The sequence below is a fragment of the Blautia hansenii genome, from assembly GCF_013304445.1.
Taxonomy (GTDB): domain Bacteria; phylum Bacillota; class Clostridia; order Lachnospirales; family Lachnospiraceae; genus Blautia.
This window is the reverse complement of the sequence record NZ_JAAITA010000005.1, coordinates 115,344-157,896: the sequence shown is the minus strand read 5'-3', so window position 1 is coordinate 157,896 and position 42,553 is coordinate 115,344. Positions and strand designations below refer to the sequence as shown.

Annotated in this window: 35 protein-coding genes and 2 riboswitches (1 of these 37 running past the window's edge); of the genes, 32 read left to right on the top strand and 3 right to left on the bottom strand. The window is 45.0% G+C overall.

Annotated elements, in window-relative coordinates; translation table 11 throughout:
- The first annotated feature begins 58 nt into the window (after window positions 1–58).
- From G5A70_RS06500 to G5A70_RS06415, 18 genes are all read left to right on the top strand, one after another.
- Window positions 59–1,636, top strand: coding sequence for a hypothetical protein (locus G5A70_RS06500; protein WP_173748866.1), 1,578 nt, complete (start codon window positions 59–61; stop codon window positions 1,634–1,636).
- A gap of 1 nt (window position 1,637) precedes the next feature.
- Window positions 1,638–1,847 carry a hypothetical protein gene (locus G5A70_RS06495; protein WP_173748865.1) on the top strand — a complete coding sequence of 70 codons (210 nt, stop codon included), beginning with the start codon at window positions 1,638–1,640 and terminating at the stop codon, window positions 1,845–1,847.
- A gap of 19 nt (window positions 1,848–1,866) precedes the next feature.
- The gene (locus G5A70_RS06490) at window positions 1,867–3,060 is read left to right on the top strand and encodes an SPFH domain-containing protein (protein WP_173748864.1); all 1,194 of its coding nucleotides are present in this window, start codon (window positions 1,867–1,869) and stop codon (window positions 3,058–3,060) included.
- A 1-nt stretch (window position 3,061) separates the two neighbouring features.
- Window positions 3,062–3,733 carry a hypothetical protein gene (locus G5A70_RS06485; RefSeq protein ID WP_173748863.1) on the top strand — a complete coding sequence of 224 codons (672 nt, stop codon included), beginning with the start codon at window positions 3,062–3,064 and terminating at the stop codon, window positions 3,731–3,733.
- A gap of 168 nt (window positions 3,734–3,901) precedes the next feature.
- Window positions 3,902–5,131: a C-type lectin domain-containing protein gene (locus G5A70_RS06480; protein ID WP_173748862.1), complete on the top strand. Its 1,230-nt coding sequence runs from the start codon at window positions 3,902–3,904 to the stop codon at window positions 5,129–5,131.
- 193 nt (window positions 5,132–5,324) lie between these two features.
- Window positions 5,325–6,386, top strand: coding sequence for a glycoside hydrolase family 3 protein (locus tag G5A70_RS06475; protein WP_173748861.1), 1,062 nt, complete (start codon window positions 5,325–5,327; stop codon window positions 6,384–6,386).
- A 169-nt stretch (window positions 6,387–6,555) separates the two neighbouring features.
- Window positions 6,556–7,446, top strand: coding sequence for a hypothetical protein (locus tag G5A70_RS06470; RefSeq protein ID WP_173748860.1), 891 nt, complete (start codon window positions 6,556–6,558; stop codon window positions 7,444–7,446).
- 14 nt (window positions 7,447–7,460) lie between these two features.
- Window positions 7,461–8,006, top strand: a complete 546-nt coding sequence (locus G5A70_RS06465) for a DUF2284 domain-containing protein (RefSeq protein WP_173748859.1) — start codon at window positions 7,461–7,463, stop codon at window positions 8,004–8,006.
- A gap of 83 nt (window positions 8,007–8,089) precedes the next feature.
- Window positions 8,090–8,872, top strand: a complete 783-nt coding sequence (locus tag G5A70_RS06460) for an SseB family protein (RefSeq protein WP_173748858.1) — start codon at window positions 8,090–8,092, stop codon at window positions 8,870–8,872.
- A gap of 35 nt (window positions 8,873–8,907) precedes the next feature.
- A complete protein-coding gene (locus G5A70_RS06455) occupies window positions 8,908–9,720 on the top strand; it encodes a PHP-associated domain-containing protein (protein ID WP_173748857.1) in 813 nt (270 codons plus the stop codon).
- Entirely contained in the window at window positions 9,713–11,011 is a 1,299-nt protein-coding gene (locus G5A70_RS06450; RefSeq protein WP_173748856.1) for a homoserine dehydrogenase, read from the top strand. Before G5A70_RS06455 ends, G5A70_RS06450 begins: the two co-directional genes overlap by 8 nt.
- Window positions 11,008–12,192: an alanyl-tRNA editing protein gene (locus G5A70_RS06445; RefSeq protein ID WP_173748855.1), complete on the top strand. Its 1,185-nt coding sequence runs from the start codon at window positions 11,008–11,010 to the stop codon at window positions 12,190–12,192. The genes G5A70_RS06450 and G5A70_RS06445 overlap by 4 nt, the downstream gene beginning before the upstream one ends.
- A gap of 302 nt (window positions 12,193–12,494) precedes the next feature.
- The gene (kdpF, locus tag G5A70_RS16215) at window positions 12,495–12,572 is read left to right on the top strand and encodes a K(+)-transporting ATPase subunit F (protein ID WP_173748870.1); all 78 of its coding nucleotides are present in this window, start codon (window positions 12,495–12,497) and stop codon (window positions 12,570–12,572) included.
- Window positions 12,573–12,608: 36 nt separating this feature from the next.
- A complete protein-coding gene (kdpA, locus tag G5A70_RS06435) occupies window positions 12,609–14,300 on the top strand; it encodes a potassium-transporting ATPase subunit KdpA (RefSeq protein WP_173748854.1) in 1,692 nt (563 codons plus the stop codon).
- A gap of 39 nt (window positions 14,301–14,339) precedes the next feature.
- Complete coding sequence (kdpB, locus tag G5A70_RS06430; RefSeq protein WP_173748853.1) at window positions 14,340–16,394, top strand: potassium-transporting ATPase subunit KdpB; 2,055 nt, start codon at window positions 14,340–14,342, stop codon at window positions 16,392–16,394.
- Window positions 16,395–16,405: 11 nt separating this feature from the next.
- The gene (gene kdpC, locus G5A70_RS06425; protein ID WP_173748852.1) at window positions 16,406–17,059 is read left to right on the top strand and encodes a potassium-transporting ATPase subunit KdpC; all 654 of its coding nucleotides are present in this window, start codon (window positions 16,406–16,408) and stop codon (window positions 17,057–17,059) included.
- Window positions 17,049–19,064 (top strand): DUF4118 domain-containing protein, encoded by a 2,016-nt coding sequence (locus tag G5A70_RS06420; RefSeq protein ID WP_173748851.1) that lies wholly within the window; start codon window positions 17,049–17,051, stop codon window positions 19,062–19,064. The genes kdpC and G5A70_RS06420 overlap by 11 nt, the downstream gene beginning before the upstream one ends.
- Window positions 19,065–19,168: 104 nt before the next feature.
- Window positions 19,169–20,953: an ABC-F family ATP-binding cassette domain-containing protein gene (locus G5A70_RS06415; protein WP_173748850.1), complete on the top strand. Its 1,785-nt coding sequence runs from the start codon at window positions 19,169–19,171 to the stop codon at window positions 20,951–20,953.
- Between the two features lie 23 nt (window positions 20,954–20,976).
- Here the strand turns inward: G5A70_RS06415 and G5A70_RS06410 are convergent, their stop codons facing one another.
- Genes G5A70_RS06410 through G5A70_RS06400 form a run of 3 tightly spaced genes read right to left on the bottom strand, consistent with a single transcriptional unit; the run spans window position 20,977 to window position 24,458 of the window.
- Window positions 20,977–22,407: a phospholipase D-like domain-containing protein gene (locus tag G5A70_RS06410; protein WP_173748849.1), complete on the bottom strand. Its 1,431-nt coding sequence runs from the start codon at window positions 22,405–22,407 to the stop codon at window positions 20,977–20,979.
- Window positions 22,408–22,439: 32 nt separating this feature from the next.
- Window positions 22,440–23,201: an AIM24 family protein gene (locus G5A70_RS06405; protein ID WP_173748848.1), complete on the bottom strand. Its 762-nt coding sequence runs from the start codon at window positions 23,199–23,201 to the stop codon at window positions 22,440–22,442.
- 33 nt (window positions 23,202–23,234) lie between these two features.
- Window positions 23,235–24,458: a 6-phosphofructokinase gene (locus G5A70_RS06400; RefSeq protein WP_173748847.1), complete on the bottom strand. Its 1,224-nt coding sequence runs from the start codon at window positions 24,456–24,458 to the stop codon at window positions 23,235–23,237.
- Between the two features lie 161 nt (window positions 24,459–24,619).
- Between G5A70_RS06400 and fba the strand changes: the two genes are divergently transcribed.
- The 14 genes from fba to G5A70_RS06330 all read left to right on the top strand — a co-directional run.
- Window positions 24,620–25,489: a class II fructose-1,6-bisphosphate aldolase gene (fba, locus tag G5A70_RS06395; protein WP_173748846.1), complete on the top strand. Its 870-nt coding sequence runs from the start codon at window positions 24,620–24,622 to the stop codon at window positions 25,487–25,489.
- 110 nt (window positions 25,490–25,599) lie between these two features.
- On the top strand, window positions 25,600–26,943 hold the full coding sequence (locus tag G5A70_RS06390) for an MATE family efflux transporter (RefSeq protein ID WP_173748845.1): 1,344 nt from the start codon (window positions 25,600–25,602) through the stop codon (window positions 26,941–26,943).
- A gap of 65 nt (window positions 26,944–27,008) precedes the next feature.
- Window positions 27,009–28,379, top strand: coding sequence for an alanine/glycine:cation symporter family protein (locus G5A70_RS06385; RefSeq protein ID WP_173748844.1), 1,371 nt, complete (start codon window positions 27,009–27,011; stop codon window positions 28,377–28,379).
- A gap of 187 nt (window positions 28,380–28,566) precedes the next feature.
- Complete coding sequence (locus G5A70_RS06380) at window positions 28,567–30,765, top strand: NlpC/P60 family protein (RefSeq protein WP_173748843.1); 2,199 nt, start codon at window positions 28,567–28,569, stop codon at window positions 30,763–30,765.
- 127 nt (window positions 30,766–30,892) lie between these two features.
- The gene (locus G5A70_RS06375; RefSeq protein ID WP_173748842.1) at window positions 30,893–31,336 is read left to right on the top strand and encodes an Rrf2 family transcriptional regulator; all 444 of its coding nucleotides are present in this window, start codon (window positions 30,893–30,895) and stop codon (window positions 31,334–31,336) included.
- 199 nt (window positions 31,337–31,535) lie between these two features.
- The gene (locus G5A70_RS06370) at window positions 31,536–31,937 is read left to right on the top strand and encodes a pyridoxamine 5'-phosphate oxidase family protein (RefSeq protein WP_173748841.1); all 402 of its coding nucleotides are present in this window, start codon (window positions 31,536–31,538) and stop codon (window positions 31,935–31,937) included.
- A gap of 31 nt (window positions 31,938–31,968) precedes the next feature.
- Window positions 31,969–32,601 (top strand): 4Fe-4S binding protein, encoded by a 633-nt coding sequence (locus G5A70_RS06365; protein WP_173748840.1) that lies wholly within the window; start codon window positions 31,969–31,971, stop codon window positions 32,599–32,601.
- Window positions 32,602–32,686: 85 nt separating this feature from the next.
- Window positions 32,687–32,866, top strand: a riboswitch (cobalamin riboswitch).
- 133 nt (window positions 32,867–32,999) lie between these two features.
- Window positions 33,000–33,938, top strand: coding sequence for a nickel ABC transporter permease (nikB, locus tag G5A70_RS06360; RefSeq protein ID WP_173748839.1), 939 nt, complete (start codon window positions 33,000–33,002; stop codon window positions 33,936–33,938).
- Window positions 33,939–34,778: a nickel transporter permease gene (nikC, locus tag G5A70_RS06355; RefSeq protein WP_173748838.1), complete on the top strand. Its 840-nt coding sequence runs from the start codon at window positions 33,939–33,941 to the stop codon at window positions 34,776–34,778.
- A complete protein-coding gene (locus G5A70_RS06350; RefSeq protein WP_173748837.1) occupies window positions 34,778–36,373 on the top strand; it encodes an ABC transporter substrate-binding protein in 1,596 nt (531 codons plus the stop codon). The genes nikC and G5A70_RS06350 overlap by 1 nt, the downstream gene beginning before the upstream one ends.
- 11 nt (window positions 36,374–36,384) lie before the next feature.
- Window positions 36,385–37,170 (top strand): ABC transporter ATP-binding protein, encoded by a 786-nt coding sequence (locus G5A70_RS06345; RefSeq protein ID WP_173748836.1) that lies wholly within the window; start codon window positions 36,385–36,387, stop codon window positions 37,168–37,170.
- Window positions 37,163–38,119, top strand: a complete 957-nt coding sequence (locus G5A70_RS06340) for an oligopeptide/dipeptide ABC transporter ATP-binding protein (RefSeq protein WP_173748835.1) — start codon at window positions 37,163–37,165, stop codon at window positions 38,117–38,119. Before G5A70_RS06345 ends, G5A70_RS06340 begins: the two co-directional genes overlap by 8 nt.
- A gap of 17 nt (window positions 38,120–38,136) precedes the next feature.
- The gene (locus G5A70_RS06335) at window positions 38,137–39,054 is read left to right on the top strand and encodes a LysR family transcriptional regulator (protein ID WP_173748834.1); all 918 of its coding nucleotides are present in this window, start codon (window positions 38,137–38,139) and stop codon (window positions 39,052–39,054) included.
- A 43-nt stretch (window positions 39,055–39,097) separates the two neighbouring features.
- Window positions 39,098–39,286, top strand: a riboswitch (cobalamin riboswitch).
- 169 nt (window positions 39,287–39,455) lie between these two features.
- On the top strand, window positions 39,456–42,553 hold the 5' portion of the coding sequence (locus G5A70_RS06330) for a DUF4430 domain-containing protein (RefSeq protein WP_173748833.1). It continues 1,879 nt past the right edge of the window; only the first 3,098 of its 4,977 coding nucleotides appear in the window; the start codon lies at window positions 39,456–39,458; the stop codon falls past the right edge of the window.

Sequence of the window (42,553 nt, the reverse complement as noted above, 5' to 3'; positions counted from 1 at the left end):
GGAAATTCCAGAAGAGGAGGAGATTCCGGAAGAAGAGGAGATTCCGGAGGAAGAAGAAATGCCAGAGGAAGGGGAAATCTCGGGGGAAGAGGAAATCCCAGAAAGAGAGGAGACGTCAGAGGAAGAGGAAATCCCAGAAGAAGAGGAAATGCCAGAGGAAGGGGAAATCTCGGGGGAAGAGGAAATCCCAGAAGGAGAGGAGACGCCAGAGGAAGAGGAAATCTCGGAGAAAGAGGAAATTTCAGAAGAGGAGATTCCAGAGGAAAAAGAATTTTCAGAAGATATGGATAGTTCTGCATTGGATAAAATGAATCAGTATATGAGTGAGCACAATTACGGAAAAGAAGATGCCGAAATATACAAAAAAGACCCGGAATGGCAGAAACTAAATGAAGAGTTATTAAAAGAGGATGGCGAAGACCCCGTAGAGATAATAGCTGAGAACGAAGAAATAGAAATAAAAGATACAAAAGAACAAAAGTCAGAATATGCAACTGTTTCAGCACGGGAAATTTTAGGGACGGATAGCTCGGACAAGCATTTCTGGGAACATCATAATAACAAAAAAGAGGATTATATGTTACTGGCTTCTAAACTACCAGAAGTACAGAAAAAACTAAAGGAGGGTATGAAATGGGAAGATATAAAGAAAAATCCGGAACTCAGTGACTGCGTAGAGGCTTATTATAATCCGGAAAAAATGATAAAGGTAGAATTAACGGAAAGGGGATATGAATTTCAAGATGATGGACGTCATAGAGTTGCGGCGGCCAGAGAACTTGGGTATGAAATTCCGGTAAATGTTATAGACAGACGTGGAAATCAGACACAAAGTGCATTTTCGCAAAGTAAAGTTAATGCTGAAGACAAAAAAAGCGGATTTTTCTCGAAAATATTAAAAAAAAGAGAGAAAGAAAAGGTAATAGAGCAGCAGCCCATAGAACCGGTTAATCAAATTCTACAGATAAATGAAAAAGCAGAATTGAATGAAGAATGTTTAGATGCTGTACCGGAATTCAGGCGCAAAGAAATTTATCAACTGTTCAAAAATTCGCCGCAGGAAGTGAAAATGCTTTTGAAAAATCATGCAGATGATTTGCAGGTTGGAGATACGACAGATGATAACGTTTCTTGCTATGATATGAAAAGAAAAAAAATTTATATGGAAGAAATTCTGGATAATGAAGAATATGCGGAAGTGTTCAGTCACGAGTATGGTCATATGGCAGATGATTTCTTGGGAAATGTTTCCGGCAGTACAGAATTCAGAGAAGCTTTTCAGAAGGATTTAAAAATGTATGATAGAGAAGAGGAAACGGGAAATCAACGATTTAAAACTATGATTCAACAAGCCGTTTCTACAGAAGCTGCTTACGATAGGATGCTTTCAGATAATTTGTCAGCTGCATTTTTAAACGATAGAGGAGTTATCGATACATTTAATAATGCGGGTATTGCCTATTATGGACATCGCGACGAATATTGGACGAGAAGTGGAAATAGAGAAGCAGAAATGTTTGCAAATTGTTTTAGTATTTATAGTTCTGGTACAACGGAATCTTGTTCATTTATGAATCAATATTTCCCTAATACTTGGAACACGATGATTCGTAGCTTAAAGAGAGGAGTAAAATAAGATGAAATCAATAGAATTTGGAAAGCTTTGTCAGCCGATAAATTTGAAATACAGAGAATTGTTTGGATATGTTCCTTGTCCGGCAGATTATCTGTGTAATCAGGAAGAATACCTGGAGGCATTAAAAAAGTCGGTAAAAGAGAGAAAAGAGTTAAAAGAATATATAAAACAAAGAGAGCATTCTATGGAAGATTTAAACAAAAGATATTGATGAGGGAGTGGAAAAGAGAATGGGATTATTTAGGAAAAATCCAAACGAAGAAGCATATATAGGTGGTAAAAAGCACTGGACAGATGTGATTAAAAATTCTGCAAGTGGAGAACTGTTGATTTGGAGACAGCCGGAGGAAGATTTTAATACGAATTCTACATTGGTTGTTATGCCGGGAGAGAAAGCAGTTTTTGTCAAGGACGGAGTGGTAGAACAGGTTTTTGAGAAAGGAACGTATAAACTTTCAACAGAAAACTATCCTTTTATCAGCAGGCTTCGAAATGCGCTTTCCGGAGGTATCAGTACTTTCCACTGTGTCGTTTATTTTGTCAGAGATGCAGAGAGCAGAGAAATTTTATGGGGGACAGACAGTCCAATCAGCGTACGCGATAAGGTTTTTAATATTGTAACGGATGTACGGGTACGGGGGGCTTATAAACTCAAAATAGAAAATCCTGCTTTGTTTTTGGAAAAGCAAGTTGGAAATAATGTATTTTTTCAAGAACAGGAAGAAATAAATCTGTACTTTGAAAATATTTTGCGAGGTAAAATAAAATCTGCAGTTGCAAAATTTTTAAATGGACTTCAGCAGGATTTAATTGGTATTGATGCTTATTTAGATGAACTTTCAGAACAAATTACTCCGTACATAGAAGCAATTTTGGCTGAATATGGTCTGAAATGTACAGCCTTTGTACTTTCAGGAATGGATGTAGACAAGAGTAAATATGATGCAATTGATGTTTCGCAGATTTCTGCAATCGAAAAAATAAATCAGGCTCGTGGTGATAAGGCTGTTATGGACGTGTTAGGAAATGACTGGGGACGACAAAAAGCAGCAGATATTTTGGGGAATCTGTCTAATAATCCAGGCGCAGGTGGATTGGCAGCAGCTGGTGCAGGTATGGGTATGGGCATGGCAGCCGGAGGTGTGTTTAACAGTATGGCTCAGGAAATGTTTACACCTATGAAAAATCAGACACAGCAACAGCCGATTCATCAGACACCAAGCGGAAGATTTACACAAAAAAATACAGGAATATCACAGGGAATAAAATGTGTAAATTGTGGCAGTGAATGTGCTTCAGGAGCAAAATTTTGCAGCAACTGTGGTGCCCCTTTGAATCAAAAGGTATTTTGCGCAAATTGTGGAACTGAACTGGAACCAGGTATGAAATTCTGCAGCAATTGTGGCGAAAAGAGGAAAATTTGATATGAAAAGAAAAAATACCATGTGGTCGATTCTATATTTGATTTTTTTGGTCGTATTTAATCTTATTTTTTATACCCTTGGCGGAATCAATCGTCCGGCATCTGTTTGGATTTCTTACTTTTTTATTCACTTTGCGTATTTGTTTCTGCTGGCTACTCCGTTTTTTGTAAGAAAAGGGAGAGAAACGGGAACTTTTAGTGCTGTGTTAGGGTGGATTTCTGCGACTTATTTTGGGATAGAACTGGTTGTTGGTATCCTTTTTATTCTTATAGCTCCCAAAGGGATAAAAGGAGCATTGATTGTACAGGTGCTTATTTTGGCAGTGTATCTGTTTGTTTTGATATCCAATATGATTGCAAATGAACAGACCGAAACGGCTATAGAGCGTCATAGTAAGGACCTTTGTTATGTAAAAACAGCTTCTGTAAGAATGAGGAGCATTATGGAGAAAGTCGGAGACAGGGTTTTATTGAAAAAAATAGAAAAGGTATATGATGTCCTTCGATGCAGTCCGGTAAAATCTTCATCTGCTGCAAAAGAAATAGAGCAGCGAGTGTTTAAAGAATTAGATTCTCTGGAACGGGCGGTATCTATGGGAGATGAAGAGGGAATTAACACCAGTGCAGAGACGTTGTATGCTCTGGCCGTGGAAAGAAATTATCGGCTTATTTAAAAAAACGAAAGAAAAAGGGAGGAATATAAAACGATGAAGTGTCCATTATGCGGAAAAGAATATGAAGGAATAAAAATATGTCCTTCTTGTAATCTTCCATTAATTGATACGGAGACAAAACAGGCTGTTTCCTTACAACCGGAAAAAAAACATAAAAAGAAAAATCGGATGAAAGAGAATTCAGACAAAAACATTCAACCAGTTTTGGATCCTACCAGAATGTTTGAGGAATACGGGAAAGAAAGTAAGGCAGAAGAAACCGAAACGAAAATTGAGGCGGAAAAGCCGGAAGAGGGACAGATTCCTGACGTTCAAATTGAGGCAGAGAAAGAACAGGAAAAGGAAGATGTATATGGAAACAGTTTCGGAGATATTAACAGAAACTTTCAAGAACCTGCAAAAGAAAATTCTTCCTCAAATAAAGTTACCATTTCTTTCAATCCATTTTTAGTTGCAGGAGGCGCAGTGCTTCTCTTACTTCTGGTAGCCCTTATATTTATTGTAAAATCCTGTGGGAAAAATGATTCGGATTCTGTAGAACCGCAGTCTGATGTATATGTGGAAAGTTATCCTGAGCCAGAAGAGCCAATAGGGCAGACAGAAGAGAAAACGGAAGAGGTTGTTGATATGTCAGAAGTGGATTTGGATGCATATAATGCTTCTTATGTTCAGATAGAAGGCTGCCTGTTAGAAGAGGAAGGGAGCAGCAAGTTTACATTTGAAACTCCTTTGAATATTTATCTGGAAGACCGAGATGCTGGAAAAGCAGTTGTAGTAAGGAATATAGATGGTGTAAAGGTAGAAGATACCCATATTTTTGAGGGCGGTGATTATACAAATAGAAAAATGTTGTTGGAATGTAGAATTTGGAGAGAAAACGGTGAAGTTCAATTGTATCCGGAAACGATTATTCAAATAGAGCCCATGAAAGATGATGTGGGAATTCATGAGTATGGCTTTGTGATAGAAGACTGTACCTGGGAAGAGGCATGTCAAAAAAGTATGGATGCTGGAGGATATCTGGTGCGAATTAATTCAGAGGAAGAATATGAACATATTAAGAATTTGCTGAATGCAGGTGGCTATACCGATATTCATTTTTATCTGGGAGGAAAACGGACAGCGTCAGATACGACATATTATTGGGTGAATCAGGAAAATCAATTTATAGAATCCGGTTTGAATACAAGTGATTCCTGGGCACAGCTTTACTGGTACAATGGAGAGCCCAGTTTCGTAGATGTGGGTTCTGAGGCTACAGGTACCATTGAAGAAGATGTGATGAATTTATTCTGCGTATCCGGAAGCTGGTACTTGAATGACTCCTCAGCAAATCTGGCTGGAATGTATCCGGATTTGTTAAGTGGAAAAGTGGGGTACATTGTTGAATATGAATAAGAAAAAAATTTTAGTCCTTTTTGTATTACTGCTGGGGAGCTGTGTAATTTGGCGGTCGTGGAGCCTGTATCATACAGAAAAAGAGAAAAAGCAAGCATCTGAAAGAAAAATAGAAGCAGAAAAAGATTCAAAACCAGTTACTTCGAAGTCTGAAAAAGAGGAACCCGTAAAAAGAGAACCAACAAAAGAGGAATTGCTGGAACAGGAAGTGGAAGCAAAAATTCGTAATATGTCTGCAGAAGAAAAGGTAGCGCAGCTTTTTATGATTACGCCGGAAGCACTGACCGGAGTAGGACAGGTTGTGGCAGCAGGAGAAAGTACGAAAGCAGCACTGGAAGCTTGTCCAGTTGGAGGGATTATTTATTTTGCTCAAAATTTTGAATCACCGCAGCAGGTGAAGCAGATGACTGCAAATGTTCAACAATATTCCAGAAATCGGATTGGACTTCCATTGTTTTTGTCCGTGGATGAAGAAGGAGGAACCGTCACAAGGTTTGGAAGAAATCCGGCCTTTCAATTCGATGCTTCTGTCAATATGCGTGAATTGGGAAGAACCGGAGATACTCAGGCAGCTTACAATTTGGGAACAAAGCTTGGAACATTTCTTTCTGATTTAGGATTTAATATGGATAATGCTCCAGTTGCAGACGTTTTGAGCAATCCACAAAATACAGTGATTGGAAATCGTTCTTTTGGTTCGGACTGTCATATGGTGTCCGATATGGCTCTGGCAGAACTGAAAGGAATGAAAGATACGGGAGTGATTGGAGTATTGAAGCATTATCCGGGACATGGAGCAACGACTGCAGATACGCATACAGGATATGCCAGTACAGACGCCACTTTGGAGGAGATGAAAGGAAATGAATTAGTTCCTTTTATAGAGGGGATTCGTTCCGGTGCGGAAGTAATTATGGTGGCTCACATTTCCTGCCCGGGAATTACCGGTGATACGGTTCCTGCATCCTTATCAAAGAAGATGATAACAGATATTTTGAGAACTGATTTGGGGTATCAGGGACTTGTTATAACAGATGCACTGAATATGGGAGCTATTGCACAGGAGTATACTTCCGGGGAGGCTGCTGTTTTAGCTATAAATGCAGGTGCGGATATGTTACTGATGCCAGTGGACTTCCATGAGGCTTATGAAGCGGTTCTTTCTACTATGCAAAGTGGAGAAATTTCGGAAAGCCGGATTGAGGAATCTTTAAAAAGGATTCTTTCTTTAAAACTTTGTATGGATGCTGGTTGAAATACAATGAAAAGTATCTCTGAAGACAGAAAACAATGGGCAGAAAAGGGGGACGGAAACAGCCGGAAAAGGGCTTTAACCGTTCCCCTTTCTTTTTCTTCGTGTTTGTGGTATGCTGAGAAAAACAGAGGGTTGTTTCATTTTGGACAGCCCCGATACAGGAGGTCTTATGAAGAAACGAAATGCAGCAGTGTATGCCGGTGTGGCGCTGACGGCCGTGTTGGTGCTGGGAGGCGCTTTTGGGATTAAAAAAGCTTTTTCTGAAAAGGAAGATAAAACGAAGAAAGAGAGCCGGGAACAGAACAGTGAAGAGGCCATGAAAGCAGTCTATCTGGAAAATCAGCAGGGCGATTTTATGTTTGTAGACTTGACAAATGAAACACCGTTTTTGGGAATTCTTCCAGAGGACGGAGTGTATAGCCAGAAGGAAGAAAAAATTTCCGGGGAAGATCTGAACAGCGGAGATGTGGTGCTTGTATGGGGCAGCGGAGTAATGGCTCAGTCTTATCCGGCGCAGTATAACGGAATTACGAAGATACAGGTAGAGGAAAAAGGAAATCAGAAGTATGTGGAGTCTTATAGCCACTATATGGAGGAATTTTTCCCGGCAGCAGATTTCAGCCAGATTCCTATGCTGGACGTTTCCTATAAACAGCCGGAGGCCATTGTAACGGCGGCTGTTTCCGATATGGGTGCGTATACCTGGACTTATGAAAAGGAAAACGGAGAAAAAGAAACCATAGCAACAGACACCGCCCATATTTTGCAAAGGGACAATATGACGGAGATTTCCCTGGAAAATGGTACAGAAATGGAACTGCTTTTCAGTCTGGCGCCGCAGAAAACAGAAGTCCTTCGATGGTCAATGGAAGAGTGGGAAAAAGCCAGACAGGAGAAAGATACGGCTGAAATTCCAGATGGAGAAACCGTACAGGTAACGGAAAATCAGGCGGGAAATCCGGTGATATCCTGTGATGCGGGGTATGTGTATCAGGTAAAGGGATACTGGGAAAACGGAGAGGCAGAATACGGATTTTATACGAAGGAAATGGGACAATAAAGGGAGGTTTTTCAATGCGTTTAGAGGAAACTTTACTACAGACAGCAAAGGAACTGGGGTTTGATAATTATCAGGTAATCGATACAGCGGCGCTTCATTTTGACGAGCGTTTCAGAATGTATTGTGAAACGAATTACTGTGGAAATTATGACAACAATTATTCCTGTCCTCCGGCTTGCGGAGAAGCAAAAGAGTTGGGGGATAAGGCGAGGGCGTTTGAGCGGGCTCTGGTTCTACAGACTATTACACCGGTGAAAGATATCACGAATGACAGTGAAACAAAGGAAATTAAACGCCGACATAACCAGATGACCTGGAGTCTGATTGAGAGTGTGGCCGGGGAAGTGGGGGAATATCTTCCGGCTATGGCAGGTCCCTGTCAGATTTGTTCTCCCTGTGCAAAGGAACTGGGAAAAGACTGTCCTTTTCCTCAAAAGAGAGCATCCTGTCTTTCTGCCTTTTGTGTCAAGGTAGACGCACTGGCGGAATACTGCAAAATTCCTTATTACTGTGAGGGTGAGGTGGCCTTTTTCAGTATTCTGTTTTTTCAGCAGAAATAGCGGGACATGCGAAATAAGAGAGGACAAAAACACAAAACAGGTGTATACTATACATAGAAAAGAATACAACAGGAGAAAATGAAATGGACAATGTAAACAAAGAACTGATTCAGAAAATACAGACCAGCCAGGAGGTGTTTACCATTCTTTCCAGAGCCACAAGACAACCGTTTGTTATCTGTGACCCGGAAAGTTTCAATGACCAGGTATGGATTTTTGAGAATAAGGAAGATTTGGAGGAAGCGGCAAAACCTCTGGCAGAAAACAAAAATCCCATCGCAGCCATTAAGGTAGAAAATAAGAGCTTTCTCAGCTTTTATACAGCCCTGTATACGCTGGGTGTCAATAGTATTGTCTACCATGAAAAAGAGAAAAAGACAGAATTAGATTTGGAGGATATCGTAAAAAAACCGGATTTTTCAGCTCTTCCGGAAGAGAAACGACCGCTTTTAAATCCTCAGCTACAGCTTTCCGGAATTTACTTTATGCAGGAATTCCGAAGAGGCGGAGACGTCAAGGAAAAGGCAAATCTGCCGGAACTGGAAGAAGAGGTTGCCGCAAACCTTGCCAAAAGCAAGTATCTTGTAGCAGTGGAAAAGCAGGGCGAAGAGGAGGCAGATAAAAAGGTTCAGGTTCCCTATGTGAAGAACCAGAACGGAGATATTTTCCAGCCTGTTTTTACGGATGCCGAGGAATTCAGAAAGTTTAATAAAGAAAAGAAATTTCAGGCACTTTTAGTAACCTTTGAAAATCTGGAAAAGGTACTGATTCCTGTAGCCAAAGGTGCAGTGGTCAATCCCCAGGGATTTAATCTGATTGTGCCAAAGGAAAAAATAGGGGCTATCAGACAGCGATTCGGCCTGTAGATTCTGAAACCAGGTTCGGGAAAGGAGATGTTGTCATGAAGATTGACATGCATTGCCATACAAAGGAGGGCTCCATAGACGGAAAAGTACCCATTGAGGAATATATTCGGCTGCTGAAAAATCAGGGATTCGGGGGAATGCTGGTAACAGACCACGATTCTTACGGCGGCTACCGGTACTGGAAAAAGCATATCAAAGGACAGAAATATCAGGACTTTGTAGTTTTAAAGGGCATTGAATACGACACCCTGGACGCAGGGCATATTCTGGTCATTATGCCGGAGAATATTAAGCTGCGTCTTTTGGAACTGAGAGGTATTCCGGTACAGATGCTGATTCCCATTGTACACAACTACGGAGGCATTTTAGGTCCGGCTCATCCCTGTGGGGAGAAGTTTATGAGCTTTATGAATGCCAAGGCATATAAGCGCAATCCTGACATTTTAAAGGAATTTGATTTCATGGAAACCTTCAATGCCTGTGAACCCCAGGAGGTCAATGACAAGGCAAAGGAAATTGCAGAGAAATATGATTTGCCGGGAACCGGGGGCAGTGATGCCCATAAGGCAGACTGTGTAGGTATGGCCTATACGGAAGTGCCGGACGACATTACCTGTGAAACCGATTTGATTGCCCATATTATCAAGGGGACAAAGCTGGAATGCGGCGGAACCATTTACACCAATACCACCAAGGAAAAGATTGGGAAGGCCAAGGCGGTTCTGTCCCATTCCTTCTGGGTATACAATAAAATCGGAGGCTGGAGCAAGGCCTTTAAGCGCAACAGTAAACTGAAAAAGGGATTTGTGGAAAGAGTAGATGTAAAAAAGGAAGAAAAGAATGAGTAAAAAAATAATTCATGCAGCACTTTTAGGTTTGGGAACTGTGGGAACCGGAGTTTATAAGGTTCTGAAAAGCCAGGAAGAGGAAATGGAACAGAAAATCGGCGCGGCAGTTGCCATTAAAAAGATTCTGGTAAGAAATCTGAAAAAAGCAGCGGCAAAACTGCAGGAGCCGGAACTGCTGACAGACAGCTGGCAGGAAATTCTGGAGGATGAATCCATTGACATTATCATTGAAGTAATGGGTGGTATCCATCCGGCAAAGGAATACATTACAGCCGCTCTTCGTGCGGGAAAACATGTGGTGACAGCCAATAAAGATTTAGTGGCCTCTTTTGGAGGAGAACTTTTGGACTGTGCTGCGGAGCACCACTGCGATTTCCTGTTTGAGGCATCTGTGGCGGGCGGCATTCCCATCATTCGTCCTTTGAAGCAGTGTTTGGCGGGAAATCATATTTCCGAGGTTGTGGGAATCGTCAATGGAACAACCAATTTTATTCTCACTAAAATGACCCAGGAACATATGGAGTTTGCTGATGCCTTGGCTCTGGCTACCAGACTGGGCTATGCTGAGGCTGACCCCACAGCAGATATTCAGGGTTATGACGCAGGGCGGAAAGTGGCTATTATGGCATCCATTGCCTTTAATTCCAGAGTAACCTTTGAAGATGTTTCTACAGAGGGCATTACCCATATTTCTTCCAAGGATATCCGGTATGCAAAAGAACTGGGTTGTGTGATTAAGCTGCTTGGTGTGGCAAAAAATGCAGAGAACGGAATCGAGGTTAAGGTACAGCCCATGCTGGTGCCGGAAGGCCATCCGCTGGCTTCTGTAAACGATTCCTTTAATGCGGTTTTTGTCCATGGAGATGCGGTGGACGACGCTATGTTTTACGGAAGAGGGGCAGGAGAACTGCCGACGGCCAGTGCCATTGTGGGAGATGTCTTTGACATTGTAAGAAATATTCTGTTTCAGTGTACAGGCAGAATCAGCTGCACCTGCTATAAAGAGCTGCCAATTAAGAAACAGGAAGAGACAGAGAGCCGGTTTTTCCTAAGGCTGCATGTAGATGATAAGCCGGGGGTTCTGGCGGGCATTGCCAGCGTACTGGGAAATTATAAGGTAAGTATTGCACAGATGATTCAGAAACACAGAAAAGAGGATTTCGCAGAAATCGTTGTCGTAACCTCAGAGGTCAGAGAAGGAAACTTCCATGACGCTATGCTGATTATTGAGGGCATGGAGGCTGTACATAAGATTTCCTCCGTTATCCGGGTATATGGAGAGCAGGAATGACAGAAAAACTATATTATCAGGACAGTTATCTGTCCGAATTTGAGGCAAAAGTATTATCCTGCGCCCAAAAGGGAAACAAATATGAGGTAGTTCTTTCGGGAACTGCCTTTTTTCCTGAGGGCGGAGGACAGACAGCAGACACGGGAATCCTTTCAGAGGGAGAGAAGACCGTGCAGGTTTTAGACGTACAGGAAAAAGAGGGAATTCTCGTACACGAAACAGACGGGCCGCTGACAGAGGGGGCATGGATAAAGGGAAAACTAAATTTTCAGGAACGGTTTATCAAAATGCAGGAGCATACCGGAGAGCACATTGTATCCGGAATTGTATACAAACGTTTCGGATACCAGAATGTGGGATTTCATCTGGGAAAAGAAGAAGTCACTATGGATTACAATGGCCCTTTGACGGAAGAGGAGCTGCGGGAAATTGAGTATGAGGCTAATCGGGCCGTGGCAGAGGATGTTCCCATTGTGGTGCTGGAACCTTCCAGAGAGGAACTGAAGGATATTTTTTACCGCAGTAAAATGGAGATAGAAGGTCAGGTGCGGATTGTGCAGATTCCGGGCTATGACAGCTGCGCCTGCTGTGCTCCTCATGTAAAAACCACGGGAAGCGTGGGTATGATCAAGATTACGGGTGCCATACGGTATAAAGGAGGTATGCGGCTTTCTTTGCACTGCGGTTTCCGGGCTCTTTTGGATTACCGACAGAAAGAAACCAGTGTGAAACAGATTTCCAACCGCCTTTCTGCAAAGCAGGAGGAGGTTTTTGAGGCAGTAAAAAGGATGGAGCAGGAGATTGCGGCTTTAAAGGAAAAGAACAAAAAGTTGCAGGAGAAGTTAGTGGCTGCCGCTTTAAAAGAGGAAGAAAAGAAACTGGCAGAACATGCGGGGGCCAATCTGATACTTTTTGTGGAAGATATGGACGCGGCTGCCATGCGGAACTTTGTGAATGAGGCAATGGAAAAGACGGAAGGTGTCTGCGGTGTGTTTGCCGGCACAGAGGAAAGCGGCTTTCGGTATGTACTGGGGCAGAGGGAAGGCAGTATCCACATGATTGGGAAACCGTTAAATGAAGCGTTTCACGGAAAAGGAGGCGGGAAACCGCCTATGATACAAGGCTCTTTGAAGGGAAACGAAGAGAAAATCAGAGCATTTCTGGAAGAAACAGAAGGCTGAAGCAGGAATAGTATGAAAAGCGCAGTTTGTAAATCACCCGTTTGGTGAAATGCAGGCTGCGCTTTTCTTTGTGATATATGCAGTTTCGAAAGATTTCTTAATACTATCTTAATACGAAATAAATTCAGATTAATACCTCCTTAATTTGGAAAGGAATACAATGTTACAGCAAGGAGGAAAAAAATTATGATGGATGTAATCATGATTGGAGTCCTGGCCGTGAGCTTCGGACTCGTCAAATTATTTGCAGATTTCTGCGAATCACAGGTAAAACCAAAGGACAAATAGGAGGAAGTAAGAAAATGATCGTTTTGGGAATAATAATTGCAGCCTTAGCGGGATATCTGGTATATGCATTGATTTATCCCGAAAAACTGTAATACAGAATCGAGAGGAAAAGACCAGGAGGAGAAGAAATGTTACAGATTATTTTAACACTTTCGATTTTTGTGATTCTTGTCATTCCTATGGGAAAATACATGTATCACATTACAACCGGACAAAAAACTTTTGCAGATAAAGTATTTGACCCGATAGACTCTTTTATCTATAAAATCTGCGGTATTAAAGGCACAGACATGGGCTGGAAAAAATATGCAGTAACCCTTTTACTGGCTAATGCAGTCATGATATTTGTAGGATATTTGTTTTTGCGGATTCAGAACCTGCCGTTTTTGAATCCCAATGGGATTGATTCCATGGAACCGTCTCTTTCCTTCAATACCATTATCAGTTTCATGACAAACACAAACCTGCAGCATTACGCAGGAGAAAGTGGTTTGTCCAATGCCAGTCAGATGTGTGTCATTATTTATATGATGTTTACCTCTGCAGCCACCGGCTATGCAGCGTGTATGGCTTTTTGCAGAGGACTGGCAGGAAGACAGATTGGCAACTTCTACAGAGATGTGGTGCGGATTATCACCAGAGTTTTGATTCCGCTGTCTTTCCTTGTAGGACTGTTTTTAGTCAGTCAGGGAACACCGCAGACTCTGGGCGGGAACCTTACGGTACATACAATAGAAGGAAAATTGCAGGATATCGCAGTTGGCCCGGTGGCAGCGCTGGAATCCATTAAACATTTAGGTACCAACGGCGGCGGTTTCTTCGGGGCGAACTCAACAACGCCTTTTGAGAATCCTACCATTCTTTCTGACATTACAGAGCTGATTTCCATGATGCTTCTTCCGGGAGCCTGCATTGTCACTTTTGGACATATGATTCATGATAAGAAGAAAGAAAAGGCTGCTTATGGAAAACAGGGAGCAGTGATTTTCGGAGCCATGGCGATTTTGTTTACGGTTGGTCTGGTTATCTGTTATCATGCGGAAATGGCAGGAAATCCGGTTATCGGAAATATGGGAATCGACCAGACAGCCGGCAACATGGAAGGCAAGGAGGTTCGCTTCGGTGTAGCCCAGTCTGCACTCTTTACCACGGTAACCACATCCTTTACCACCGGTACGGTCAACAATATGCATGATACCCTGACCCCTCTGGGCGGTATGGTTCCCATGCTGCATATGATGTTAAACTGTGTGTTTGGCGGAAAAGGCGTAGGTCTGATGAATATGATTATGTACGTGATTCTTGCCGTTTTTATCTGCGGTTTGATGGTAGGGCGTACACCGGAATATCTGAATAAGAAAATTGAAGGAAAAGAAATGAAGCTGGTGGCTATCTGTATTCTGATTCACCCCCTGCTGATTCTGGGATTTTCTGCACTTGCCATATCTGTACAGGCAGGTCTGGACGGCATTACCAATCCCGGCTATCATGGGCTTAGTCAGGTATTGTACGAATATGCCTCATCTGCGGCAAACAATGGTTCCGGATTTGAGGGACTGGCAGACAACAGTGTATTCTGGAATATGACTACAGGATTCGCTATGTTTTTCGGACGATACATTGCCATGGTGGCACAGCTTGCCATTGCAGGTTCCCTGCTTGCCAAGAGAAAGATGAACGAAACCATTGGTACACTGCGTACAGACAATGTGACCTTTATGCTGATTCTGGTATTTATCGTATATATTTTTGCTGCCCTGACCTTCTTCCCGGCATTGGCGCTGGGCCCCATTGCAGAGCATTTGTCTCTGTGGATGTAGAGGAAGAGAAGAGTGACAGGAACCAAAGGAGAGTAAGAAATGGCTAAAAATGAAAGGACAAAATTCATTACCAAAGATATTTTAAAATCATCAATTATCGGTTCTTTTCAGAAACTGGACCCACGTTATATGATAAAGAATCCGGTTATGTTTGTGGTGGAAATCGGCTTTGTAATTACCCTGGTGCTGACCTTTTTTCCAACCCTGTTCGGCGGTGATGCAAAGTATCAGCTTTATAACGGAATTGTAACGCTGATATTGTTTATAACCGTACTGTTCGCAAATTTTGCGGAATCTGTGGCAGAGGGAAGAGGAAAGGCACAGGCGGCTTCTCTTAAAAAGACCAAACAGGATACCAAGGCCAGACTGCTTTTGGCAAATGGTCAGGAAAAAATGATAAATGCGTCAGAACTGAAAAAAGACGATATCGTTCTGGTAAACGCAGGGGAAGTGATCCCGAATGACGGAGAAGTTATAGAAGGCGTTGCTTCTGTAGACGAATCTGCCATTACAGGAGAATCTGCTCCGGTAACCCGTGAGTCAGGAGGAGATTTCTCCTCTGTGACAGGCGGTACAACCGTAGTATCTGACTGGCTGAAAATTAAAATTGTGGCTGAGCCCGGAAAATCTTTCCTTGATAAGATGATTTCCCTGGTAGAAGGTGCAGAAAGACAGAAGACCCCTAATGAAATTGCACTGAACACGCTGCTGATTGTATTGACTTTAATCTTTTTGATTGTAGTGGTAACCTTACATCCCTTTGCAAGCTATCTGGGAGTTGAGATTCCTATTTCCTGGACCATTGCATTGATGGTATGTCTGATTCCAACCACCATTGGCGGACTGCTTTCTGCTATCGGTATTGCGGGTATGGACAGAGTAACCAGATTTAATGTTATCGCCATGTCCGGAAAAGCCGTAGAAGCCTGCGGTGATGTAGATACCATGATTCTGGATAAAACAGGAACCATTACTTATGGAAACAGACTGGCAGCAGAATTTTATCCGGTAAAGGGTGTAGAAAAGAAAGATTTGGTGGACTACAGTGTTATGAGTTCCCTCATGGATACCACACCGGAAGGAAAATCTACAGTGGATTTGGGACGGCAGATGGGCTGCGCTTTAGACGAAAGCATTTGCAGTCAGATGGAATTTGTGGAGTTTACCGCACAGTCCAAAATGAGCGGCGTGAATTTAAAAGACGGTACAATGGTGAGAAAGGGTGCTTTTGAAGCCATGAAAACCTTTGCAAGAGAACTGGGCGGAGTGATTCCCGAAGATTTGGAAGGAATTGTAACCGAAGTTTCCAACCTTGGAGGAACGCCTTTGGTGGTTTGTGTAAATAATAAGATTTTAGGTGTCATTTATCTGAAGGATACGGTAAAACCAGGTCTGGTAGAGCGTTTTGAAAGACTCCGGGAAATTGGAATCAAAACCATTATGTGTACGGGAGATAACCCTCTGACTGCAGCTACAATTGCTAAAGAAGCAGGAGTGGACGGATTTATTGCAGAGTGTAAACCCGAAGACAAAATTGACGCTATTAAGAAGGAACAGGCAGAAGGAAAGCTGGTGGCGATGACCGGAGACGGAACCAATGACGCACCGGCGCTGGCGCAGGCAGATGTAGGACTTGCCATGAATTCAGGAACGCAGGCAGCCAAAGAAGCAGCAAACATGGTTGATTTGGATTCTGACCCTACAAAGATTCTGGAAGTGGTAGAGATTGGAAAGCAGCTTCTGATTACCAGAGGTTCTCTGACCACCTTTAGTATTGCCAACGATATTGCAAAATATTTTGCCATTATTCCGGCCATGTTTACCATGGTTCTGCCTCAAATGCAGATTTTAAATATTATGCATCTGGCAACACCGGCAAGCGCGATACTGTCCGCTTTGATTTTCAATGCCCTGATTATTCCGGGGCTGATTCCCATCGCCATGAAGGGTGTAAAATACAAACCCATGAAAGCGGAAAGACTGCTGTTGAGAAATATGGGTATTTACGGTTTGGGCGGAATTGTGGTGCCTTTTGTGGGCATTAAGATTATTGACCTTTTGGTAGCTCCGCTGCTGGCATTAATTGGAATGTAGGAGGAAGACACATGAAAAAGTCTTTGAAATCAATAGGTAAGATGTTAGGATTTTGTATTGTTTTGATGGTACTTTGCTCTTTTGTCTATCCGCTGGCCCTGACTGGAGTCAGCCAGTTGACCATGAAGGACAAGGCAAACGGAAGTCTGGTAGATAAAGAAGGAAATCCGGTTTCAGACCCAGAGGACGCAGTAGGTTCTTCCCTGATTGGGCAGGATTTTACAGAAGATTATTATTTTCAGCCCCGTGTTTCTACTGTAAATTACAATACTTATATAGAGGAAGAAAAAGAAAACGGAGACTATACGGGGGTAGCTTCCGGAAGTTCAAACTATGGAAATTCCAATCCGGATTTGAAAAAGCGCATGGAAAAAGATTTGGATGAATTTTTAGAAAAACATCCGGAGGTAAAGAAGGAAGATATTCCATCAGACCTTCTGACTGCTTCCGGTTCCGGACTTGACCCGGATATTTCACCGAAAGCTGCTGAAATCCAGATTTCTGCAGTAGCCGAAAATTCCGGATTATCCGAGGAAGAGGTTTCTGAAATTGTAAAAGACAATACAGAGCATAAGTTTCTGGGTGTTTTTGGAGAAGACAGAGTGAATGTTTTGAAATGCAATCTGGCAATCGCAGATGCTATGGGGATTTTAGATGGAGAATGAAAGACCGGATTCCCAACAATTGTTGAGGAAACTGAAATATGAGGAAGAGCAAAAACAGAAGAAAACCAGGGGAAAGCTGAAAATCTTTCTGGGGTATGCGGCCGGTTCCGGCAAAACCTATACCATGCTGGAGGCAGCTCATGAAGCGCTGCGGCATGGTGTGGAGGTTGTGGCAGGTTATGTGGAGCCCCATGCCAGACCGGATACCCAGGCGCTGACAGAAGGAATTGAAATGCTGCCCCCTATGATGGTGGATTACAAGGGCGTCAAGCTGCGGGAGTTTGATGTAGACGCAGCTTTAAAGCGGAAGCCAAAGTTAATGTTGGTGGATGAATTGGCGCATACAAATGCAAAGGGGTGCCGCAACGAAAAACGATACCAGGACGTAAAGGAATTATTACGTGCTGGTATCAACGTGTATACAACTCTGAATATTCAACATCTGGAAAGTCTGAATGACCTGGTAGGAACTATTACGCAAATCGAAGTTCGGGAGAGGATTCCTGACAGGATATTTGATATGGCGGACCAGGTTGAGGTGATAGATATTGAGCCGGATGAATTGATTGAGCGAATGAAGGAAGGGAAAATCTATGGCCGGCTGCAGGCGGAGAGAGCTCTTTCTAATTTTTTTAAACGGGAAAAACTGGTGGCACTCAGAGAAATCACGCTGCGCCGGGTGGCAGACCGCGTGAATCGGATTGCGGAAGAAGAGCGAAATGCTTTGGGAAACATGGAGTATCATACCGGAGAGCATATTCTGGCCTGTGTTTCTTCTGCACCCTCCAGTGCAAAGGTGATTCGTACTGCGTCTCGTTTGGCCTATGCGTTCCATGCCCAATTTACAGTGCTGTCTGTAGAAACACCGGAGCTGAAGCAGGCAGATGAGAAGACGAAGCGTGTGTTGAACCGTCATTTGGAGCTGGCCAGAGCTCTGGGGGCGAAGATTGTCACTGTATATGGCTCGGATATTGCACAGCAGATTGCAGAATATGCCATTGTGGGAAATGTGTCCAAGGTTGTTATCGGAAAAAACAACCGCAGGAGATTCTGGGAAAAGGGTAAGGTGGAAGTGCTGGAGACGCTGATGTATCGGGCGCCTAACATCGATATTTATATTATTCCGGACGGCAGGAAGAAGAATACCGGGAAGGAACCGGCAGGAAAGGGAAGACACCGGTCAGAACATTCACACACGGTAGCAGACCTGGCGGCTATTACAGGAGTTCTGCTGCTGACAACAGCGGTGGCTTTTGGATTTCAGAAACTGGGACTTTCTGAATCTAATATTATCATGACCTATATTCTGGGTGTTTTGCTGTCTTCTTATATTGCGGATAAAAAAATTTATGCTCTGTATTCCTCGCTTTTCAGTGTTCTGACATTTAATTTCTTTTTTACAGACCCTTATCTGAGCTTTAAGGCGTATGATAAAGGGTATCCGACTACGTTTGTTATGCTGTTTGTAGTAGGATTTTTCACAGCGAGTTTGACCAGAAAATTGAAGCAGCAGAATCGGGAAAGCGCGAAAAAGCAGTATCGAACTGAGATTCTGTTGGAAAACAGCCAGAAGCTGCGCAGATGTAAATCGAAAGCAGAGGTATGGAAGCAGGTGGCAGAGCAGGCAGGGAAACTGCTGAATCTGTCCATTCTCATTTACCCGGTGAAAAAAGACGGGCTTTTGGATTTGCCGCTTCTTTTTCCCAGAAAAGGCATGGAGCAAAGAACACTGGAAGAATTGGTGAATTTTCAGGAAAAAGCGGTGGTGCAGTGGGTGGCGGCTAATCATCACCGGGCAGGAGCCTGTACCCATACGCTTCCCGAGGCAAAGGCCATGTATCTTCCTGTACAGGACGCAGAGGAGGTCAAAGGTGTTATGGGGATTCTTTTGGAAGAACGCAGACCAGTTCAGGATTTTGAGTATGGATTGCTGATTGCCATGCTCAATGAGGCCGGAGTCAAGCTGCAGGATGCACTGCCTGAGAAGCAGATAAAATCTTCCTAGATGGGCAGGCCGTATATCCATACTCTTTTTTCGTCTGTTGACGTACCCGGAAAAATCCTTTATTATAAGCAGAGTTAAAGGATTAAATGCAGAGGAGTCTTTTCATGAATATTTTAAACATAGAAAATATCAGCAAAATTTACGGAGAAAAAGTGATTTTTGACCATGCGTCCTTTGGTATTCAAGAAGGGGACAAAATCGGTATTATTGGTATAAATGGTACGGGAAAAACCACGCTTTTGAAAATGGCAGCCGGATTGGAAGAACCGGATGAGGGACAGATTATTAAGCAGAATAATCTGCGGATTGCCTATCTGCCGCAAAATCCCCAATTTCCGGAAAATGCCACGATTTTGTCTTATATCCAGGACAGTGAGCAGCAGTGGAAAATAGAGAGCAATTTGAATAAGCTGGGGATTCTGGAGTATGATACGCCGATAGAATATCTTTCCGGAGGACAGCGGCGCAAGGTAGCTCTGGCTAAAGTACTGGCTTTGGATTTTGATATGTTGCTGCTGGACGAGCCTACCAATCATTTGGATGCGGAGATGATTGCCTGGCTGGAAGAATATCTGCGGGAATTTCGGGGAACCGTCCTTATGGTTACCCATGACCGTTATTTTTTAGACCGGGTGACAAACCGGATTCTGGAAATCAGTCATGGACAGATGTACAGCTATCCTGCGAATTACTCCCAGTTTCTGGAAATGAAAGCGGAGAGAGAAGAAATGGAACTGGCCTCTGAGAGAAAACGGCAGAGTGTGCTGCGCATGGAACTGGAATGGGCCAAGAGAGGCTGTCGGGCCAGAAGTACCAAGCAAAGATCCCGATTGGAACGTCTGGAAGCGTTAAAAAATCAGAGTGCCCCGGTGAAGGACCAGACTGTGGAACTGGATTCCGTGGAAACCAGAATGGGAAAAAAGACCATCGAGCTGCATCAGGTGAGCAAAGGCTTTGGAAGTCTGAAAATTGCAGACGATTTTGAATATATCTTTCTGAAGAATCAGAAGGTGGGAATTATCGGGCCAAACGGCTGTGGAAAATCCACGTTTATGAAGATGCTGGCAGGTTTGGTGAAACCGGACAGCGGAACCATTGAAATTGGGGAAACAATTCGCATGGGATATTTTGCTCAGGAAGAGCAGCATATGGACGAAAAGCAGAGAGTGATTGATTATGTCAAAGATATCGGGGAGTATATCACTACAAGAGAAGGCAGAATCAGCGCCTCCCAGATGCTGGAGCGTTTTCTGTTTACACCGGATATGCAGTACGCCCCCATTGGTAAACTTTCAGGGGGAGAGAAGCGGCGGCTGTACCTGTTGGGTATCTTATGCGAAAATATCAATGTGCTTTTACTGGACGAGGCCGGGAATAATCTGGATATTCCTACCATGACGATTCTGGAAGATTATCTGAACTCTTTTCAGGGCATTGTGATTACCGTATCCCATGACCGCTATTTTCTGGATAATGTGGTGGACCGGATTCTGGAGTTTGACGGAAATGGACACATCTGTCAGTATGAGGGCGGTTATACGGATTACCTGAGTGCAAAAGGGCAAAGTGGACAGGCGCAGAGTGGTTCACCAGAGAAAAGGGCGGAGAACACAGAAAAGAAAGCGAACAAAGACTGGAAACAGAACCGAAGTACAAAGCTGAAATTCACCTATAAAGAGCAGAGGGAATTTGAGACCATTGATGAGGACATTACAGCGCTGGAAGAAAAAATTGCTCATTTGGATGAGGAAATTATGAAAAACGCCACCAATTCCGGGAAACTCAATGAACTGACACAGGAAAAGGAAGCGGCTGAAGAGCAGTTGGAAGAAAAAATGGACCGCTGGGTGTATTTAACTGATTTGGCGGAAAAAATAGCGGCGCAGTAAGAAACTGCGCCGCTCTGTGCGTTCTACAGGAATCTGCGAAGCGGAAGAATCACTACGCGCAAAACACCATAAAAAACTTTCTTTCCGGTGGTCATTTCTTTCGCTTTATAGTTTTCTCCATACTGATATTCTCCGTTTTCCTGCATGATTTTACTGTAAGTTTTGTCTGTTTCCACTTCTTTGCGTATCATGGAGTTCAGTGCCGGAGCATCCACGGCAAGCATAAGTTCCGTATCCTGGTAAGTGCTGCGCATATCCAGATTATAAGAGCCCAGAATGCTCATACGGTCATCCAGCAGGACAGCCTTGGTATGGCAGGAATGTTTTCCCATAAATTCATAGACCTTTACGCCGGTTTTTCGGATATTTTTCTGCTGATTGAGATAATCCGTACAGCCCCAGGGATTGGCACCGCTGGCTACGTCATTGGTAATGATTTCCACCGAAATATTTTTCTCCTGCAGAGAAGCCAGATCCTGATACATTTCTTTGCCGCAGATAATATACGGGGTGTAAATGGTTACCTCTTCCGCTTCGGACATAAGTTGGTGCAGAGCATACCACATCCAGGGCTCTTTGTTTTCCGATTCCAGAGGATTGCATAAAAGAGAAATCTTGTTAGTCTCAAAAGTTTTTCCTTCATAATTCCAGGGTTCATAAACCTGGGGATACAGTTCCTGCAGGCGGCTGAAACGTTCCTTCAACTGTGCCGCAGCATCAGAGACCTTTTTCGTTTCTTTTTTGCACACAAAATCTTTGCTGTCTGAGAGTCCCCAGATGTTTTCAAAATAAGTTTTTACTTGAAAGAGAGAAGCGTCCGGATTGCTTTCCGTCTCATATACAAACAGTTCCCGGTCAATATTTTTGGAAGAAGAATAGTCCCCCAAAAAGAGATTCATGGTGTTTCTTCCGCCCAGAAGATACATCTGCTCATCAACAATTACATATTTGTCATGAAGCCGTGCCTGCATATCCCAGGGTTTTAAAAGGTTAATGGGATTGTATACTTTTACCTGAATATTTTCATGGGCTGCCAAAGCCTGGAACCATTCAGGGCTTTGCAGTTTCATGTCCAGAAGTCCGCTGAAACCGTCCACAATGACCCGTACCTTTACGCCGCGTTCAGCCGCATGGTACAGAGCTGCCATTACATCTTTTCCTGCCTTGTCGGCATTAAAATCAAAGGTGGAAAGAATGATTTCTTTTTGGGCGCTGTTTATCATGTGCAGGCGGTATAAGAGGGCGTCTGTGTTGTCAGGGATATAGGCGGCCCGTTCCGTCCCCACCGAAGAACTGTAAAATTCTCTCTCCGCAAACTGTTTTTTGAAAGATGCCGACACTTTTTTGTGAGGAATATAAGGTACCGTCAGAGCCCCTATATACAGAAGCAGAAACAACAGCAGTCCATGTCTTTTCAGAATTCGTTTCACGGAAAAACCGGAAATCTTATGCATGAGGAAAGCCTCCCTTTCTCTTTGGTGTCAAATTAGTCGCTTACAGGCGCAAGCAGAACTTTTCCGGTACCCCGGTATACATTTACCAGTCCTTCGCCGGAGGCCGCAGAGCCAATAAGGGATTTTCCGGAACGTTCTACCGTAAAGTCCAGACTTCCACTCCATGCAATGGCCATATTGCCGTCCACCTTCAGTACATCGTCCTGCAGGGTAATTTCTACCAGTTCTTCTTTCGGGCAGACTGATTCCAGGCAAACCACTCCGTTTCCGGAAAGTCCCAGGTTAAACAGGCCTTCATTTCCGGCTACTGCGGAGGAAAAGTTGGAACGCATAACCGCCTTCTGGCGAATAGAAGAGTCACAGGCCAGGAACAGGCCGTCATCCAGCACCACAGAACCGTTCCAGTCCTCCAGATTTAAAAGCAGCAGATGCTTGTAGGTAGGCTCTAATACCATGACGCCGTCTCCGGTGTATTCCGGTTTGATAGCAGATTCTCCGGTGACTTTTCCCCGGACAGCTTTGCCAAAGAAGTCACCGACGCCCTTAATTCCCGTGACCGCTTTGACATTTCCAACCATCCACTGCATAGCGCCTGACTGGACGGTAACCCGGGCTTTGCTTAAATCGCAGACAACCTGTCTTTTGCGTACATTCATGGCATTGCAAAAATAAGCAGCCGCTGCGTTGTTTGGCATAACGCTCAAATCCCTCAGATATTCGATAACCGTAAAAGGTCCGGCGCTGTCCAGAACGCGAATATCATCGTTGTTTGTAAAATTAGAAATTTGAAACATAAAAACACCCCTTTCGAATAAAAAATATAGTGTCTATTTTCTGGATATAAAATCCGGAAGACCGTCAGAACCCAGTGGGATTTCTACTGCGCCCTGAATCAACGGAAGGGCATAGGCGAAGAAATCTTCTGTGACATCAGAACCATCTTGGGAAATCCATTCCAAAGGCACAGTTTTTTCTTTGTTGCAGATTTCGTTTACATCTTCCAGCCCCAGCGTCATACGATAAGGAAGATTGGAGGTACGCACATAGGAAACCATTTTTCCTGTTTCACCTTTTAAGGCAGCTTTTACGCCAAAGGCACCGGCCAGAACAGCTTCTTTCTGGTCTGTAGCGGACATCATGGAAGCGGAGCAGCGCTGGCTTACGTTTAATTCGACGGAGCGGGCTTTCACGTTTAAGCGGTTTCTTACCAGGTTTTCCAGGTATTTGCCGCAGCCGGCCAGCATTTTGTGACCGAAAGAGTCTGTGCCTACGCTGTTGTCGTATTCACAGATAAAAGTGCCGTCTTTGTCATGAATACCTTCTGATACACAGACAACTACGTTGGGGTTCTTCTCAAAAGCTGCTTCTATTTTTGCAAGAAAAGCTTCCTGGTCAAAAGCAGTTTCCGGAAGATAGATAAGAAGGGGATTGTCGTTTGCATGTTTTCTGGCCAGTGCCCCTGCTGCGGTAAGCCAGCCGGCGTGGCGTCCCATAATTTCAATAATAGTGACAGATTTTGTCTCGTAGACGTTGGCATCTACGGTGATTTCCCGTACGGTAGATGCTACATAACGTGCCGCGCTTCCGAAGCCCGGTGTATGGTCTGTCAGCACCAGGTCGTTGTCTATGGTTTTCGGTTCCCCGATGACGCGGATGTTGCTGCCTGTCTTTGCTGCATACCGGGACAGTTTGCTCACCGTATCCATGGAGTCATTGCCGCCGATATAGAAAAAATACCCAATCTCAAGCTCTTCAAATTTCCGGAAGAGGAGAGGGTATACCGGGTCATTTAAATCTTCGGGAAGTTTGTAGCGGCAGGAACCGAGATAAGCTCCGGGTGTGGTTTTCAGTTTTTCCAGTTCATCGGCGCCAAAGGCCTCTTTGAAATCCAGAAAACGACCTGCCAGAAAACCTTCGATGCCGTTTAACATTCCGTAAACACGTCCGATGGATTCCTGCCGCATGGCTTCTGATACCACGCCGTAAAGGCTGCTGTTAATGACTGCGGTAGGTCCGCCGGACTGTCCTACAATTAAATTTTTTCTGTTCATATATAAAATCCTTTCCTGTGTTTTCTTATTTACAAATTTTATACTTTGGTGCTTTTTCATTATAGCATGGAATCTATGAAATTGCATTAAGAAATGCTTGCCTGAAAAGGAAAATGTGTTATAATGGTTTCAGCACATTAAATAAATGGAGGTCATGAATTATGTTAGTATCAGCAGCAGAAATGTTGAAAAAAGCAAAAGCAGGACACTACGCAGTAGGACAGTTTAACATCAACAACATGGAGTGGACAAAAGCAGCTCTTTTAACAGCAGAAGAATGTAAATCCCCAATCATCTTAGGTGTTTCCGAAGGTGCAGGAAAATATATGTGTGGTTTTAAGACTGTAGCCGACATGGTAAAAGCCATGATGGAAGAACTGAACATCACAGTTCCGGTTGCTCTGCACTTAGACCACGGTACATATGACGGATGCTACAAATGCATCAAAGCAGGATTTTCTTCTATTATGTTCGACGGTTCTCACTACCCAATCGAAGAAAATGTAGAAAAGACAAAAGAACTGGCTGGCGTATGCAAAGGCCTCGGACTTTCTCTGGAAGCAGAAGTTGGTTCTATCGGCGGAGAAGAAGACGGTGTTGTAGGTATGGGCGAATGCGCAGACCCGAAGGAATGTAAAATGATTGCAGACCTGGGCGTAGACATGCTGGCAGCAGGAATCGGAAATATCCACGGAAAATATCCGGAAAACTGGGGCGGACTTCGCTTTGACGTTCTGGATGACATTCAGAAATTAACAGGTGAAATGCCATTAGTTCTGCACGGCGGTACAGGTATCCCGGCTGACATGATTAAAAAAGCGATTGATTTAGGCGTATCTAAAATCAATGTAAACACAGAATGCCAGTTATCTTTCGCAGAAGCTACCAGAAAATACATCGAAGCAGGCAAAGACAACGAAGGAAAAGGATATGACCCTCGTAAATTATTAAAACCTGGTTTTGACGCTATCTGTGATACAATCAAAGAGAAAATGGAACTCTTCGGTTCTGTTGGAAAAGCATTTGAATAAGAAGATAAAAACTCCAGAATAGAATATGCAGAGGTTCTGCCATTTGGGCAGAAAAGAGAAAACGGTATGGCCCGGATAGGGGGCTGTACCGTTTTTATCAGGAGAAAAATATGCAAAAGAATTTTACAAAAGGAAGTGTTTTGAAAGCACTTATGGCTTTTTCCATGCCGTATCTGCTCAGTTGTTTTTTGCAGACCTTTTACGGTATGGCAGATTTATATGTGACAGGGCAGTATAACAAAGCGGCGGCTATTTCCGCTGTTTCCATAGGCAGCCAGGTGATGCATATGCTTGCCGTGGTGGTAGTGGGGCTGGCTATGGGGACCACAGTGCTTCTGGGACAGGCTGTGGGAGAGAAGAATCAGGAAAAGGCCGGGAAAATTGTGGGAAATACGGTGGTTTTGTTTCTGGCGGTATCTGTGGTGTTTACAGGGCTTTTACTGCTTGGCACAGATCAGATTATGGAGTGGGTGGCTGTGCCGAAAGAAGCGTTGGCACAGACGAAAAGCTATCTGACCATTTGCTTCTGCGGGATTCCCTTTATTACTGCCTACAATATTTTAAGCTGTATTTTCAGAGGCATGGGGGATTCCAAAAGTCCCATGTACTTTGTGGCAGCGGCCTGCGTGCTGAATATTCTGCTGGATTTCCTTTTTATCGGAGGATTTCAGATGGCGGCGACAGGGGCGGCTCTGGGGACAGTACTTTCCCAGACGGCCAGTGTGATAATGGCATTTGCGGTCATTCGGAAGAAAAAAGAATTTGCCTTGCATCTGACAGGAAGAGATTTGAGACCGGAAAGAGAAACCCTGGGGAAAATTCTGAAAATTGGTGTGCCTGTGGCCTGCCAGGACGGATTTATCCAGATTTCTTTTATCTTAATTACGGTCATAGCAAATCAGAGAGGCGTTGTGGCAGCGGCAGGCGTGGGGATTGTGGAAAAGGTTATCAGTTTTCTTTTTCTGGTTCCCTCTGCCATGCTGTCGTCCATTTCGGCTATTGCAGCACAGAATGTAGGTGCAGGAAAACATGAGAGGGCAGAGAAAACCCTGGGATATGGGCTTTTGATTTCCGTGTCCTTTGGGATTGTGGCAGCCTTGGCCTGCAATCTGGCGCCGGAGATGATATTAGGCTTGTTCTCTAAAGAAAAAGATATTATTTTTATGGGAAGCCAGTATTTGAAGGCTTATGCACTGGACTGTGCCATTGCGGGGGTGCATTTCTGCTTCAGCGGTTATTTCTGTGCTTACGGAAAATCTACGGTTTCTTTTCTGCACAATTTGATTTCCATGGCTGCTGTGCGGGTTCCGGGGGCTTATCTGGCGGCAGTATATTTTCCGGATACCCTGTACCCTATGGGATTGGCGGCGCCGGCGGGCTCGCTTTTGTCATCGGTTATCTGTATGGCTGTGTTCTTGTATTTCAGAAAGAGGAGAATCAGACAGTCCTTGTGAAAAAGGGCATGTTTTTGCTGGTTTTTGCATAGGCTTTAAAAACGGAACAAGGACAGTCTTTTGATATGCAGGAATTTGTTCACGGACTGCAGCGGTTTGTATGGGGACCTGGAATGCTGGTGTTTTTTCTGGCAGCAGGTATCCGTTTCACCCTGCAGTCCCGTTTTTTTCAGCTTCGGAAACTGCCTTTTTGGTTAAAAAGCACACTGGGTTCTCTGAAGAAACAGGAGGAATCAGAAAGAAGAGAGGAACACTCTATTTCGCAGTTTCAGTCTTTCTGTACGGCACTGGCGGCCACTTTGGGAACGGGAAACATTACGGGAGTGGCAACAGCGCTGATGTTTGGCGGGCCGGGAGCGATTTTCTGGCTTTGGGTTTCGTCTTTTTTTGGTATGATGACCAGTTATGCGGAAAATTTTCTTGGGATAAAATACCGCTACAGAGACGAAAAGGGACGCTGGAAGGGCGGCGCCATGGTTTATATGGAACGTGGATTACAGTGCCGGCCGCTGGCTGTGGTTTTTGCTGTCTGCTGTCTGGGGGCGTCTTTTGGCATGGGGAACATGGTACAGGGAAATTCTATGGCTCAGGGGCTTTGGGAGGCTTTTCACATTCCTCCCTTTGTATCCGGATGTATCTGTATGGTGTTGGTTGCCGTGGCCCTTACCGGCGGAGTGAAGAGAATTGCGGCTTTTACGGAAAAGCTGGTTCCGCTTATGGCAGCGGCCTATCTGGGCGGAGCGCTGGTGGTGCTTTTTGTTTACCGGGAGCGGATTCCAGAGGCGTTTCGGCTTATAGTTACAGAGGCGTTCCGGGTGCAGGCGGCGGCAGGCGGGATTGCCGGATATGGCATGGGGCAGGCTGTCCGCATGGGAATTGCCAGGGGAATTTTCTCCAATGAGGCGGGGCTTGGCTCTTCTGTTCTGGCCCATGCCAATACGCAGGTATCGTCGCCCCAGGTGCAGGGGATGTGGGGGATGGCAGAGATTTTTATTGACACCATGGTAGTTTGTACGGTGACAGCGTTGGTACTTTTGGTCAGCGGTGTGTATGAACCCCAGGGATTTCTGTCCCGGATACAGACCGGCGGGCCTATCACAGACGGAACTACGCTGACAGGAATGGCTTTTGCCACAGTAATTCCCTGGGGGCGGCAGTTTTTGGCAGCAGCTACGGCACTTTTTGCTCTTGCTACCATTCTGGGCTGGTCCTGCTTTGGGGAACAGACGGCAGAGTACCTGGGGAAGGAAAAAGGAGTGGCCCTGTACCGGCTGGTTTACATTCTGGTGACCCTGCCGGGGTGCATACTGGCGCCCCAGATGATATGGGAACTATCGGATGCCTTAAATGGTATGATGGCTGTTCCAAACCTGCTGGCTCTGTTTTTTCTGGGGCGGGAAGTGCGGTATGAAAATGCGAACAAAGAAACCGGATAGAAGGAAATACTATAAAGAAACGATAAAATAAAGTGTAAGGAAAGGTTTTTCTTCGTCGTTTTATACAATGAAAAAAACAAAAAAATTCCTTTTTTTTCTAAAGAAGGGTTGTTTTTATGAATTAGTTGCGTTAAACTGAAAAAGGCAGACAAAGATAATTATCCTGAGATACTTGGAGGAAAAAAGATTGAAATTGAAAGAACTAAAGAGAGTGCTTGCCCTATCCATGGCATTTACGCTGGCGGTTCCTGCCAATGTATATGCAGCAGAGGTGCAGGTACAGACAGAGGGCAACAGCCATTTAGAAGCAGAGACCCCGGAACAGCCGGAAGCTCCACAAGAGAATCAGACGGAACAGACGCCGGAAACACCGGAAGGTGAGAATAGCGGTACAGATACAGAAACCCCGGAGCAGCCGGAAACCCCAGAGACACCGGAGACACCAGAGACTCCGGAAACCCCGGAGGTTCCGCAGCAAGAGACCCCGGAAGCATATGAGCAGAGAACGGGCTACCAGCTGCCGGAAGGTCATCATTATGTATTGGACGCAAATGGCTTTGTGATATTACTGGAAGACGGTTCTCCTAAGGTGGAGGCAGACCAGCCGGAAGTTCCGCAGCAAGAGACCCCGGAAGCATATGAGCAGAGAACAGGCTATCAGCTGCCGGAAGGTCATCACTATGTGTTGGATGCAAACGGCTTTGTGATATTATTGGAAGACGGTTCTCCTAAGGTGGAAGCAGACCAGCCGGAAGTTCCGCAGCAAGAGACCCCGGAAGCATATGAGCAGAGAACAGGCTATCAGCTGTCGGAAGGTTATCATTATGTGTTGGATGCAAACGGTTATGTGATTTTGTTGGAAAACGGTTCTCCGCAGATTGCAGCAGATGACACTTCTGCACCGTCTACCAATGAGGAACTGGTGGCGGATCAGCAGATATATGAAGTTCCCCAGCTGGTAGAGGACTTCCGCTTCTGGACCGTGGCCAGAAAATACGCTTTTGCAAAAGATAGTCTGGAAATCAAAGAGGAAATGAATCAGGAATCCCGCAGTGTGGGAACTTTGGACAAGGAAGGCGTGTGCTATATTCTCAAAGAGGAAGAAGACGGCTGGTTATATGTGGAATCCGGCAAAGTCAGAGGATTTGTAAAGGCAGACACCGTGACGACTGGCGAGGACGCGCAGAAGATTCTGGAAAAATACCAGAAGAAAGCCAAAGAAAAAGCAGAGAAAGAAAAGAAAACTTATACGGGAATTGAGGGAACAGCTCCGGTCGCAAAGGAACTGGTGCCTTATCTGGAAAACAAAGCTTTTCTGCATCTGAGAGCTACGGTAAATCAGACGGTTGTACAGAAAGATTATGCGCTGACCACAGCAAGTCTCCTTAATGTAAGAGAGGGAAAAGGCACAGACAGCCGTATTGTGGCAACGCTTACCAGAGGAAGTCTGGTGTATGTCATTGCGGACAAGGACCAGGATTGGATTTACATAGAGTCCGGAGATGTCCGGGGATTTGTAAGCCGTGAATACCTCAACATGGCAGATACGGTTAAGACAGAAGTAGAGCAGAAAGGTGAAGAGACTTACACGACAGCGGAGTCTCAGATTGAGCAGGATGAAAACCAGGCCCGCTATTATACACTGACCTCCATTAAGTCCGGTATTCCGGGGGGAGAAGTGCGAAACTCCATCGTGGAATTTGCTTCTCAGTTTATCGGAAATCCTTATGTATGGGGCGGTACCAGTCTGACAGACGGTGCAGACTGCTCCGGTTTTGTACAGAGTATTTACAAGCAGTACGGCTATGACCTGCCCAGAGTGGCAGAAGACCAGGCTCAGTATGGTACCAAAATTGCCGTAGAAGATGCGCAGCCGGGAGATTTGATTTTCTATGCTAAGGACGGATATATTTTCCATGTGGTCATGTATGCAGGAAATGGCAAGACCATTGAAGCAAAGGGAACGAACTATGGTATTGTGTCCGATGATGTAAATTCCAACTGCGCAGTATGGGCCACCAGAATTCTGGACGATACCAGAACCGTATACGGCAGCAGTGATATTGCAGAAGTCAATGCTACAGAAGATATGTACGGCGAGTTGTTAGGAAACTTTAAACTGACTTACTACTGCTCCTGCGAGATTTGCTGTGACGTGGAAACCGGTATTACCGCAACGGGCACACCGGTTGTAGAGGGACAGACAATTGCTGTAGACCCAAGTGTGATTCCATACGGAACCAAAGTCATTATTAACGGCCATGTATTTACTGCAGAGGACTGCGGCGGTGCAATTAAGGGCAACCGCATTGACGTCTATGTCAGTGACCATGACAGAGCCAATGCACTGGGCGTAAATTATGCAGATGTATATTTGATGAAATAAGCATACAGAAAAAGCAGAAGGAACTGTGTCAAAGCGGTTCCTTCTGTTTCGTTCATTGACATGACAGCAAGGCCGTTTTATAATTTAGTACAACGAATCAGAAAAAGAGAAAGGGGGGGGAATCTGTATGCAGATTTCAAGCCGTTTTACCATTGCCGTACACATATTGCTTTGTATAGATACGTTTCAGGGGAAATACAAACTCACCAGTGAATTTCTGGCATCCAGTGTGCATGTGAATCCGGTGATTATCCGAAAAATTCTGTCCCAGCTGAAAGCCGCCGGAATTGTGGAGGTGCAGAGGGGAAGCGGAGGCGCGTCGATTGTGGGAAAGCTGGAAGAAATCAGCTTTCTGGATATTTATCGTGCGGTAGAATGTGTGGAAAAAGAGGGTCTTTTTCATTTTCATGAAAGTCCCAATCCCCTGTGTCCGGTGGGAAGAAATATTCATCAGGTGCTGGATGGCAGACTTATCCAGGTACAGAATGCGTTAGAGAGAGAACTTGAAAAAATGACGCTGGCAGATGTGGTAAAAGATGCCAGAACCTGTATGGCAAAAGAAACAGAATAGAGAAAGACAGTGCCTGTCAGAGGACATGCTCCCTTTTAAGCAAATGTTGAAAAAGGAAAACAATTTGCTTGGAAGGGAATTTTTTATGGCAAAATGAAAAAAATAAGGTTGTAACTATTTACATTACAATTAAGAGGGGTTATACTGTCGTTGTAAATAAGGTTATTACAACGAATAAATGAAAAAGGAGCATAACATCATGAATGAAGTCGTAAAATTTTTACAGGAAAACCCGGTACAGTATCTTGCAACCATTGGACGTGACGGAAAGGCAAAATGCCGTCCCTTTATGTTCTGCTTTGAAAAAGAGGGGAAATTATGGTTTTGCACCAATCACACCAAGGATGTTTTTAAGGATATGAAAGAGAATCCCTATGTGGAAGTGACCGTATCCAGCCCGGATTATACCTGGATTCGATTGAACGGAAAAGCTGTTTTTGAGGATAATCGGGAGGTAAAAGAAGCCTGCATGGAGAATCCTATTGTAAAGGGACAGTACGAAACCGCAGACAATCCGATTTTTGAAGTGTTTTATTTGGCAGAAGCAAAAGCGGTTCTTGCAGATTTCTCCGGTAACCCGCCGAGAACCTATACATTTTAAGGATATTTTATAAGAGAAACGGGGGATTTTTATGACTGCACAGGAATGTTTGAAGTATATTGTGAAGGAACTGCATACTGTGGTGTTTTCCACAGTGGATGAAAAAGGCTATCCCGTCACTTGCGCCATTGATATGATGGATGGAGATGAAAGCAGTCTGTATTTTCTGACGGCCAGAGGAAAGCAGTTCTTCAGTCGCCTGAAAGCCAACAGACATATTGCGTTTACCGCCCTCCGGGGAAAAGATACCCTTTCCAGTATAGCGGTTTCCGTACAGGGAGAGGCAAAAGAACTGGGCAGCGGCAGAGTGGAAGACTTGTTTCAGAAAAATTCTTATATGTATGAAATTTATCCCACACGACAGTCGAGAGAAGCTTTGACCGTTTTTCAGATTTACAGGGGCCGGGGGGAATGGTTTGATTTGTCAAAAAAGCCCATAGAGCGCTTTGACTTTTCTTTCGGAGAAGCCAGCCGGAAGCAGGAGGGATATGTGATTACCCGGAAATGTATTCACTGCGGTGTGTGCAGTCAGACTTGTCCCCAGCAGTGCATTGACGTCGCTGCCGGGGTTATCAGGCAGCAAAATTGTCCGCACTGCGGAAACTGTTACCGCAGATGTCCGGTTAAAGCTGTAGAAAGGAGAGGACGAGGTGACACAGAGTGAAAGAAGACTTAAAAAGTGTATCCATAACAAATAGTGATACATAAAGTGTTGAATTTTCAAAATCTTCCAGTATAATTAGGGGCAGAAATCATAACAGGATATAAGTTGCGCAAGCATTCATAGAGAAACCGGTGCAAGTCCGGTACGGTCCCGCCACTGTAACAAGGAGTTTTTGCAGCGTATGCCACTGAAGGAAAACTTTGGGAAGGTGCTGTAGAAGCGGTGAGTTGAAGTCAGGAGAACTGCTTATATCTTTGGGAAGTTTCTCACGGCTGATGAGAACTCTTAAAATACGGTTAGGTATAAATAACAATATCGAATTTTATGAGTAGAGACAGTCTGTATATGCATATATCAGATTGTCTTTTTGCCGTTATAAAAACAGGAGGTGGAAGATTTTGAAAAAAGAAAACCTGGGCAGGCGGCTTTTGCAAATCGTAATTGTGCTTTTTGGAATCAGCTTTTTTACCTTTGGCCTGACCTATTTGTCCCCTGGTGACCCGGCGGAAATTATGCTTACCGAATGCGGAAATATTCCCACGCCGGAGCTTCTGGAGCAGACCAGGGCAGAACTGGGGCTGGACAAGCCTTTTCTGGTGCAGTACGGAAACTGGTTAAAAGGGGTGCTGACCGGTGATATGGGAAAATCCTATTCCATGAAGGTTCCGGTAGTGGAAAAACTGGTATCCTGCTTTTTTCCTACCCTCAAGCTGGCACTGGCATCTTTGCTTATTATGATATTGTTTTCCATACCATTGGGAATATTGTCAGCAGTTTATCACAACCGCTGGCCGGACTATCTGGTGCGGGGCCTGACTTTTTTCGGCGTTTCGGTTCCCAATTTCTGGATTGGTCTGATTCTGCTCAGTATTTTCGGGGTGCAGCTTCGGTGGGTGACCGTGTCCGGGGGAAGTACCGATTTTAAATCCCTGGTGTTGCCGGCTGTTACCCTGGCCATTGCCATGTCTGCCAAATACACCAGACAGGTGCGGATTGCCGTGCTGGAAGAGCTGCAGCAGGATTACGTTACAGGGGCTCGTATGAGGGGGATTTCAGAGAAAAAGATTTTGTGGAAACATGTGCTTCCCAATGCTACGCTTCCTCTGGTAACGCTTTTGGGGCTTTCCCTGGGCAGTCTGCTGGGCGGAACGGCAGTGGTGGAAATTATTTATAACTGGCCGGGGCTTGGAAGTATGGCGGTAAAAGCCATTTCCTGCAGGGATTATCCTTTGGTGCAGGGCTATGTTTTGTGGATTGCCCTGCTCTACATGGGCATTAATCTTTTGGTAGACCTTTCCTATGAACGGCTGGACCCAAGACTGAAGGAGGAGCGGTAAGTGAAAATTTGGAAATTTTTGAAGACAAACAGGCAGTTTACACTTTTTCTCACACTGGCTCTGGGGATTGCCGCCATTGCCGTATTTGCACCGTGGATTGCTCCCAAAGATCCCTACGAGGCGGTGATGAGCCATTCTTTGCAGGCGCCGGGAGGAGAATATCTCTGCGGTACGGATAAGCTGGGAAGAGATGTGCTTTCCAGAGTTATCTACGGCACCCGTTCTTCTCTGGTCATGACCCTTTGTCTGGTTGCCGTGATTTTTGTGGTGGGAACTGCGCTGGGAATTCTGGCCGGATATTTCGGCGGGTTTGTGGATGCCGTGATTATGAGGATTGCAGATATGATGATTTCCTTTCCCGGACTGGTGCTGGCTATTGCCATTGCAGGTCTTTTAGGACCCAGTATGGTCAATGCCGTCCTTGCCATTTCGGCAGTGAGCTGGACAAAGTATGCCAGACTGGCTCGAAGTATGGTGCTGAAAATAAAGAAAAATCTTTACATTGAGGCAGCCGTAGTAACAGGAACCCGAAATCATAAAATCATTCTGAACTACATTTTGCCCAATATGATTACCACCATGGTGGTGACTGCGGCAACAGATATCGGAACCATGATGTTGGAACTGGCGTCCCTGTCCTTTCTGGGATTCGGCGCCCAGGCTCCGGTTCCCGAGTGGGGGCTTATGCTCAACGAGGGCAGAACTTATCTGACCAAGGCTCCCTGGCTGATGTTGTATCCGGGAATTGCCATCGTCATTGTGGTTGTTGTGTTTAATATGCTGGGAGACAGTATCCGTGATATTTTAGACCCCAGACAGGAAAAGAAAAGGAGAGCGTAATGAAAAAGAAATGGGTAAGAAGAATATGCAGCACTCTGTTGGCAGGAAGTATGGCGGCGTCTCTGCTGACCGGATGCGGGAGTGGAAACGGAGAAAAATCAGAAGGCAGTGCCTCCTCCTCTTCTGCACAGGAAAAGCAGGAACTGACCATTGGTGTAACCAGCTTTGCAGATACACTGGAACCGACAGAGCAGTATTTCAGCTGGGTGGTATCCCGGTATGGAATCGGTGAAACACTGGTAAAATTTGATGAAAAGGGAGAGATTGTACCCTGTCTGGCAGAAAGCTGGGAAAATAGCCAGGACAAGCTGACCTGGACTTTTAAAATCCGTGAGGGCGTGAAGTTTTCAAATGGAGAAGAAATGACACCGGAGCTGGTAAAAGCCTCTCTGGAGAGAACCTTTTCTCTAAGCGACCGTGCGGAAACCTTTTTCGCGCCTGCCTCCATAGAAACAGAGGGACAGAATCTGAAAATCACCACCAAAGAACCGGTGGCAGTCCTTCCGGGCAGCCTTGCGGATCCGCTGTTTCTCATTGTGGATGCCAATGCGGATACGGAGTCCTTTGCCATGTCCGGTCCTATCTGCACAGGACCTTATGCGGTGGAATCCTTTAGCCCCACGGATTCCTGCGTGGTAGTGAAAAATGAATATTACTGGGGTGGGGAGGTACCCCTTGAAAAGGTGGTATTAAAATGTATCGACGACCAGACCACCCGTTCCATGGCTTTGCAGACAGGGGAAATCCAGATTGCCTACAATTTGAAAACGGAAAACCTGGCAGATTTTGAAAACGATGACAGTATTCAGGTGCAGGGGCTGGAATCCCTGCGCTCCACCTACGCCTTTATGAATCAGAACGGCGTTTTAAAGGACAAAGCGTTAAGACAGGCTATCATTCGGGGATTGGACCGGGAAACCTACTGCAGCACACTGCTGGAAGGGGGCGCAACACCGGGAAAAGCGCCGGTTCCTCCAACGTTGGACTTTGGCTTTGACCAGCTTCAGGACGAAAATGCCTATGACCCGGAAGGCGCAAAGGCTCTGCTAAAAGAGGCAGGATATATAGACAAGGATGGGGACGGCTTTGTAGAGCAGCCATCCGGAGAAAAACTGGAATTGAATTTCGTTATTTATACCAGCCGGGAAGAGTTGAATGTGTATGCACAGGCAGCCCAGTCCAGCTTAAAGGACATTGGCATCAACGTAAAACTCAATACCGTAAGCTATGAAACCCTGCTGGATATGCGGGATGCAGGGGAGTTTGATTTGCTTATCTGGAATGTTCTGGTGGCAAATACAGGAGACCCGGAAAAGTATCTCCGAGAAAACTGGTACAGCACTTCCGCGTCGAACCAGACGGGCTATAAGAACGAAGAGGCAGATAAGCTTTTAGACCAGCTGGCGCAGGAATTTGACCCAGAGAAACGAAAAGCTTTGATTATTCAGATACAGCAGCTGATTATGGATGATGCGGCAACCGTCTTTTTTGGCTATGAAACCACATACCTGTTTTCCTCCAAAGAGGTGCAGGGAGCCACCCTGTATCCCATGGACTATTACTGGCTGACAAAGGACATTGCATTTGCAGAATAGAGAGGCAGATTATGCTGGAAATAAGAGATTTGACGATTCAATACGAAGGACAGCCGCCTGTGCTGGAGCATTTTAACCTTTCTATGAAAAAAGGGGAAATCATCAGTATTGCAGGAGAAAGCGGCAGTGGAAAGACCACGGTTATCCGGGCTATTTTGGGCGCTTTGGCAGGCGGCGGGAAAATTACAGAGGGTGAAATCCTGTTCCTTGGCGAATCCCTGACGGAAAAATCCCCAAAAGAATGGAGAACCTTAAGAGGCACGAAGATTTCCATGATTTTTCAGGACTGCGGGGGAACCTTAAATCCCATCCGGAAAATCGGCAGTCAGTATGTGGAATATATCTGTACCCACAGTAGGGCTTCCAAACAGGAAGCATGGAACCGGGCTGTTCAGATGCTGAAAAAAATGCATCTGCCTGACGGAGAAGCTGTGATGAAAAGCTATCCTCATCAGCTAAGCGGCGGTATGCGGCAGAGGGTGGGAATTGCCATGGCTATGACCTTTCAGCCCCGGCTTTTGCTGGCAGACGAGCCCACCAGCGCGCTGGATGTGACGACTCAGGCGCGGATTGTCCGCCAGATGATGGAACTTCGAAGGGATTATCAGACAGGAATTATCATGGTGACGCATAATCTGGGCGTAGCGGCCTATATGGCAGATAAACTGCTGATTATGCAGAACGGAAAGGTGCTAGACCAGGGAAGTACAGAAGAAGTGCTGCACAATCCGAAAAGCGATTATACCAGAAAGCTTTTGGCAGCAGTACCGGAAATGGAGGGAGCGCGTTTTGTTTGAGAAAAGAGAATGTATTTTGCAGGCAAATCATCTGGTGCGGCAGTTTCCGGCGCCAAAGAAAAAAGTGCTGACAGCCTGTAATGACATCAGTCTGGAAGTTTACAGAGGAAAGACGCTGGGAATCGTAGGGGAAAGCGGCTGCGGAAAATCGACTCTGGTGCGGATGCTGATGCAGCTGGAGCAGCCGGATAGAGGAGAAATCCTTTTTCACGGAAAGAATCTGGCTGAAATGACTGCAAAAGAGAAATGGCTGAACCGGCAGAAGATGCAGATGGTATTTCAGGACCCGCTGGCTTCCTTTCATCCCAAACGAAAAGTCATTGACATTCTCACCGAGCCGTTGGAAAATTATAAGAGACTGAAAAAAGGGGAAAAAGAGGCGAAGGCAAAAGAACTTCTGCGTATGGTGGAACTGCCGGAAGACCTTCTCTGGCGGTATCCCCATAGTATGAGCGGCGGACAGCGGCAGAGAATCGGCATTGCCAGAGCCCTTTCCCTGGAACCGGAAATTCTCATTTGTGATGAAGCCACGTCAGCGCTGGACGTTTCGGTACAGAAGACAGTGATTGAATTGCTGGTAAGACTTCAGAAGGAAAAGCATATCAGTATGGTCTTTATCTGCCATGACATTGCTCTGATTCAGTCCTTTGCCCATCAGATTGCGGTGATGTATCTGGGCCATGTGGTAGAGTTGCTTCCGGGGGAGCAGGTTGGAAGTCATGGAGCACATCCCTACACACAGGCTTTGCTGCAGGCTCTTTTCTCCGTCCGGGATGACAGACGAAAAGAGATAGAAGGTCTGGAGGGAGAAGTGCCCAGTCCCTGTGATTTGCCAAAGGGCTGTCCTTTTTGGAGCCGCTGCAGATACGGGACGGAAACGTGCAGGGAAGAAAAACCTAAATTGAAAGAAATTGCCCCGGGGCATCTGGCTGCATGCCACCGGTTGTAAGAGAGGAAGAAAAAGATATGGAGATGAAACAACTGCAGTATTTTGTGGTAAGCGCAGAGGCAGGGTCTTTGAGCAAAGCCGCAGAACTTTTGTACACGACCCAGCCCCATGTAAGCATGACCATTCAGAAACTGGAGTCCAGTCTGGGGGTTCCTCTGCTGAAACGGAGCAAAAAAGGCGTGGTGATAACAAAAGAAGGGGAACTGGTTTACGAACAGGTAAGAGAGATTCTCAAAAGCCTGCAGACGATTCAGGATGTGAAAAACCTGGAAAAGAAGGAGCCTCTTTTAGTAGCTGCCATGCCAAGCAGTTGTTTCGCCGGAATCTTTGCTTCCTTTTATGCAAAAGCGGAAGGAATGCAGGCAGGGTACTGGGAAGGAGCTTTGGATAAGGTCATTCACCGCACGGCCCACCGCCAGGCACAGGTAGGTCTTGTATTCATTTCCTCGCATCAGAAAAAGGCCTCAGAGCGACTTTTGAAAAAGATGAGGCTGGAATTTCACCTGCTGAGGGAAACAAAGCTGGCTCTTTATGTGGGGCCGAAAAGTCCGTATTATGAACAGAAAACCATAAAAAAAGCAGACCTGCAGAAGATTTCCCTGGTGCAGAATATGGCAGAGGAAATCCCTTCTTTTTACAATCTCAATTCCCGTCATTTAAAAGGCGAGATACCGGATGGGGCAAAAGCGGTAAACGGTGTTCTGGTGAACAGCGCCCATGCTATGAAGCAGCTGCTTTTAAAAACAGAGCTGGGAAATATCAGCACCGGATTTGATTTGTGCTGTGACAAGAAAAGCAGGCTCCATAAGCTGGAACTGGAGGACTGTGGGGCAGATATTTCCTGCGGCTACGTCAGACGGGCGGATACAGAGCCTGGAATCTGCACAAAACAGTTTTTGGAATTTCTGGAAGACAAATTCGCAGAAATGCATTGACACTTTGACTAACATTGTGTAGTATAGAGTAGAAAGAAAGGTATAACTGCATAATAATAACGGTCACCGGATGTGTTACATGTCCGGAGTTAAAAAGGAAATCCGTGTAAATCGGATACAGTCACCTCTACTGTGAAATGGACAAGGAAATAGTACCATTGGGGAAAACCCGAGAAGGTATTTCTGCGGAAGAAGTTGAGTCAGAAGACTTGCCGTTATAAACGTTTCGTGTTTCCGGGCTGAGGATGTTTTGCGGTTTTACAATATGAAAATTTAATATGGTAAAGTGATAATAGAGGCTCTTTTGTCTGGTAAAGATGAGAGAGCCTTTTTTGCATGCAAAATTTCCTCAAAACAAACATAGGACAATTATGCAGAATAAAAAGAAAAGGAGAAAACATATGAAACACAAGAAACGACGTGCGGGCAGCCGAATGCTCAGTATTGTTCTGGCCATGGTTCTCATGGTATCGGGTATTACTGTGCCGGTGCAGGCAGACACATTGCCCGCAGCAGAAGAAAGCACTGCTTATGAGCAGCAGGCAGAAAACGTGGAAAGTACGGAACATTACCAGGAGTCGGAAAATCAAGAGTCAGAAATTCAGGAGCCGGAAGAAGCGGTGCAGCCGGAAGCGGGTGAAACAGAGCAGATTTCGGTTCCTGAAATGATGCCGGGAGAGGCAGAAACCACGGAAGACCAGGCCGCAGAAGAAAAGCCCTATGTATACTTCCAGTATGATGACGGAAGAATACAGGAAATGGATGAAAACAACACCTTTACTTTAAATGCCATGGACGAAGGTACTTTTGTTCTGGCAGGCACAGACAAACGGCCAGACTGGAATGTATCCGCAAAAGTGTATACATCGGATATAGAATATACCGAACACTATTGGGTAAATGCCAGCGGACGGTATCAGCCGGCAGACCTCCGGGTTGTGGAAGGTTATGTCTGCAACGCAGACAACATGGGAGAAGTCTTCCAGAGATTTAAAATCAACAATGTTTCCAGTAATGTGGAAGAGCTGAAGGTTTTCGTAGGAGACCAGGAAGTATCTTTGGACAAACCTTACGAAATGCACGGAACAGACAGCGGAGTTGCCTATTTAAAGGCCAGAGTCAAAGGCTCAGACGAATTTAAGAAGGTTCCCGTCGCCGCTATGTATCATGAGAATATCAGCGGCCCCGGCATTATCCAGAATCATGCTGAGGGCAGCAAATTCACCATGGAAAGCGAAGGAGAGGCTGTTTTCAAGCTTGGCATGGGGGAAGATAAACAACGCCTTTCCAAAGAGTTTAAGGTCATCTCCAAAAACGTAGCGTTGGAAGACTTTCAGGTTACTGTTCCAAGTGTCTGGTATATAGATTCCTGGAATCCTCTGGGCGGTTACTATGTAGGTATCACCAAAGGAAATGACCCGGATGATTATAACTGCAGCTTTACGCCGTATAATGCCACAAATCAGAAGCTTGTCTGGGAGGCAAAGACACCGGAAATTGCAGAGTTTATGGAATATTTCGGAAACGGCATTGTGCCAAAGAAGGCAGGCGTGGCAAAATTCCATATTTACAGCCAGGAAGATAAGGATATTTCTCAGGACATTAGTGTGGAATTCAAATATAAATACCCCCTGCAAAAGGCAGAATCAGAAAAGGATACCTATGAACTGGAAGAAGGTAGTTCCAAAAGCGTTCAAATTACACCAACACCTTCCAATGCTACGGAGCAGAGATTTAACTGGTCTTACAGCAAGGAAGGAATTGTAGAAGTTACAGATGAAGTGCAGACAGTCGTTGGAAATGTAAATGCACCCAGAAAAACCGTACACACCATTAAGGCAAAAAAAGCCGGAGAAGTACAGGTAATAGGAACACCCTGGGACGCTACGGCAGACTGCAAGCCTGTACAGTTTACTGTGTTGGTCAGCAAGGGCGGTATAGTTCCCGACGATACAGACTATACGGCTTTGGTGAAAGAGGATATACAGCATGGCATGGATTATCTGCAGAAAGAGCCTGTAAATGCATACGGAGACGAATGGAATATTTTCACAACCCTTCGTGCAGGCGGAACCATCAGCCAGGAAAATCTGGACGCTTATTATGCCAGTGTGTCGGAAAAATTAAAAACAGGGCTGACAAAGCTTCGGGCCACAGATGTGGCAAGAGTCAGCATTACCTTGGCAGCTATGGGAAAAGATTTGACAGATATTGACGGTGTCAATCTGATGAAGGCGCTCTATAATGATGAACTGAAGATGAAAATCGGCAAAGATACCTCCAATGCCCCTATATGGGCTTTGATTGCACTGGATTGTCAGAATGCAGATATTCCAAAGGATGCAGTATGGACAAGAGAGAAGCTGATTCAGCACATTCTTACTTTCCAGACCCAAGAAGGCGGTTTCGGACTGACAAATAACAAATTCAGCAGTATTGATATGACAGGTATGGCGCTGCAGGCGCTGGCTCCTTACAGGAACAATGATTCTTATCCGGAAGTGAAAACAGCGTTTGACAAAGCTCTGGAACACATGAAAGAAAATATGACAGAGAATGCAGGATTTCTGGATAGCGGAAAAGAAAACAGTTGTACAACCGCACAGGTTCTTACGGCCCTTACCGCAGCAGGCATTGATCCTCTGGACAAAAGCAACGGATTCACAAAAACGGGAAATAAGAATATCGTAAAAAATCTGGACAGCTACAAGGCAGAGAGCGGCTTTATGTGGCAGCAGGGACAGAAAGGCAATGGCATGGCTACCCAGCAGGTGACTTACGCAATGGAAGCGTACAGGCGCTTTGCAGAAAATGAAAACCGTTTGTATGACCTTACAGATGTGATGGATAAGGATACCGCAGCAGTAAAATCCGTTATCAAACAAATTGATGCCATCGGAGAAGTAACGCTGGAAAGCGAAGCGGCAATCAAAGCAGCCAGAACTGCCTATGACAAGCTGACAGAAGCGCAGAAGAAGTTAGTAACCAACTATGGAAAACTGACAGAGGCAGAGGAGAAACTGGCAGAGTTAAAAGAGCAGGCGGCAGACCAGAAAGCAGCTGATGCAGTAATCGAAAAGATTAAGGCCATTGGAGAAGTGACACTGGAAAGTAAGAACGACATTGAAGAAGCCAGAGCTGCTTATGACACGCTGACAGATTCCCAGAAGAAATTAATAAGTGAAGACGTTCTTAAACTTTTGGAAAAGGCCGAGGAAGACCTGAAAAAACTGGAGGAAGAAGCCGGAAACGGTCATGTAGTGGTATCCGTAGAGAGATTTACTATCGGACAGGGCTACATCCACGAGCCGGTAATCGTGCCGTTTGAAAAAGGTGATAATGCGGTTGATATTCTGAAAAAAGTCATTGGAGCAGAAAACTGGGTGGGAGAAGACGGTTCGGCAGCATATCTGGAAGCCATTAAGGGAGCAGATCTTGGTTCAGACCATGTAAAAGTACCGGATTATATTTCCGAAAAACTTGGAGGCCCGACAACCGA

Bases quoted from the DNA above. Each gene is read 5' to 3' on its own strand.
- G5A70_RS06500 (WP_173748866.1), top strand. From the start codon at position 59: ATGCCAGAGGAAGGGGAAATCTCGGGGGAAGAGGAAATCCCAGAAAGA.
- G5A70_RS06495 (WP_173748865.1), top strand. From the start codon at position 1,638: ATGAAATCAATAGAATTTGGAAAGCTTTGTCAGCCGATAAATTTGAAA.
- G5A70_RS06490 (WP_173748864.1), top strand. From the start codon at position 1,867: ATGGGATTATTTAGGAAAAATCCAAACGAAGAAGCATATATAGGTGGT.
- G5A70_RS06485 (WP_173748863.1), top strand. From the start codon at position 3,062: ATGAAAAGAAAAAATACCATGTGGTCGATTCTATATTTGATTTTTTTG.
- G5A70_RS06480 (WP_173748862.1), top strand. From the start codon at position 3,902: ATGAAAGAGAATTCAGACAAAAACATTCAACCAGTTTTGGATCCTACC.
- G5A70_RS06470 (WP_173748860.1), top strand. From the start codon at position 6,556: ATGAAGAAACGAAATGCAGCAGTGTATGCCGGTGTGGCGCTGACGGCC.
- G5A70_RS06465 (WP_173748859.1), top strand. From the start codon at position 7,461: ATGCGTTTAGAGGAAACTTTACTACAGACAGCAAAGGAACTGGGGTTT.
- G5A70_RS06460 (WP_173748858.1), top strand. From the start codon at position 8,090: ATGGACAATGTAAACAAAGAACTGATTCAGAAAATACAGACCAGCCAG.
- G5A70_RS06455 (WP_173748857.1), top strand. From the start codon at position 8,908: ATGAAGATTGACATGCATTGCCATACAAAGGAGGGCTCCATAGACGGA.
- G5A70_RS06450 (WP_173748856.1), top strand. From the start codon at position 9,713: ATGAGTAAAAAAATAATTCATGCAGCACTTTTAGGTTTGGGAACTGTG.
- G5A70_RS06445 (WP_173748855.1), top strand. From the start codon at position 11,008: ATGACAGAAAAACTATATTATCAGGACAGTTATCTGTCCGAATTTGAG.
- kdpF (WP_173748870.1), top strand. From the start codon at position 12,495: ATGATCGTTTTGGGAATAATAATTGCAGCCTTAGCGGGATATCTGGTA.
- kdpA (WP_173748854.1), top strand. From the start codon at position 12,609: ATGTTACAGATTATTTTAACACTTTCGATTTTTGTGATTCTTGTCATT.
- kdpB (WP_173748853.1), top strand. From the start codon at position 14,340: ATGGCTAAAAATGAAAGGACAAAATTCATTACCAAAGATATTTTAAAA.
- kdpC (WP_173748852.1), top strand. From the start codon at position 16,406: ATGAAAAAGTCTTTGAAATCAATAGGTAAGATGTTAGGATTTTGTATT.
- G5A70_RS06420 (WP_173748851.1), top strand. From the start codon at position 17,049: ATGGAGAATGAAAGACCGGATTCCCAACAATTGTTGAGGAAACTGAAA.
- G5A70_RS06415 (WP_173748850.1), top strand. From the start codon at position 19,169: ATGAATATTTTAAACATAGAAAATATCAGCAAAATTTACGGAGAAAAA.
- G5A70_RS06410 (WP_173748849.1), bottom strand. From the start codon at position 22,407: ATGCATAAGATTTCCGGTTTTTCCGTGAAACGAATTCTGAAAAGACAT.
- G5A70_RS06405 (WP_173748848.1), bottom strand. From the start codon at position 23,201: ATGTTTCAAATTTCTAATTTTACAAACAACGATGATATTCGCGTTCTG.
- G5A70_RS06400 (WP_173748847.1), bottom strand. From the start codon at position 24,458: ATGAACAGAAAAAATTTAATTGTAGGACAGTCCGGCGGACCTACCGCA.
- fba (WP_173748846.1), top strand. From the start codon at position 24,620: ATGTTAGTATCAGCAGCAGAAATGTTGAAAAAAGCAAAAGCAGGACAC.
- G5A70_RS06390 (WP_173748845.1), top strand. From the start codon at position 25,600: ATGCAAAAGAATTTTACAAAAGGAAGTGTTTTGAAAGCACTTATGGCT.
- G5A70_RS06385 (WP_173748844.1), top strand. From the start codon at position 27,009: ATGCAGGAATTTGTTCACGGACTGCAGCGGTTTGTATGGGGACCTGGA.
- G5A70_RS06375 (WP_173748842.1), top strand. From the start codon at position 30,893: ATGCAGATTTCAAGCCGTTTTACCATTGCCGTACACATATTGCTTTGT.
- G5A70_RS06370 (WP_173748841.1), top strand. From the start codon at position 31,536: ATGAATGAAGTCGTAAAATTTTTACAGGAAAACCCGGTACAGTATCTT.
- G5A70_RS06365 (WP_173748840.1), top strand. From the start codon at position 31,969: ATGACTGCACAGGAATGTTTGAAGTATATTGTGAAGGAACTGCATACT.
- G5A70_RS06350 (WP_173748837.1), top strand. From the start codon at position 34,778: ATGAAAAAGAAATGGGTAAGAAGAATATGCAGCACTCTGTTGGCAGGA.
- G5A70_RS06345 (WP_173748836.1), top strand. From the start codon at position 36,385: ATGCTGGAAATAAGAGATTTGACGATTCAATACGAAGGACAGCCGCCT.
- G5A70_RS06335 (WP_173748834.1), top strand. From the start codon at position 38,137: ATGGAGATGAAACAACTGCAGTATTTTGTGGTAAGCGCAGAGGCAGGG.